General features: G+C 54.5%; 54 protein-coding genes and 2 tRNA genes (1 of these 56 only partly in view). 26 read left to right on the top strand and 30 right to left on the bottom strand.

What is annotated here, in order from left to right; all coding sequences use genetic code 11:
- Positions 1-114 precede the first annotated feature (114 nt).
- A complete protein-coding gene (gene maiA, locus E9531_RS04215; protein WP_136572486.1) occupies positions 115-771 on the bottom strand; it encodes a maleylacetoacetate isomerase in 657 nt (218 codons plus the stop codon).
- A gap of 77 nt (positions 772-848) precedes the next feature.
- The gene (locus E9531_RS04210) at positions 849-1778 is read right to left on the bottom strand and encodes a polyprenyl synthetase family protein (RefSeq protein WP_136572532.1); all 930 of its coding nucleotides are present in this window, start codon (positions 1776-1778) and stop codon (positions 849-851) included.
- Between the two features lie 573 nt (positions 1779-2351).
- On the opposite strand from E9531_RS04210, the gene bfr reads away from it, so the two are divergent.
- Positions 2352-2819, top strand: coding sequence for a bacterioferritin (gene bfr, locus E9531_RS04205; protein ID WP_136572485.1), 468 nt, complete (start codon positions 2352-2354; stop codon positions 2817-2819).
- A gap of 225 nt (positions 2820-3044) precedes the next feature.
- Here bfr and E9531_RS04200 read toward each other — a convergent pair whose 3' ends face one another.
- Both E9531_RS04200 and E9531_RS04195 read right to left on the bottom strand, forming a co-directional pair.
- On the bottom strand, positions 3045-4430 hold the full coding sequence (locus tag E9531_RS04200) for a transglycosylase SLT domain-containing protein (protein WP_136572484.1): 1386 nt from the start codon (positions 4428-4430) through the stop codon (positions 3045-3047).
- 322 nt (positions 4431-4752) lie between these two features.
- Positions 4753-5928 (bottom strand): DSD1 family PLP-dependent enzyme, encoded by a 1176-nt coding sequence (locus tag E9531_RS04195; protein WP_136572483.1) that lies wholly within the window; start codon positions 5926-5928, stop codon positions 4753-4755.
- Positions 5929-6096: 168 nt separating this feature from the next.
- On the opposite strand from E9531_RS04195, the gene trkA reads away from it, so the two are divergent.
- Entirely contained in the window at positions 6097-7656 is a 1560-nt protein-coding gene (gene trkA / locus E9531_RS04190; protein ID WP_136572482.1) for a Trk system potassium transporter TrkA, read from the top strand.
- Positions 7657-7703: 47 nt separating this feature from the next.
- On the top strand, positions 7704-9170 hold the full coding sequence (locus E9531_RS04185) for a TrkH family potassium uptake protein (protein ID WP_136572481.1): 1467 nt from the start codon (positions 7704-7706) through the stop codon (positions 9168-9170).
- 163 nt (positions 9171-9333) lie between these two features.
- Here the strand turns inward: E9531_RS04185 and rnr are convergent, their stop codons facing one another.
- Complete coding sequence (gene rnr, locus E9531_RS04180; protein WP_244609975.1) at positions 9334-11634, bottom strand: ribonuclease R; 2301 nt, start codon at positions 11632-11634, stop codon at positions 9334-9336.
- 63 nt (positions 11635-11697) lie between these two features.
- Here rnr and E9531_RS04175 point away from each other — a divergent pair.
- Together E9531_RS04175 and E9531_RS04170 are read left to right on the top strand one after the other, a co-directional pair.
- Positions 11698-11784, top strand: a tRNA-Leu gene (locus E9531_RS04175).
- Positions 11785-11933: 149 nt separating this feature from the next.
- Positions 11934-12020 (top strand) — tRNA-Leu (locus E9531_RS04170).
- A 112-nt stretch (positions 12021-12132) separates the two neighbouring features.
- Here the strand turns inward: E9531_RS04170 and E9531_RS04165 are convergent.
- The 3 genes from E9531_RS04165 to E9531_RS04155 form a co-directional block, all read right to left on the bottom strand.
- Positions 12133-13038, bottom strand: a complete 906-nt coding sequence (locus E9531_RS04165; protein ID WP_158291717.1) for a peptidylprolyl isomerase — start codon at positions 13036-13038, stop codon at positions 12133-12135.
- Positions 13039-13266: 228 nt separating this feature from the next.
- Complete coding sequence (locus E9531_RS04160) at positions 13267-14796, bottom strand: hypothetical protein (RefSeq protein ID WP_136572478.1); 1530 nt, start codon at positions 14794-14796, stop codon at positions 13267-13269.
- A gap of 360 nt (positions 14797-15156) precedes the next feature.
- Positions 15157-16167 carry an acyltransferase family protein gene (locus tag E9531_RS04155; RefSeq protein ID WP_136572477.1) on the bottom strand — a complete coding sequence of 337 codons (1011 nt, stop codon included), beginning with the start codon at positions 16165-16167 and terminating at the stop codon, positions 15157-15159.
- A 319-nt stretch (positions 16168-16486) separates the two neighbouring features.
- Between E9531_RS04155 and E9531_RS04150 the strand changes: the two genes are divergently transcribed.
- From E9531_RS04150 to E9531_RS04135, 4 genes are all read left to right on the top strand, one after another.
- Positions 16487-17545, top strand: a complete 1059-nt coding sequence (locus E9531_RS04150) for an acyltransferase family protein (protein ID WP_136572476.1) — start codon at positions 16487-16489, stop codon at positions 17543-17545.
- A gap of 120 nt (positions 17546-17665) precedes the next feature.
- Positions 17666-18397, top strand: coding sequence for a bifunctional demethylmenaquinone methyltransferase/2-methoxy-6-polyprenyl-1,4-benzoquinol methylase UbiE (ubiE, locus tag E9531_RS04145; RefSeq protein ID WP_136572475.1), 732 nt, complete (start codon positions 17666-17668; stop codon positions 18395-18397).
- A gap of 219 nt (positions 18398-18616) precedes the next feature.
- Complete coding sequence (locus tag E9531_RS04140; protein ID WP_136572474.1) at positions 18617-19456, top strand: NAD-dependent protein deacetylase; 840 nt, start codon at positions 18617-18619, stop codon at positions 19454-19456.
- Positions 19457-19689: 233 nt separating this feature from the next.
- Positions 19690-20484 carry a ProQ/FINO family protein gene (locus E9531_RS04135; RefSeq protein ID WP_136572473.1) on the top strand — a complete coding sequence of 265 codons (795 nt, stop codon included), beginning with the start codon at positions 19690-19692 and terminating at the stop codon, positions 20482-20484.
- A 121-nt stretch (positions 20485-20605) separates the two neighbouring features.
- Here E9531_RS04135 and E9531_RS04130 read toward each other — a convergent pair whose 3' ends face one another.
- Both E9531_RS04130 and pyrE read right to left on the bottom strand, forming a co-directional pair.
- Positions 20606-21247 (bottom strand): DUF4124 domain-containing protein, encoded by a 642-nt coding sequence (locus E9531_RS04130; RefSeq protein ID WP_136572472.1) that lies wholly within the window; start codon positions 21245-21247, stop codon positions 20606-20608.
- 115 nt (positions 21248-21362) lie between these two features.
- Entirely contained in the window at positions 21363-22088 is a 726-nt protein-coding gene (gene pyrE, locus E9531_RS04125) for an orotate phosphoribosyltransferase (protein ID WP_136572471.1), read from the bottom strand.
- Between the two features lie 28 nt (positions 22089-22116).
- On the opposite strand from pyrE, the gene E9531_RS04120 reads away from it, so the two are divergent.
- On the top strand, positions 22117-22926 hold the full coding sequence (locus E9531_RS04120; protein ID WP_136572531.1) for an exodeoxyribonuclease III: 810 nt from the start codon (positions 22117-22119) through the stop codon (positions 22924-22926).
- 94 nt (positions 22927-23020) lie between these two features.
- Positions 23021-24091, top strand: a complete 1071-nt coding sequence (locus E9531_RS04115) for an alpha/beta hydrolase (protein ID WP_136572470.1) — start codon at positions 23021-23023, stop codon at positions 24089-24091.
- Positions 24092-24156: 65 nt separating this feature from the next.
- Here E9531_RS04115 and E9531_RS04110 read toward each other — a convergent pair whose 3' ends face one another.
- Together E9531_RS04110 and E9531_RS04105 are read right to left on the bottom strand one after the other, a co-directional pair.
- Entirely contained in the window at positions 24157-25380 is a 1224-nt protein-coding gene (locus tag E9531_RS04110; RefSeq protein WP_136572469.1) for a CaiB/BaiF CoA transferase family protein, read from the bottom strand.
- A gap of 299 nt (positions 25381-25679) precedes the next feature.
- A complete protein-coding gene (locus tag E9531_RS04105; protein ID WP_136572468.1) occupies positions 25680-26867 on the bottom strand; it encodes an acyl-CoA dehydrogenase in 1188 nt (395 codons plus the stop codon).
- Between the two features lie 230 nt (positions 26868-27097).
- Here E9531_RS04105 and E9531_RS04100 point away from each other — a divergent pair, with 230 nt between their 5' ends.
- Positions 27098-28012, top strand: a complete 915-nt coding sequence (locus E9531_RS04100; protein ID WP_136572467.1) for a LysR family transcriptional regulator — start codon at positions 27098-27100, stop codon at positions 28010-28012.
- 86 nt (positions 28013-28098) lie between these two features.
- On the top strand, positions 28099-29394 hold the full coding sequence (locus E9531_RS04095) for a YbfB/YjiJ family MFS transporter (protein WP_136572466.1): 1296 nt from the start codon (positions 28099-28101) through the stop codon (positions 29392-29394).
- Positions 29395-29432: 38 nt separating this feature from the next.
- Here the strand turns inward: E9531_RS04095 and E9531_RS17445 are convergent, their stop codons facing one another.
- Both E9531_RS17445 and E9531_RS04085 read right to left on the bottom strand, forming a co-directional pair.
- A complete protein-coding gene (locus tag E9531_RS17445; protein ID WP_158291715.1) occupies positions 29433-29765 on the bottom strand; it encodes a cytochrome c oxidase subunit II transmembrane domain-containing protein in 333 nt (110 codons plus the stop codon).
- Between the two features lie 360 nt (positions 29766-30125).
- A complete protein-coding gene (locus E9531_RS04085; RefSeq protein WP_136572464.1) occupies positions 30126-31019 on the bottom strand; it encodes a class I SAM-dependent methyltransferase in 894 nt (297 codons plus the stop codon).
- 479 nt (positions 31020-31498) lie between these two features.
- Between E9531_RS04085 and E9531_RS04080 the strand changes: the two genes are divergently transcribed.
- On the top strand, positions 31499-32056 hold the full coding sequence (locus E9531_RS04080; protein ID WP_158291714.1) for a ComF family protein: 558 nt from the start codon (positions 31499-31501) through the stop codon (positions 32054-32056).
- A 35-nt stretch (positions 32057-32091) separates the two neighbouring features.
- Here E9531_RS04080 and E9531_RS04075 read toward each other — a convergent pair whose 3' ends face one another.
- From E9531_RS04075 to E9531_RS04065, 4 genes are all read right to left on the bottom strand, one after another.
- On the bottom strand, positions 32092-32517 hold the full coding sequence (locus E9531_RS04075) for a DoxX family protein (protein WP_244609968.1): 426 nt from the start codon (positions 32515-32517) through the stop codon (positions 32092-32094).
- Positions 32517-32669, bottom strand: coding sequence for a hypothetical protein (locus E9531_RS17750; protein ID WP_244609967.1), 153 nt, complete (start codon positions 32667-32669; stop codon positions 32517-32519). The genes E9531_RS04075 and E9531_RS17750 overlap by 1 nt, the downstream gene beginning before the upstream one ends.
- A 217-nt stretch (positions 32670-32886) precedes the next feature.
- A complete protein-coding gene (locus tag E9531_RS04070; protein ID WP_170181413.1) occupies positions 32887-34032 on the bottom strand; it encodes an ABC transporter substrate-binding protein in 1146 nt (381 codons plus the stop codon).
- A 655-nt stretch (positions 34033-34687) separates the two neighbouring features.
- Positions 34688-35215 (bottom strand): type II secretion system protein N, encoded by a 528-nt coding sequence (locus E9531_RS04065; protein ID WP_158291713.1) that lies wholly within the window; start codon positions 35213-35215, stop codon positions 34688-34690.
- 278 nt (positions 35216-35493) lie between these two features.
- On the opposite strand from E9531_RS04065, the gene gspG reads away from it, so the two are divergent.
- Genes gspG through gspK form a run of 5 tightly spaced genes read left to right on the top strand, consistent with a single transcriptional unit; the run spans position 35494 to position 38647 of the window.
- A complete protein-coding gene (gspG, locus tag E9531_RS04060) occupies positions 35494-35970 on the top strand; it encodes a type II secretion system major pseudopilin GspG (protein ID WP_136572461.1) in 477 nt (158 codons plus the stop codon).
- Positions 35971-36432, top strand: a complete 462-nt coding sequence (locus tag E9531_RS04055) for a type II secretion system protein (RefSeq protein WP_136572460.1) — start codon at positions 35971-35973, stop codon at positions 36430-36432. It begins immediately after the preceding gene.
- Positions 36433-36477: 45 nt separating this feature from the next.
- Complete coding sequence (gspI, locus tag E9531_RS04050) at positions 36478-36870, top strand: type II secretion system minor pseudopilin GspI (protein ID WP_136572459.1); 393 nt, start codon at positions 36478-36480, stop codon at positions 36868-36870.
- 8 nt (positions 36871-36878) lie between these two features.
- On the top strand, positions 36879-37661 hold the full coding sequence (locus tag E9531_RS04045) for a PulJ/GspJ family protein (protein ID WP_136572458.1): 783 nt from the start codon (positions 36879-36881) through the stop codon (positions 37659-37661).
- The gene (gene gspK, locus E9531_RS04040) at positions 37658-38647 is read left to right on the top strand and encodes a type II secretion system minor pseudopilin GspK (RefSeq protein WP_244609966.1); all 990 of its coding nucleotides are present in this window, start codon (positions 37658-37660) and stop codon (positions 38645-38647) included. The genes E9531_RS04045 and gspK overlap by 4 nt, the downstream gene beginning before the upstream one ends.
- 185 nt (positions 38648-38832) lie before the next feature.
- Here the strand turns inward: gspK and E9531_RS04035 are convergent, their stop codons facing one another.
- From E9531_RS04035 to glyS, 7 genes are all read right to left on the bottom strand, one after another.
- Positions 38833-40593: a hypothetical protein gene (locus E9531_RS04035; protein WP_136572457.1), complete on the bottom strand. Its 1761-nt coding sequence runs from the start codon at positions 40591-40593 to the stop codon at positions 38833-38835.
- Positions 40594-40830: 237 nt separating this feature from the next.
- The gene (locus E9531_RS04030) at positions 40831-41814 is read right to left on the bottom strand and encodes a M48 family metallopeptidase (protein WP_136572456.1); all 984 of its coding nucleotides are present in this window, start codon (positions 41812-41814) and stop codon (positions 40831-40833) included.
- Positions 41814-42617 carry a lysophospholipid acyltransferase family protein gene (locus tag E9531_RS04025; RefSeq protein ID WP_136572528.1) on the bottom strand — a complete coding sequence of 268 codons (804 nt, stop codon included), beginning with the start codon at positions 42615-42617 and terminating at the stop codon, positions 41814-41816. The genes E9531_RS04030 and E9531_RS04025 overlap by 1 nt, the downstream gene beginning before the upstream one ends.
- Before the next feature lie 246 nt (positions 42618-42863).
- The gene (locus E9531_RS04020; RefSeq protein ID WP_136572455.1) at positions 42864-43763 is read right to left on the bottom strand and encodes a DMT family transporter; all 900 of its coding nucleotides are present in this window, start codon (positions 43761-43763) and stop codon (positions 42864-42866) included.
- Positions 43764-43954: 191 nt separating this feature from the next.
- Positions 43955-44317, bottom strand: coding sequence for a tRNA-binding protein (locus E9531_RS04015; protein WP_136572454.1), 363 nt, complete (start codon positions 44315-44317; stop codon positions 43955-43957).
- Between the two features lie 179 nt (positions 44318-44496).
- Complete coding sequence (locus E9531_RS04010) at positions 44497-45468, bottom strand: Bug family tripartite tricarboxylate transporter substrate binding protein (RefSeq protein WP_136572453.1); 972 nt, start codon at positions 45466-45468, stop codon at positions 44497-44499.
- A gap of 501 nt (positions 45469-45969) precedes the next feature.
- Positions 45970-48102 (bottom strand): glycine--tRNA ligase subunit beta, encoded by a 2133-nt coding sequence (gene glyS, locus E9531_RS04005; protein WP_136572452.1) that lies wholly within the window; start codon positions 48100-48102, stop codon positions 45970-45972.
- Between the two features lie 416 nt (positions 48103-48518).
- Here glyS and E9531_RS04000 point away from each other — a divergent pair, with 416 nt between their 5' ends.
- Genes E9531_RS04000 through E9531_RS03980 form a run of 5 tightly spaced genes read left to right on the top strand, consistent with a single transcriptional unit; the run spans position 48519 to position 52498 of the window.
- The gene (locus E9531_RS04000; RefSeq protein WP_136572451.1) at positions 48519-48767 is read left to right on the top strand and encodes a MoaD/ThiS family protein; all 249 of its coding nucleotides are present in this window, start codon (positions 48519-48521) and stop codon (positions 48765-48767) included.
- A 3-nt stretch (positions 48768-48770) separates the two neighbouring features.
- Positions 48771-49859, top strand: a complete 1089-nt coding sequence (locus E9531_RS03995; RefSeq protein WP_136572450.1) for an NTP transferase domain-containing protein — start codon at positions 48771-48773, stop codon at positions 49857-49859.
- Positions 49860-49905: 46 nt separating this feature from the next.
- Positions 49906-51171, top strand: a complete 1266-nt coding sequence (locus E9531_RS03990) for a molybdopterin molybdotransferase MoeA (RefSeq protein WP_136572449.1) — start codon at positions 49906-49908, stop codon at positions 51169-51171.
- Positions 51172-51184: 13 nt separating this feature from the next.
- Positions 51185-51781 carry a molybdopterin adenylyltransferase gene (gene mog, locus E9531_RS03985; protein ID WP_211343365.1) on the top strand — a complete coding sequence of 199 codons (597 nt, stop codon included), beginning with the start codon at positions 51185-51187 and terminating at the stop codon, positions 51779-51781.
- A gap of 18 nt (positions 51782-51799) precedes the next feature.
- Positions 51800-52498: a phytanoyl-CoA dioxygenase family protein gene (locus E9531_RS03980; protein ID WP_136572448.1), complete on the top strand. Its 699-nt coding sequence runs from the start codon at positions 51800-51802 to the stop codon at positions 52496-52498.
- A gap of 56 nt (positions 52499-52554) precedes the next feature.
- On the opposite strand, the gene E9531_RS03975 is transcribed toward E9531_RS03980, so the two are convergent.
- The gene (locus tag E9531_RS03975; protein ID WP_136572447.1) at positions 52555-52902 is read right to left on the bottom strand and encodes a winged helix-turn-helix domain-containing protein; all 348 of its coding nucleotides are present in this window, start codon (positions 52900-52902) and stop codon (positions 52555-52557) included.
- 98 nt (positions 52903-53000) lie between these two features.
- Here E9531_RS03975 and E9531_RS03970 point away from each other — a divergent pair, with 98 nt between their 5' ends.
- A complete protein-coding gene (locus tag E9531_RS03970) occupies positions 53001-53213 on the top strand; it encodes a TOBE domain-containing protein (RefSeq protein ID WP_136572446.1) in 213 nt (70 codons plus the stop codon).
- A gap of 92 nt (positions 53214-53305) precedes the next feature.
- Here E9531_RS03970 and E9531_RS03965 read toward each other — a convergent pair whose 3' ends face one another.
- Positions 53306-54274, bottom strand: coding sequence for a Bug family tripartite tricarboxylate transporter substrate binding protein (locus tag E9531_RS03965; protein WP_136572445.1), 969 nt, complete (start codon positions 54272-54274; stop codon positions 53306-53308).
- Positions 54275-54301: 27 nt separating this feature from the next.
- Complete coding sequence (locus tag E9531_RS03960) at positions 54302-55267, bottom strand: alpha/beta hydrolase (RefSeq protein ID WP_211343364.1); 966 nt, start codon at positions 55265-55267, stop codon at positions 54302-54304.
- Positions 55268-55332: 65 nt separating this feature from the next.
- Here E9531_RS03960 and E9531_RS03955 point away from each other — a divergent pair, with 65 nt between their 5' ends.
- Entirely contained in the window at positions 55333-56229 is an 897-nt protein-coding gene (locus E9531_RS03955; RefSeq protein WP_136572444.1) for a LysR family transcriptional regulator, read from the top strand.
- A 67-nt stretch (positions 56230-56296) separates the two neighbouring features.
- Here E9531_RS03955 and E9531_RS03950 read toward each other — a convergent pair whose 3' ends face one another.
- Both E9531_RS03950 and E9531_RS03945 read right to left on the bottom strand, forming a co-directional pair.
- On the bottom strand, positions 56297-57133 hold the full coding sequence (locus E9531_RS03950) for an ABC transporter ATP-binding protein (RefSeq protein WP_136572443.1): 837 nt from the start codon (positions 57131-57133) through the stop codon (positions 56297-56299).
- A protein-coding gene (locus E9531_RS03945) for a FecCD family ABC transporter permease (RefSeq protein ID WP_211343363.1) crosses the window boundary here: on the bottom strand, positions 57126-57671 show its 3' portion. Its footprint extends 489 nt past the window's final position; 546 of the gene's 1035 nt are visible here — the last part of the coding sequence; the start codon falls outside the window, past its right edge; the stop codon is at positions 57126-57128. The genes E9531_RS03950 and E9531_RS03945 overlap by 8 nt, the downstream gene beginning before the upstream one ends.

Below are 57671 nucleotides of genomic sequence, written 5' to 3'. Positions count from 1 at the left end.
GCGGCCACTTACAAATAAAGAAATCGACTTCTACTGTGAAGTCGATTTCTTTATTCTCAACGCGCAACACTGTGACAGAACTAGGCCAAGGTAAACCCCGTCCTTTAGAACGTCTTAGGGCTTGGCAGGCGCATCTGGCTGCGCGAATGGCGCTGCTTTGGCAAACGCAGGCTGTGCAATGCAATGGGTATAGACCGCATGGGCAAGCGGATAAGCGCTGATATCGCACTTCATGCGCAGGGCATTGGCCACTTGCGGCACCAAACAGCAATCGGCCCATGTGGGCTGTGCTCCAAACGCATAAGGCCCCGTGCCGCCACGATCCTTTTCGTTGACCAACAGTTGCTCTACAGCGGCTAAGCCTTCTGCAATCCAGTGGGTGTACCAATCTTGTTTTTGCTCCTCGGTCACATTCAGCACGGTCTGCAAATAGCGCAATACGCGTTGGTTATTCACAGGGTGGATGTCGCAAGCCACGGCGTAGCTGAGCTCCAATACGCGCGCGCGCGCCGCGGGGTCTTGCGGTAGCAGGGCTGGCGCGGGGTGCGTTTGCTCCAAGTAATCCAAAATCGCCAACGATTGGCTCAGAGAGAAATCACCATCCACCAACAAAGGCACGCCCCCTGCACGGTTACGCTGCAAGAAAGCCTCTGAGCGCTGCTCCAGTGTGCGCAAATTCACGGCAATGTAATTGAAATCAAGCCCTTTAAGCGCCAGCGCAATGCGAGCGCGGTAAGAGGTTGAACTGTAGAAGTAGTTATACAAGTCCATACATGTCTCCATCACCTAGGTGAACCAGGCAAATCCATTCAACCTCAACACAGCACTGTTAAGTGCTGTGTTGAGGTTCAACTACGGCGCGCCAACAGCTGCTCGGGCAATTCCCGCAAAGCGGCTGTGTAAGCATTCTCAGGAAAGCCTGCCAATGCTGACAAGGCGCGGTGCGCCTCATCATGCGCGGCCTGTCGTGCCACATCAATTGCACCAGTGCTGCGCACAATGGCAATGATGTCGCCCAGTTGCTCAGTGGAGCCCTCTTCAATGGCCGTTCGCACCGTTTGCGCCTGCTCAGGCGTGCCACGCTGCATGGCCACGATCAACGGCAGCGTGGATTTGCCTTCACGCAAATCATCACCAACGTTCTTACCCATCTCGCCAGCACTGCCGTCGTAGTCAAGCACATCATCAATGATTTGAAAAGCAGTCCCTAAGGCTTGTCCATAGGTGGCAGCGGCTTGCTCCAGTGCTTCAGGCACACCAGCCAGAATCGCCCCTACTTGGGTGCTGGCCTCAAACAGCTTGGCTGTTTTAGAACGAATGACCTGCAAGTACCCTGCCTCATCCAAGGAAGCATCGTGCATATTTAGCAATTGCTGCACTTCACCCTCTGCAATGATGTTGGTGGCAGCGGCAACCACTTGCATAACGCCGATATTGCCAGTCTCCACCATCATCTCAAACGCGCGGGAATGCAAAAAATCGCCCACCAAAACACTGGCAGGATTGCCAAAACTCTCGTTGGCGGTTGGCCGACCACGGCGCATGGTGGACTCATCAACCACATCGTCGTGTAGCAGTGTTGCCGTATGAATAAACTCCATCACCGCGGCCATTTCATGGTGAAAACGGCCTTGGTAGCCCAATGCATTCGCAACCAACAGCAACATAGCCGGACGCAAGCGCTTGCCGCCGGCGGAAATGATGTAACGTGCCACCTGTCCAATGAGGGGCACATTGGTCGTCAAGCGAGAGGCAATGACGGCATCGACCGCTCCCATATCTGAAGCTACCAGCGTCAACCCTTGATTACTGCTTGTCATTGAATCACTTGCAAAAAACGAAGAAAACACACCCGATGAGGCGGTGAAAATCCACCATACAGCCCACTTGAGGGCATTGCCATACGGCGCTGGCACACACCCTCAAACGTTTGAGGCAGCAGCAAAAAGTATTATAGGGAGGTTCGTCTGCACAGTATGGCAAGCAGCCTTTGCGATCAATATGGACTTGGGTCCAATGTGCGGCAAAAATCCAACGAGCGCAGACATGCAATGCACGCGCTCAACACACAAGTGAATTGGCCTGTTTGGCGAATTGACCACTTTAATATTTGCTGCATGGTAAGCGTGTCTGCAACTGGCAATAAGAACGCTTATTAAGCGCCTTTCCATACCTATCTGCATATCGACCAGCATTGCAGGGACTTGGATTCACAAAATGCAGTAGACACGACATACTTCAGCCTTGAGCGAATCATCGACAGCCGTGCATGCCCAACCAAGTCTAGATTCGACGTAACTGATATCCCGGAGCAGCGCAGCGTGCTCAGGTTTTAACGAAAGAACACACCGATGCAAGGCAACCCAAAAGTCATTGAAACACTCGTGCATTTGCTGCGCGGTGAATTGGCTGCGCGCGACCAGTATTTCTACCACTCACGCCGCTATGAAGACTTGGGGTTGAACAAGCTTTATGTACGCCTGAACCACGAAATGGAAGAAGAAACGCAGCATGCTGATGACATCATGCGCCGCTTGTTCATGATCGAAGGCAAGCCTGATATGCGTCCGCTGGAGTTCACACCAGGCGACTCAGTGCCTGAGATGCTGCAAAAAGATCTAGACACAGAAATTGAAGTGCGTGACCGCCTGCGTGCCGCCATGCGTTTGTGCGAAGCTGAAGGTGATTACGTCTCACGCGATATGCTGCTCAAACAGCTGCGCGATACAGAGGAAGACCACGCCTACTGGCTGGAACAGCAGTTGGGGCTCATCCAGAAAATGGGCTTGGAAAACTACCTCCAGTCTCAAATGGCATAAGCCACTCCCACCTTTACAGCGCCCCACGAAGCGCGCGCTTGGCCCGCAGAATGGCTGCAGCCCAGCGCAAAAACAGCCACTGCCGATACGGATAAAGGCAGTGCATACAAAAGCCTCAACCACAAAGTGGACCTTCCGTAACAAAAAAGAGCCTCAACGGCTCTTTTTTGTTGTCCTGCAACCAAGTCACTGGCACCTAAAACCTCATGGTTTATCAGGCCCGAATCACTTTCGTGCAGATTGTTGCTTTGCTGACTTGATTGCTTGGTAAACCACCAAGCGCTGACCTGTACGGAATTGGGCATTGCGCCCGACTTTATTCCATTTGGCCACATCAGCAGCAGCCACCTTGTAGCGGCGCGCCAACGTTGCCACGGTTTCTCCTTTGCGCGCCACCACCGTCACCCGCCGTGTAGTCGACTGGCTTTTTGCCGCTGCCAGTTTCAACTGGCCGTTATGAGCAATATCCGCAGCCACGTCCGTCAACAGCGATGCAGTTCGCGGCACCAGCAAGGCAGCCCCTGCATCCACGAGCATGCCACGCGGAATGGTGTTCACAGAAAGCAACACCTTCTCTTCAACCCCGACTTTCTTCGCCACCTCAGAAACCGCCATTTTCTGAGGTGCAGTCCACACCGTCCAGCTCGCCAAACGGCCATCGCGTTGCTGGCTTAAGTTCGCCTTGAAAGTCTGCGCGTTATCCCAGGGCAACAACACTTCTGGCGTAGCTGCAGCAAAAATGGTGGGGCCTTTGTAAGCAGGATTGAGCAAGCGAAAGTCGCTCTCACTCACGCCTGCTAATTGGGCCACCAAGGCCACATCCATATCGCGCGTGATGGCCACAGTCTCAAAATAATCATGGTTGCCAATATCAGCCAGCTCAACGCCATAAGCTTTAGGGTTACTGACGATGTTCTTGAGGGCCTGCAGCTTAGGCACATACCAGCGCGTCTCGTCGGGCATCGTCAAGTCTGTATAACGTGTGCCCAATCCCAAGTTTTCGTTCTTGGCAATGGCTCGCCCCACACTCCCCTCGCCCCAGTTGTAGGCTGCCAACGCCAACTGCCAATCACCAAACATGTCATGCAGCTTTTGCAAATAATCCAACGCCGCTCGCGTAGAGGCAAGTACATCGCGGCGGTCATCGCGAAACGCATTTTGCGTGAGCTCAAAATAAGTACCTGTCGCTGGCATGAACTGCCACATACCAGCAGCTTTGGCACTGGAGACCGCGGCGGGATTGTAGGCACTCTCCACAAACGGCAACAAGGCCAATTCGGTAGGCATGCCCCTGCGCTCCAACTCCTCAACAATATGGAACAGGTATTTGCTTGAGCGTTCAGTCATACGCCACAATGCATCGGGGCGGCTGGCATACCATTGTTCGCGGTCCTGCACCAAGCCAGAGTCCAAGTCCGGCATCGAGAAACCAGCGCGCATGCGCGTCCATAAATCTGGTGCCGGAGCTTGGCTTTGCACTGCAAGCCCAGTAAGAGTGGTGCGCTGAATAGGCGCCAATGCCCCGGAAGGGATATCTGGCGTGACTGATGCGCTTTGTGGCGCCCCTAAAGAAGAACAACCTGCCACTACCAAAGCCAAAGTTGCGCTCATCCACAAGCGCCATAGTGCTGTCACTGGTGCTACCTTCAAAAAAATAATTCGTACGATGGACCTACCCGCAGGTAGATAGAACTCAAAAGCCATCTGCCAGCGTTCCTTGAGCCAGTGCAGACAAGCCTTGGCAAACGTCTGCCACTGCGGACTCACAGCGGACTGTTTGAATGCGTCGCCCATTCAGACTTGTCGCAAGCCTATGCTGCTGGCCCCATCAAAAGCAGCGTTTATACCAGAGTCCCACACACCGCCTTCATCCTTTTGTGGCGAACGTTACTAAACGCAGAACCTTACACCGCGTGTGCGACTTGCGCATGCCTCACCACAAAGCGCCACGCGCATCGACCTGGAAAACACGCTCGACCACGCCATGCAGCAAGCCACCGCGTAGGCCTACCATCGCATCATGCAGATTGATCGTTGGATCGCAATGGCCTGGCACCAACCACAAAACATCCCCCAATGCAGGCAGCTCTGCCCCTGCCAATGCGGTAATAAGGCCATGCTCATCTCCTCCATTGCCAAAACCGTACTGCACCTGTGCGCCGCCGTTCCAGACCATTGGCAGGCCCGAATCAATGGCATGGCTTTTATGGCCTGCATCGACCACGGCATGGTGCGTTGCGCGCGAGACCACTTGCGTTTTCACAAATAAGGCCTGCTCAAACACCGGTTGCTGTGCAGCCGGCTGCACGCATGCGTAGTGCGCATCCATCAGCAAAAAAGAGCCAGGTTGCAGTTCTGTATAAAGGCCACTGGCGGCCTCCAGTGCAAAGGTTCCTGTTCCTGCGCCAGTTACCGTCACAACATCCAAGCCGTGCGCGCGCAACACCTGCACCACCTCGTGCACTTTAGCGTACGCCTGCTGCATGACAGCGTGGCGTTCGACAGCAGACTCTATGTGCTGAGCACCACCGTGGTAGGCATGCAGCCCCGCAAAACGCAGTGATGGCACATCAGATACCGTCTGCGCCAACATCAGCACTTCGCTAGCAGTTTGAACCCCTGCGCGATTTTGCCCAATATTGAATTCCACCAACACATCTACGGGTGCGGGGCCTTGGTACTGCTCATGCTGGCGCACATGCCCAGCCAATGCCTCTACCGCCAGCACACTGTCCGCTGCCACAGCCAAACGGCCGCCACTAGCGTGCAGTTGTGCCGCCAATGCCACCAAACGCTTGAGTTTGCTGTGGGCCAACACTTCATTGCTGATATAAATATCTGTCACACCGCCAGCGGCCATGGCCTGTGCTTCAGCCACTTTCTGCACACAGCAACCACTCGCGCCGGCCTCAATCAAATGCCGGGCTAATGCCGCGCACTTGTGCATCTTCGCGTGTGGCCGCCATAGCACACCATGTGCCGCAGCAAATGCAGCCATCTGCTCCACATTGCGCTCCATCGCATCCAAATCAATCACTAACGTTGGCGTGTCCAACTCACTAACAGGCAAGCCTGCGGGCACATCCAATACACCGGTATAAGTGCGCATGCGCTGCTCCTTGAAGTTGCCGCACTATGGGAAAAACACTGAATACGCCACAATCGCAATATGGGTGCAGGAATTGTGGCTTAGCAAACATGCAAGAGCCTGTGCAGAGCACCCTGCCGATCCATTCAGTATGATGCCGACCATTTCCATCAGCGCAGCATTATTGCTATGAAAATCATTATTCTAGGTGCCGGCCGCATTGGCCAGGCCGTGGCCGAAAGCCTTGTGCTTGAGCGCAATGACATCACCGTGATCGATACCAATGTCGCACTGCTGCATGAACTCGAATCGCGCTTTGACTTGCGCGGCGTGGCTGGCAATGGCATTGACCCTGCTGTGCTGGCAGAAGCCGGCGCCAACGACACCGACCTGCTCATCGCCTGCGCCTCCACCGATGAAACCAACTTGGCTTGCTGCAAAATTGCCCATATGGTGTTCCGCATTCCTGCCCGCATTGCACGGGTACGCTCTGGCGCCTGGATGGAGGACAGTCAATTGCTTGGCCCTGAAGGCTTTGCGGTTGACCAATGTCTGCGCCCTGAAGACTCGTTGACGCGCTATCTGAGCAAGTTAGTGGAATTCCCCCAAGCCCTGCAGGTGCGGGAATTTGCCGAAGGCCGCGCCGTCCTCACAGCCGCTCGGGCACGCGCTGCAGCCCCTATGACCAGTCGCACCATCGCCGAAATTCGTGCGCTGCACCCGCATTTGCCAATGCGCATTGTGGCCATTTACCGTCGTTTTGCTGACCAGCCTGACCGTTTTGTCGCCAGCGAAGGCTCTACCCGCATTGAGCCAGATGATGAAGTGTTTATCCTCACCACCAGTCAAAGTGCCGCCGAGGTATTGCCCCTACTGACCAAGCCCATCGAAGCACCAGCAGCCAGTGTGCGCCGCATCATGATTGTGGATGGGGGCATTGTGGCGCTCAAACTGGCCCAACTACTCAGCCAGCATCGCAAAGGCTACTACCGCATCAAAGTGGTTGAACGCAACCGCGATAGCAGTCTGGCATTGTCTGCCAAGCTCCCTGACGACGTGCTTTCATTTCATGCTGAGGCCACTGATGAGGACTTTCTGGAACAAGAAAGCATTGAAGAGATTGATCTGCTGCTGGCCCTTTCCGAGGACGATGAAAACAACATCATGACCTGCCTTCTGGCCAAGCGCATGGGCGCCAAGCGGGTATTGGCCTTGATCAACCAGCGCAGCTATGCCGACTTGATGCATGGCACACAAATTGATATCGCACTGACCCCCGCGCAGGCCATGCTCGGCGAACTTTTTACCTATGTGCGCCATGGCGACGTTCAAGCCGTGCACAGCTTGCGCCGCGGCGTAGCCGAAGCGCTGGAAATCGTCGTGCGTGGCGACCGAAAAACATCCCAAGTTGTGGGCAAAAAAGTCTCTGAGCTCAAACTCCCTCGTGATGTACACATGGGCTTGATCGTACGCGGAATGGAAGCTTGCGAGCCACCACCAGCGCAAGACCCTCCTGACGAGCATGCCAGCCCAACGGCAGAATTGACGCCCAACACCTCTTTGCCACCAAGTGCCCCATCCACAGAAGAAACAAGCAGCAACCAAGCAGCAACAGCCGAACCGCAAGTGATTTTCCCCAATCGCCATACCGTGATTGAAACCGGCGACCATATCGTCTTTTTCCTGCCCCACAAACGGCTGGTCCGTGAAGTGGAAAAAGCCTTCAGCGTCAAACCCACATTTTTCTGATGGTAAATGCTGGCACTACCAGCATTTACACAACCGCGTCATCAACCATGCAAGACTTTCTGCCTGTTCTGCGCCTGCTGTGTGGGCTGCTTGGCATCTTCTCAGCAACACTTTGCGTGCCACTGGCTACATCCATATTGGGCAAAGAACAACTCTGGGCTGACTACGCCCTCCCCATGCTGATCGGCATGTTTGCTGGTGCCTTGGGCTTTTACCGCCTGCGCCATTGCCGCCAAGAACTGCAGCCGCGCCACGGCATTATGCTGGTCACCTCGGTCTGGTTTTTACTGCCCGCATTTGCCGCTATCCCGATCTGGTTGATTTCCCACCAGATCAATGCCCCCATTGGCATAGCACCCGCGTATTTTGAAGCTGTTTCAGGCCTGAGCACCAGTGGCGCCACCGTATTGACAAGCCTGGACACGCTGCCACTATCGCTCAACATGTGGCGCACCTTCATGCAATGGCAAGGCGGCATGGGCATTCTGATTCTGGCCGTTGCCGTTTTGCCAATGCTGGGAGTCGGGGGCAGTCAGGTCTTCAAGTCTGAAGTCGCTGGCCCAATCAAAGACACCAAACTCACCCCGCGCATCACCCAAACCGCCAAAGGCTTATGGTCGGTTTACCTGGGCTTGTCTATCTTGTGCTTCTTGGCCTATTGGGTCGCAGGCATGCCCGCAGTCGATGCCCTCATGCACATGTTTACCACCGTCAGTTTAGGCGGCCTGTCTTCTTACGACAGCAGCTTTGGGCACTTCGACTCCGCGCTACTGGAAACCATCTCTACGCTCATCATGCTCATTGCCAGTTGCAACTTCGCCTTATATTTTGTGGCCATGCGCAAGCGCAGTTTGCGCGGATTTTGGCGCGAAGCGGAGGTACGTGCCACGATTGGCACGCTGGTTATAGGAGGTCTCATCATCAGCCTTTTTCTATGGTGGAAGAACATTTACGCCTTACCCGAAGCCTTGCGTTACGGCATGTTCAATACCATTTCACTGGCCACCACAACCGGCTACGCCACGGCAGACTATATGCACTGGCCCATTTTCGCCCCCATGTTGATGTTGTTGCTGTCCTCCGTCGCTTCCAGTGCTGGCTCCACGGGCGGCGGCATCAAAATGATCCGCGCCTTGATTTTGCTGCAGCAGGCCAAGCGTGAATTGATTCGGTTAGTGCACCCGCGTGTTATGAACCCTGTGCGCATGAATGGCGATATGGTGGACAACAAAGTCATCTTTTCCATCTTGGCGTTCATTCTTTTTTATACCTGCTCCATCATTGTGCTGAGCATGCTGCTGATCATGACAGGCATTGAGCCCGTGACCGCCTTCTCTGCCATTCTGGCCAGTATCAACTGCGCCGGCATCGGTTTAGCCGATGTGGGGCCTTCAGGCAACTACAGCTTCATGACCGATTTCCAGCTCTCTATTTGCTCTTTCGCTATGTTGCTGGGCCGTCTTGAAATTCTCAGCGTCATGGTGCTCTTGCTACCCTCTTTCTGGCGGCGTTAAATGCCTGTCAAATCTTTCGCTGGCATTGCATATCCAGTCGTCAGTGCGCATAAGCGCGTTGGTATCGCCGAAAAAAAACAAGGCGCACTGTGGAGTGCGCCTTGTTTTTTTGCGATAGTAAAGCGGCTAAACCCAACGGTTTAGCGACTCAAAGCCCATCACATCAGCGTTTACGACTTTTGCGCGCGCCCGATTTGCGCGGCGTTTTTGCCGAGGCTTTAGCAACGCCGCCAGAAGGATGGCTACTGCCGCCACGCCCGCCTTGGCGCCCTTTGTTTTTGCCAGGTCTGTTGCCTGCATCTGCCCCGGTATCCAAGCGTTCAGACCACTGACCGTTGGGCTTGGCATTTTTACGCACTGCTTTGGCATGGCCATTCGCAGCAGCCCCCTTAAACGCCATGTCATCCTGTGCAGGTACAAAATCGATCTTACGGGCATCCAAATCTACCCTGCTGACTTGAATGCGCATCCGCGTGCCCACCGCATAACGTGTGCCTGTGCGCTCACCGCGCAGCTCCTGCCGCGCTTCGTCGTAACGGAAATACTCGCCGCCCAGCTCGGTGATGTGCACCAACCCTTCCACATACATCGCATCCAAAGTCACAAACAGGCCAAACGTCGTTACCGCCGTCACGGTGCCCGCAAACACCTCGCCCAAATGCTCGCGCATGTATTGGCATTTGAGCCACGACTCCACGTCGCGGCTGGCTTCATCAGCACGGCGCTCATTCGCACTGCAATGCAAGCCTGCTGCTTCCCACGCTTGCACTTCCTCAAAATCAGGCTGCAACTGCTTGCTGCGTTTCTTGGCTGATGCGCCCTGCTGCGCAGCCAAGGCACGCTCAGGTGGCGCCACTTTCGCTGCCAGCTTCTTACGGAATGGGTCGGTCGAAGCATTCGCGACCGGAATGCTTGGCAGGCGGTACTGGCCATTGGTCAAAATAGCCTTGATCACCCGGTGCACAAGCAAATCTGGGTAGCGGCGAATGGGGCTGGTGAAATGCGTATACGCGTCAAACGCCAAGCCAAAATGCCCGCTATTGTGTGGCGTGTAAATGGCCTGCTGCATCGAGCGCAGCAGCATCGTATGAATTTGCTGAGCATCCGCACGGTCCTTGGTCGCCTCAGCAATGGCCTGAAAGTCTTGCGGCTTGGGGTCGTCGCCAATCGTTATACCAATGCCCAAAGCTTTCAAATAGGCACGCAGCACGTTCTGGCGCTCAGGGGTGGGGCCCTCATGCACACGGTAAATGCCCACATGCCCGCTGTTGTGCAGAAAATCCGCCGCGCACACGTTAGCGGCCAGCATGGCTTCCTCAATCAAGCGGTGTGCTTCCGTGCGGGTTCGCGGCACAATTTGAGCAATCCGACCATTGTCATCACACAGAATTTGGGTCTCTGTCGTTTCAAAGTCAACCGCTCCACGCAACTTGCGCGCAGCCAGCAACGCTTGGTACACCGCATTCAAATTCAAGAATTCAGGCAATAGCGCTTCGTACTGCTGCGCCAAGGGCCCTCGGGTGTTGGCCAGAATATCGGCTACTTGCATGTACGTCATGCGCGCATGGCTGTGCATCACGGCAGGGTAAAACTGGTAGGCCTGCACCTCACCTTTGGCATTGACCAGCATGTCACACACCATGCACAAACGGTCCACCCCAGGGTTGAGCGAGCACAAACCGTTGGAGAGTTTTTCCGGCAGCATGGGAATCACCCGGCGTGGAAAGTAAATGCTGGTGGCACGCTCAAAAGCGTCCACATCAATGGCCTCTCCTGACTTGACGTAATGGCTTACGTCAGCAATCGCGACCAATAACCGCCAGCCCTTGCCGCGTCCCACCTTAGCAGGTTCGCAATACACGGCATCATCAAAATCGCGTGCATCTTCCCCATCAATCGTCACCAGCGGTACATCGCGCAAGTCAATACGCCCCTTGCGATCCGTTGGGCGCACCGTACTGGGCAGTTTCGCAGCCGCTTTTTGGCACGCCTCTGAGAACGCATGTGGCACATCGTATTTGCGCACGGCAATATCGATTTCCATACCAGCATCATCGGCGTCGCCCAGCACTTCAGTAATGCGCCCCACAGGCTGGCCATGCAAGGTTGGTGGCTCTGTCAGCTCCACCACGACTACTTGGCCCGTCTTGGCGTGGGCTGTGGCCGCATCGGGCACGATGATGTCTTGCCCATAACGCCGGTCTTCCGGCGCCACTAACCAAGTACCACTTTCCTGCAGCAAGCGTCCAATGATGGTTTTAGTGGGTCGCTCCAGAATATCAAGCACATGGCCTTCAGCACGGCCTTTGCGGTCCATGCGTACCACACGCACACTAACTCTATCGCGGTGCACCAAGTGGCGCATTTCTTCTGGAGGAAGATAAACGTCGTCACCACCGGTTTCGGGGGTCACGAACCCATGTCCTTCACGTCGGCCTTGGACAACGCCGACAATTTCTTGCATTAAATGTGATTTATTCAAAACAGATCCGTTATTTTGGATTACAATCGCTGTCTTTCCTGAAGTGCCCAGGTGGCGAAATTGGTAGACGCACTAGCTTCAGGTGCTAGCGGGGGCAACTCCGTGGAGGTTCGAGTCCTCTCCTGGGCACCAAGTTTAACGACAAAAGTCACTCATTTGAGTGGCTTTTTTGTTTTTCAACGCTGCAAACAAGCGCTTTTAGCCTCTTTATTTGCAGCGCCTGCATTTGGCCTGAGCCACAACATCTTTTTGTACGCTACAATTTGCGCTTGCACTGAAGTGCCCAGGTGGCGAAATTGGTAGACGCACTAGCTTCAGGTGCTAGCGGGGGCAACTCCGTGGAGGTTCGAGTCCTCTCCTGGGCACCACGTTCACATGTATTCGATAAAAAAAAGCCGCTGAAAACAGCGGCTTTTTTTATTTTTACGTAACCCCAATACAAATGACTCAGCACGACTGTACTGAGCCAGGCCCACGTAATTACTTCTGGCGACCTTGATCAGCCAGCTTCTTGTTTTCAGCGGCAAGCGCCTCAATTGCAGCCTCATCAGGCGTATTGGCCTGCGCAGCTTTTTGAATCAAGTTATCGCGCAAATCCTTAATGGCTGCCACTTTACCTGCCTCCATTAAATCGGTCTTTACCTCATCAAAAGGCAACTTCCCCGCTTCGCGTACATCATCAAGGCGAACGATATGCCACCCAAATGGTGTTTTAAAGGGCTTCGAATAAGCGCCCTTATCCTTCAAGGCATCCAGCGCCTCTTCAAACTCCGGAACCATTTTTCCTTTAGCAAAATACCCCAAGGAACCATAGCGCGCTGCGCTGCGTTGGTCTTGTGAATTAGCAAACGCCAACTCACCAAAATCAGCACCCTTCTCAAGCTCTTGATAAAGTTCATTAATGCGTTTTTGCGCCTCTGGCGTATCCCCCAAAATCAGAATGTGACTCGCCTCTTTCTCGGCGGGCACCTTGAAACGCTCCGGATTGAGCTTGTATTCTGTTTGCGCGTACTTGAGCAAGTCCGCCTCAGTCGGGGCCTTGGTTTTTTCCACATTTTCCAACAACAAGTCCATCAATACTTTTTGCTCGGCCTGTTTCAGACGTGCCTGAGCAATTGGCGATTGCGCCAAATTTTGCTTCTTCGCCTCCTCAGCCAACGCTGCGCGGACATACAAACCTTGGGCTGCTGCTTGTATTTTGAGAGAGTCAGACAAGGCATGGTGCCGCACCTCTGGGGCCAATACGGCAGCATCTGCCTCAATATCAGTCACTGTGATTTCAACTGGCACATCTTTACCACGCACAACCACTTGCGCCTGAGCCCCCCCCACCAAACACACACCAACCAGCGCCACACACAATGCTGCAGCACTAGATTTATTCAAATTTGTATGGCTTTTCTTCATAAGCGTTTTCAATTTACACCTTCAGAATAGTTTAAGAATGGATTTTGCGGCTCAATATACAGCCCCATTCGCCTTCATTCAGAGCATCTTCAGGATCGTTAGTTCAGCCCCATTAGTCAAAAAAAAAGCAGGCTTGCGCCTGCTTTTTTGACTTTACAGTCTCAACCAAGTGATGTTTCAGCGAACTAAAACATCACTCCAAACCAATTACTTGGTGAAACGGTTGAAACGGTGTGGCCATGTGAAGGACATGGAGTTGGATGGCACTGTCAAAGCTGCATATCCCACCACTGGCAGACCGTTAATCTGAGCATCAGTGAAAGTCGATGGCCATTGCGCAGCATTAGTAACTGCAGCATTAGTCAAAGCAACTTTAGCCCAACCGGATTCCACCACATTGCCGTTCACGCGTGGAGTCACGTTGAATGCAGAAATTTGTGCGCCCAATACAGACTCAGCAGGATCGCTGTTGAAGGAGAACACGTTCACTTCACCAGTGATACGAGCACGGCCGCCGCCTGGGGACACAGTAGCGTTAATACCGCTACCTTCTTCATTGTCCCAATAAGTAGCATTCAAACCAATACTAACAGATGGGACGCCTTCAACGCTTGTAAATTGAGCATTATTAGCATCGAAGAACGCGCTGCTGGTATTGTAAACTGCCGCGCCTTTGCCTGCATTGGCCGCATAATCAATAGCCACACCATAACGACGTGTTGGCAAAGAGAACACCCAGTCAGTTTTGAAATTCACGCCTGCGCCAGTTGTAAACTCGTTAATGAGTTCAGACACGGCCAAAGCATTAGACACCACGTTAGCTTGCTGAGCTGGTGTGATAGTACCACCAACGTATGGTGTAGACAGATCAGGGAAGTCAAAGTAAGAAATACCTGCGACTGCACCTTTTGCCAACAATGGATCTGCAGTACCTGTTGTACGCCATGTAGTTGGCGCATCAACATCTTGCTGAGGAGCAACAACGATATTACCTTCAGCGGCAACGCCATCACCATCAACAGCCAACAATGTTGTTGCATTTGCGCTAACAGTGCTTGTATTCACCACATCAGTGATAGCCCAGTGAGCGATCAAACCTGTTGTTGGGAAGTCCAAACCAGCAGTTTTAGCATTGGCTTCTGTTGTCAGAGGCTTCAATGCATCAGCAATAGCTGTTTCAGTGCAAGCCACTTGACCTTTGCTGTCATGCTTGATGGCTTTGTAGAAATCAGACTCAGGACGAATGTCAGCAGCCGTCAACAGTTCAGCGTAACCTTCGCGCACTTCAGATTCCAACTCGTTGAAAACGCGAGTTGTTTGGAATGGAGTGGATTCCAGCAATGCCTTGTTAGGCCATGTGCAAGAATTATCTACTGCTTGCAGGAAAGTTTGTTCGCCGCCATCGCGGTAAACACGTGAACGCCATACGTCGCCTGGGGACAGGAACACGTAGAAGTCAAACACGTCGTCAGAGTTACGTGCGCCACGGAAACGCACTTTCACCACTTTACCGTTTTGGGTATCAGTGTTGACAATGTTCAACAATGTGTTTTTATTGCCTTGCACAGAGTAGTAAGGCAACAATTGAATGTGACCTACGCCACCAGGATTAACCACGAATTTGGTAGCAGCATCACCACCAGTATTCGGGATAAAAGGAACTTCTTGGGCATTAGCCGCACCAGCCAAAGAGGCCAGAGCAACGGCAACGCTCAATGCGAAAACATTTTTTTTCATGAGTTAACTCCAAAAATGAAGAGGTTTGAAAGCGTAACGACCAAGATTCAATCACGCTGCGGCATCGTAGCATGAACACCTGCCGTCGAAATGGCTCCACAAGCGGAATTTAGTAGTTTTTTCAAAAAAACAACACACCATTCAACCGTGCGCAAGAACCTATGCCATTCTGGTCGCAAGTTTAGGTGCAAGCCACAAGATACGCAAGCGCAATTACGCCGCCGCAGAGTTTTCGCGCAGTTTTTTTGTAGCTTTTCGGCTCTAAGCAAGCCACAGTGAAACTCAGATCCTATGCGCATGCTTCTATAAGCTTGTGTATCAAGAATTGCAATTCCGAATGAATACGCATAGGCCGCAAAATCAACGCATACGAAAAAAAACCTGCGTTACGGCATGCCGCTCAAGCCAAGAAAAGTCACAAAAGCCGGGGAACTTCCTTCCCACTTGCGCTAACACCCACGTCAATAGCATCGTGCAACAAACAACCACAGCCACACCTATCGCAGCAGGCAGCGATGCTATCCAGCCCCCCATTCCCACATGATCAGCTACTACGATGACATACATATGCAGCAAATAAGGCGTGATTGACGCCGCACCTAGCACCGCCAGCCTATTAACATCCTTGATCGCACCAACCAGACTGAGGATGCTGACAACACCCACGGCACCACACAGCAGCAGCAACGCACGGTACAACATGCCCGTAGTTGCGCTAGCCCCCAACGCTGAATACCCTACAAACCAATACCACCAAGAAATACTGGCATGGCGTGTCAAAACAGCCACAAGCAAAAGCGCAGACAGCCCCATAACAGCCCAACCCCAGTGCAACGAAGGGAGTGATAATTTCTCAGATCGCTGTCCCCACAAATAGCCAGCAACAAAAAAAGGCAAAAAACCAAATGTTCGCGACAGGGACCACGCCGTCCCGATTTCCGCGTCAAGTCCAGCCAACAGTGCAATCGCAACTGACACAAACAACGGATACTTTAATTGCGCCAATAAAGGCAACATTAGGCGCCAGCATAACAAGCTACTCAAGTACCACATGGCCCAAACTGGCTGGCTCAGCGCCCATTGCCAAGGCTTGTGTATAAGGTAAGCCAACAACCCTGACTGCACCGCCTGATGCACGAGAAAAGGAAGCAGCACGGAAAAAAGCAGCGCGCGCGCGCGCCGCGAATCCAATATGCTGCTACTGACCATGCCAGACAGAAAAACAAATGCAGGCATATGAAATAAATACAGCCACCGATACAGCACATCCAAAATGGGAACCTGCCTGCTGTAGTGCAGCACATGTCCAAGCAACACAAGGAAAACCAGCACACCTTTTGCGGCATCAAGATGTTTATTTCGTTGCGTCATAGCGCCATCAATCAAGATTAGAGTGAGAAATTACCTTTTTGAGTATAGGCGCAGGCTTTGCCTGATTAAGCTACCGGCCGAACAAGGCAATGCGTAGGCCAATGGCCGCAATCGCCCAAGCTCACCCAAAAGCAAGTGCTACCCACTTCTGCTAGTTGCAGTCACGCTAAAGAGCCCCACCCCCTCGCAGCGAACGGCTCAATTTATAATTAATCTTCTGAAGCCTAGCACTGGCATGTCGCATGTTCAGCAAGCCTCACACTCCCGCGATATGGAGTGCCCTCCATTGCCAGACCTTATCGGCTGTTGACTGAATCCAATGCCCCTTTTCCTTATAAAAACTCAAACACTGCATGAAAAACTACTAGATTGCAGAGGGATTGGCCCAGGGTTTGACTTCATGCGCATTGCGCTTGCCATAAGCGTGATACTGCTGCACTGCGTGCCTGTTGCACACGGGTTTTACTGGTACGCGTTTCATGAGTCATTCTGGTTTCCGGCCTATGCAGCGATCTTGCCCATGTTTTTCGGGTTGAGCGGCTTCTTGGTAACGGGAAGCGCTGTCCGGCTACAGTCGCTCAAGAAGTTTTTTGCCAATCGCATTTTGCGCATCATTCCTGCGCTTGTTGTCGAAGTATCTCTTTCTGCCCTCATACTGGGTGCATTGGTCACTACACTCAATCTGCGCGAATACTTTACAAGCAGCGGATTTTGGTCGTACTTTCTCAACATCATCGGCATCATTCACTTTGAATTGCCAGGCGTGTTCAAAGACAATCCTTATCCTGGAACCGTCAACGGTAATTTATGGACTCTTCATCCTGAATACTATAGTTACCTGCTGATTGGAGCGCTGATGCTATGCAAAGTCGTGTATCACCGCGGCCTGTATGTTGCATTGGCGGGGGCAGCCATTATTGGCCTAATCGGTCTAGATTGGATCACCCAATTTGGCAAGCCTGTTTATGCGTATTCAGGCAATGCGCTGATCATCTCCTTTCTGATTGGCAGTTGGCTTTTTCAAGCAGCGCGCTACATTCCAATTCGGCCAGATTTTGCTGTGATCGCAGGAATAGCCTATGCCTTCATGTGCCTCAAGCCAGGCATGGCCATTGCAGCGCTGGTTCCCCTGATGTATCTCACCGTCTATCTGGGCATGACGCCTTTGCCTAAACTTGGTTTTCTCTCACGGGGTGACTACTCCTATGGGATTTATCTATACGGCTTCCCAATTCAGCAAACGCTTGCGTACGCTTTCCCACAATTGCATGTTTGGTGGAAAATGGCTTTGGTTGCCATCCCCCTGACGATCGCTTTTGCCATGTTCTCTTGGCGTTACGTAGAAAAACCAGCTTTGCGACTAAAGCAACATTTCTAAAGCGCCATATTTAGTTCAGTGACAGCCGCCTTGTTTCTGGCTTGGACCGACCGAACTACTTTGCACACATTGAATCTCTAATAGGCACCTGGCCTTTTAGACCCTCTAAAGATCCGCACCATGAACAAAACCCATTTTGGCTTTGAAACCGTCAACGAAGAAGACAAGGCTGGCAAGGTTCGCCAGGTGTTTGACTCTGTCGCGCCGAAGTACGACATCATGAACGACTTGATGTCTGCCGGTTTGCACCGCGCTTGGAAAGCGTATACGTTGCTGGTGGCCAATTTACGCCCCGGCCAGAAGGCATTAGATATTGCCGGTGGCACGGGAGATTTGGCCAAGGCGTTTGCGAAAAAGGTTGGCCCTACTGGCACGGTGTGCCACACAGACATCAATGAAGCGATGTTGCGCACCGGGCGCAATCGCCTGCTCAATCACGGCTTGGTATTACCCACCATGGTTTGCGATGCAGAAAAACTCCCGTTCCAAGACAATTATTTTGACGTTGTGAGTGTGGCATTTGGGCTGCGCAACATGACCCACAAAGATGCAGCCCTGGCAGAGATGCAGCGCGTACTCAAACCCAGAGGCAAGTTACTGGTGCTGGAGTTTTCGCAAATAGCGCCACCGCTGCGCAAGCCCTATGACTGGTATTCCTTCAACATTTTGCCGCGCTTGGGCCAAGCGATTGCTGGCGATGCCGATAGCTACCGGTATCTGGCCGAATCGATTCGCATGCACCCCGACCAAGAATCGCTTAAAAGCATGATGCACACTGCCGGTTTTGGCCATGTGGACTACCACAACCTAACTGCAGGCATTGCCGCCTTGCATGTGGGCATCAAGTGCTGAGGCATTACAAAAGCGCGACAAGCAAGCGTTGCACATGCAGAGTTTTAAAGGTTTAAGAGCGGCTAACACAACCCAGCAAACCGAAGGTTTGCGGTTGAGACTAGGCGCAAAACCGCAGGCAGTACGAGTAGTACGACACGGTTTTGCTTTCGACGTATCAAGGGTTGTGTTAGTCGCTCTAAGTCAGTCGTTGTGTCCATCATCTTTTAGTGCGGCTGCATGACTAACACCAATTCTGCACACATCGCTGCCTTGGCGCAGTTGCACGAATGGCTGCACCAAGGCCCCGCGTGGATGGCCCTGACCGGGGCAGGTATGAGCACCGCCTCTGGCATTCCCGATTACCGCGATGCCCGTGGGCAATGGAAGCGGCCAGCCCCCATCTACTTTCAACCCTTCATGGCAGATGCAGCCGTACGGGCGCGGTATTGGGCGCGCAGCATGGTGGGATGGCGATTTTTCAGCACCGTGCAGCCCAACGCCGCCCATGTGGCTGTGTGTACGTTGCAGCGTCAAGGCTTACTCGGATTGGTCGTTACCCAAAACGTGGACGGTTTGCACGAAAAAGCCGGGAGTTCGGCCGTCATTGATTTGCACGGCAGGCTCGATCAGGTGCGGTGCATGCAGTGCGGACACCGCATGGCACGACCGGCCTATCAAACCATGCTTGAAGCACGCAATCCGCAATGGTTGGCTGCAAAGGCGGCATCAGCCCCTGATGGCGACGCAGATCTAGAAGGTGTCAATTTCAGCCAATTTAGCGTAGTACCCTGCCCAATCTGCGGCGGTATCATCAAGCCTGATGTGGTGTTTTATGGCGAGCATGTTCCCGTCGAGCGACACCAGCAGGCCACCGCAGCCCTGCAACTCGCTGGTGGGCTTGTGGTGCTGGGTACTTCGTTGATGGTGCAATCGAGCTATCGGTATGCAGTGCTGGCTGCGCAGCTGGGCAAACCAATTGTCATCATCAACCAAGGGCTCACCCGCGCAGACGGATTGGCCAAAAGCCTTATTCCCATACCTGTTGAACGTGCACTTGCCGCGCTTGTGCACGACTGACCTAGTCCACACCTAAAACTTCGCCAATGCTCTGCGGAAAAACACTGCAGACACTAGCTTGACCACTGAATTTGCCAAAGCTGTAATTTCGATGGCATGATGCGCCCTTCGCGCCAATGCCAGTGTTGCTGATGACTATCCCCTCAATAGAATAGAAGGGCTCGTCCCGAATTGGGTTGTTTTCATGCTCGGCCACTGCGCACACATTCGTTCTCACTTGTTTCGTCTCTTTCATGTCTCATTCACCAGCCAACTCGGATCACAACAAGCCACGCAAGCCCAACGCGTCCCAAGGCCGCCGAGCAGCTTCACGCCGACCTGTAGCCCCCTTCAAACCAGCGCACCCTATACTGGAGCGCTTGGCGCCGTTGTACCCGGCCTTGTTTGGCGCTCAACCACTGCCACTCAAACGTGGGATTTTCGAAGACCTTGTTGCGGCCAACCCAGAGTGGGACACAGAAGATCTCAAACAGGGTTTGGCAATCCACACCCGCTCCACCCGCTACTTGCAAGCGGTATCGATGGGCCGTGCGCGCCACGATTTGCAAGGCCAGGCCGTTGAGCCGATGGCTGTAGAGCATTCATTTCACGCATTGACGGAACTGTTTCGCCGCAAGCTGCGCCATGCAGAGCGTGCCGAAGAATCCCAACAAGCTCCACTGCGCGCGCAAGCACAAGAGTGGTTGGAACATCGCCTTACCAAGGCTGTAGAGCATTCAGGCTTGCGCCCCTCTGCCTATGCAGAAAGCGTGCATACCCGCGATGCGGTGGTACAGGCGACTCTGACGCAAGTGGTCCAGACGGCTACGGAGCAACAAGCACGCGATGAGGCCATGTTGCGCGCATACGAAGCCAGCGGCTCAAACGTAGCAGCATTCGCCGAAATGTATGGTTTGACGGTGCAGGAAGCTGGTTTGATGCTGGCCCGTGCACGGCTGCACCAACAGCAGCGCCAAGAAGCAGAGCATGCAACAGCGCAAAATGCAGAATCGTCAGAATCAACCAACATGGAGCCCGACACCCCTTAAGTGGCCGTGTGAACATGCGCTAGACATGTTGAGAAAAAAGCGATGCAAGGCACAAAGACTTTGCATCGCTTTTTTTTATGTCTTCAACTTCTTATGCTATCCAGCTAGCAAGCAATGACGTCTACCAAAGTTGCTTGAGTTCATTCAGCTCTTGGTCAAACTGCCGATCAACCCGCATAACTTCTTCTTGCTTGCCATCAATGAAGGTTTGCTGGTCTTGCATGTCCTGCTGGTTGTCAGCAAATTGCCGTTTGAGGACAGGGGGCGCCTTCGCTATGTCGTTGTCGTAAAACTCCAACTCTTTATCGAGCTTGATTTTGGCATCACGAATTTGCGCAAGCCGTAAATTCGCAGCAGTGATCACCGTAACCAAACTCTCCTTGGCACTTTCACGGGCTTGGTTGTGTGCTTCCTCATTCGGATAGCGCATGAGCAGCACACGTTCTCGTTGGCGTTTGTCCTTCGCTGCGCGAAGGACATCCTGCTCGCGTTTTTTCTCACGCTCAATGGCTTCACGCTCTGCTTGGGTGTAGCTAGGCTCTTTAATGCCTTGCTGGTGCCCTGTTACCCCATCCAGAATTCGCTGGGGTCGGTCATTGCACTGGGGAATTGGACGATCAGAAGTCAAGGTCCGGCCCGTAGCATCCACGCAGGTATAAATTCTGGCCCGATCCTGGGCCTGCGCCAAGCCATTGAAGGCCACAAGCAAAGCGCCCCCCAATAGCCATACCTGTCTTCTCACCACATACATGACCATTTTCATAACAACCTAACAAGAAGAAGTGATCGTGATTTTTTCGATGCAATAGCTCTATGGCAATGCCCATAGTGCTTACCGCCCCATCTTCCGAAATAGTCTACCGGAAAGACAGTAAATCTTACACACCGTAACGATCGCGGTAGGCCTGCACTTTGCTGTGGTATTGCTCCAGTTGCGCAGACGCTGCGCCGTCAGCACTCTCTGGTTGGGCCAGATAATCCAGAATTGCCGCCAAATTGGCAATGGAGCATACTTGCAACCCCAATTGATTTTGCACAAACTGCACGGCGCTATGTGCGACGTCTTTGCCATTTTCGGTCGCCATTTCCTGTCGGTCTAGCGCAATTGCCAACGCATGCGGAGTGGCACCAGCAGCACGAATAATCGCCATGGCTTCGCGCACCGCCGTTCCAGCTGAGATCACATCATCCACAATCAACACGCGGCCTTTGAGCGGCGCACCGACCAACATACCGCCTTCGCCATGGTCTTTGGCTTCTTTTCGGTTGTACGCATAGGGCGCCGCACGCCCTAAACGCGCCAATTCCATCGAGACGGCCGCTGCCAACACAATGCCTTTATAAGCGGGGCCAAAAATGACATCGAACTCGATGCCACTGCGGACGATGGCATTTGCATAGAATTGGGCCAATCGCAACAACTTCTGGCCATCATTGAATAAGCCTGCGTTGAAAAAGTAAGGGCTCAGCCGACCGGCCTTGGTTGTGAATTCACCAAACTTCAACACGCCACTTTCTATGGCAAATTGCACAAATTGCTGAGCAGCCTGTGCTGATGAATCGTCGGCAGCAGGATGTGTGCGGTTAGCCTCTTGAGCAGTCATCTGAAAAACTCTTTCCATGCAAAAAGCATTGTTTCACCTCACCAGCCTCAACCTCAACGGTATTCGTTCTGCAGTCAACAAAGGGCTGGTGCCTTGGCTTGAAAAAAATAAGCCCGATTGTATGTGCGTGCAAGAAGTCAAAGCGCAACTGCCGGATTTGGAAAAAGCCCAGCTGACGCAACTCGACGGTATGCAGGGCTATTTTCATCTGGCTCAGAAAAAAGGCTACTCCGGGGTAGGCATTTATACACGCCACACGCCTTCCGATGTGGTGTACGGCTGGGATCAAGGCGAGTTCGATGACGAAGGTCGCTATATTGAATTGCGTTTTGACAGCCCCAGCAAAAAACGCTCAATCATTAGTGCGTACTTTCCCAGTGGCTCTTCCGGGGAAGAGCGGCAGGCAGCCAAATTCCGTTTCCTGGCAGGTTTTTACCCCTACTTGAATGCGCTGCAGCAAGGGCGAGAATTCATTTTGTGCGGTGACATCAATATCGCCCACCAACAAGCAGATTTGAAAAACTGGCGCAGCAACCAAAAAAACAGCGGCTTTCTGCCAGAAGAGCGCGAATGGATGACACAACTGCTCAACGACACCCAAGATGCCAGAGTACCGCTAGTGGATGTGTACCGCAGTTTGCAGCCAGATACCACCGATGCCTGCTACACCTGGTGGAGCAACCGGGGCCAAGCCTATGCCAACAATGTGGGCTGGCGTTTGGACTATCATCTGGCCACGCCAGCCATCGCCCAATTGGCCCGTAGCGAGCACATCTACAAAGGGGAGAAATTCTCCGATCACGCACCATTAACGATCGGGTACGACTTCCAACTGTAATCATTCCTTAGCGCAAACGCCTGCGTCACACGGTCTGCAGTAACAACCTGTACCGTGGTACACACGACACTAGGCTGCTTGCCATGATTTCGCCATGCCCACTCGCTCTCTACCATTGCCACCAAGTCTTTTGCCTGCATCACGCCGCCATTTCCTGCACCAAAGCATGGCCTTGGCCGGTGCGGGGCTCTGGCTATCGGGTTGCACCACTGCCATGAACAACACCCCTCCTCGCATTGCAGACCACCCCATGCACCACACACGCATGCCCTTGTCGGGCTGGCTTGATTGGGAAGACCCAAAATCTGGGCATGTCTGGCGCGTCTGGCTGCAAATGCCCGAAAGCCCTCCTCCAGCCGAAGGCTACCCCGCTTTGGTGGTTCTCGATGGCAACGCCATTTTCCCGCTTGCAGCGCAATGGGCCAGACTGCAACAAACACGCCCAGCTTATGTCCGCGGGGAACCCAGCATCATCATTGGCATTGGGCACCCCAGCGACACGTTATTTGACTCAGCCAAGCGCAACCGCGACTACACACCACCCGCCCCAGGTGCAAAAGCACCAGAAGGCGGAGCCGAGCATTTACTGGATTTTCTCGAACACGTGCTGCTGGCCGATTGGATTGAGCGCCTGCCACTGAACCGCAGCAAAATGGGATTGTTTGGCCACTCACTCAGTGGCTTGTTTGTTCTGCATAGTCTATTTACCCGCCCGGCACTGTTTACCGATTACTACGCAGCCAGTCCATCCATCTGGTGGAACGATGCCTACCTCCTGCAGGAACAGGCAGCATTTACGCAGCAATATGCCAAGCGCTATGCAGCAGTACCTACGGAGGCCAACTTAGCCGATGTGGCCCATGCCAACGTCTTTCTCTACGCAGGCTCATTAGAAGAACCTAGTAGCGAAGCACGGCCAGCCAATGCCCCAACAACAGGGCAACGCCACACGGTTCGCCTGCAAATTACCCGCGCACGTGAAATGGCTGCTGAACTCAGTGCCCTGCAATGGCCGAGCTTGAAGGCCCAGTTTCATCTGTGGCCTGACCTGACCCATGGTGACACCATGATGCCCTCGCTCATGCAAGCAGTAACCAATACCGGTATGCCCAAAGCCTGGAAAGACGCAGACTATGGGCTGCGCAATCCAGAAAAAGGGCGATAAAAAGGCATGCTTGCGCTGGTATCAAGCCCCAATGCCAGCCCGTTTCATCAATCGCCAATAGGCGCTTAAATCACCTGACTGTGGCGCAGTTGTGCCACAACTTCAGCAGACAAACCCAACTCCGCCAAAACTTCCTGAGTGTGCTGGCCCACGGCAGGAGGTGGCAGGCGATTCTCAACAGGTGTGGCTGACATCTTGATGGGGCATGCCACTTGCGGCACGTTTGTCGCTGCCGGATGCGACATTTCGAAATGCATACCGCGCGCTTGCACGTGAGGATCGGCAAACACGTCTGAGAGTTGGTTGATTGGCCCACAGGGCACGGCTTTGGCTTCCAGCGCCTCAATCCACTGCGCAGTCGTGCGCTGCACCGTGATTTGGCGCAACAGTGCAATCAGCGCTGCTCGGTGCTGCACACGCTGGGCATTCGAGGAGAAGCGGCTGTCCTGCGCCAATTCTGGCTGGCCTGCTTCTGCACAAAAACGCTGAAACTGTCCATCGTTGCCAATGGCCAAGATCATGTAGCCATCGGCCGTTGGAAAGTCTTGGTACGGCACAATGCTGGGGTGTGAATTGCCCAAACGCTGCGGGTTGTTGCCAGTGGCCAGGTAGCCCAAAGCTTGGTTAGCCAGACAAGCCACTTGCACGTCCAGCAAGGCCATATCGATATGCTGGCCGCGCCCACCACTTTTCTCGCGCCAAGCCAGTGCCGCCAGCACGGCATTACTGGCGTACAAGCCGGTCAAAATATCTGTGAGCGCCACACCAACCTTCATTGGGCCGGCACCGGGCTCGCCATCAGGCAGGCCTGTCACGCTCATCAAGCCCCCCAACCCCTGAATCAAAAAGTCATAGCCCGCACGTGGAGCGTAAGGGCCTGTCTGGCCAAAACCGGTGATGGAGCAATACACCAAACGCGGATTAACTTCAGCCAGCGCAGCGTAATCGAGGCCATACTTTTTCAAGCCGCCTAACTTGTAGTTTTCCAGCACCACGTCAGAGCGCTTGACCAATTCCCGAATCAACGCTTGGCCTTCAGGCTGGGTGATATCTACCGTGATAGAGCGTTTGTTGCGGTTAGCGCACAGAAAATACGATGCCACGTCGGTGTCGTGGCCAGCCTCATCCTTCACCCAAGGTGGGCCCCAACGCCGCGTGTCGTCACCTTCACCCGGACGTTCGACCTTGATCACATCGGCGCCCATATCGGCGAGCAATTGCCCTGCCCAAGGGCCTGCCAGAATACGCGACAGATCAAGAACTCGGATATGCGAAAGTGCGCCAGACATAAACACCCTATCAAGAGAGAGAAAAAATGCTCTGTCACACAGAGCGATAGGCAGATGGCCTATCCCTTCAAAGGGCGGCCATAGCGCTTATAAGGCGGGGGACGCAGCCAGCAGAATGCGATGTACGTGCGATCGTGAAGGTCCGCGCCCCAAAGGGCGTCCCCCATAAAAAAACCTTGGTTGCCCAATGCCAAGACCCGGCTCCATACCGCCATGCACCCCAGGTGCATGACTTGCGGCAGCCACCAGTGGCCCTATACCTATAGGGCTACTGAACGTCTTGGAGTGATGTACCGCTATCAGTTAGCAAATGCGGCAATACCTGTGATGGCGCGCCCCAGAATCAGCGCATGCACATCGTGTGTCCCTTCATAGGTATTCACGACTTCCAAGTTCACCAAGTGGCGGGCCACACCGAATTCATCACTGATACCATTACCGCCGAGCATGTCACGTGCCTGGCGTGCAATATCCAGTGCCTTGCCGCAGCTATTGCGCTTGATAATGGAGGTAATTTCCACAGGGGCTTGACCCGCATCTTTGAGGCGCCCCACTTGCAAACAGGCTTGCAAACCGATGTTGATTTCAGTGAGCATGTCGGCCAGTTTCTTTTGCACCAACTGGTTGGCGGCCAACGGGCGGCCAAATTGCTGGCGATCAAGAGTGTACTGGCGCGCTGTTTCAAAACAATCTTCAGCAGCGCCCAAAGCCCCCCAGGCAATACCGTAACGGGCGCTGTTCAGGCAAGTGAAAGGCCCTTTCAAACCACGCACATCCGGAAAAGCATTTTCCTCTGGCACAAAGACCTCATCCATCACGATCTCACCAGTAATGGATGCTCGCAACCCAACCTTGCCGTGAATGGCAGGGGCCGACAAGCCTTTCCAGCCCTTCTCCAGCACAAAGCCACGAATTTGACCTTCGTCATTTTTCGCCCATACAACAAACACATCGGCAATCGGGCTATTGGTGATCCACATTTTGCTGCCCGTCAGGCTGTAGCCTCCATCGACCTTCTTAGCACGTGTAATCATGCTGCCGGGGTCAGAGCCGTGGTTGGGTTCAGTCAAACCAAAACAGCCAATCCACTCCCCAGACGCCAGCTTGGGCAGGTATTTCTGCTTCGTGGCTTCATTACCAAATTCGTTGATAGGCACCATCACCAACGAAGACTGCACACTCATCATGGAGCGGTAGCCTGAGTCCACGCGCTCAACCTCACGGGCAACGAGGCCGTAGCACACATAGTTAAGGCCCGCACCGCCATATTGCTCAGGGATGGTAGCCCCCAACAAGCCCAATTCACCCATTTCACGGAAGATGGTCGGATCGGTGGACTCATTGCGAAAAGCCAGTTGCACGCGTGGCTTGAGTTTTTCTTGGCAATACGCACGGGCGGCATCACGCACTTGGCGCTCGTCTTCGGTCAACTGGCTTTCCAGGTTCAGGGGGTCTTCCCAATGGAAAAAAGCTTTGGATGCGGACATGTAAGGTCTCCTAGTGATCGCACGTGGAACGAGAGGGGATACGGCTGCACATTGAATACAGAGCACCTGCGCGCATAGCCTTCAAATCATCACAGGCTATGCAGTACAAGGGCATTGAATGCGCGCCACTTAAAATGCATGATCGGCATTTTAAAAAGGCATTTAAGCAGTTTCAAACGCTTTTTTGACATGCTATTGTGCAAAAAACGCACTCCGAAAGATAATCTCCCATGCGTCGAAAAATCCCTAGCACCCACGGCTTGTTGGCCTTTGAAGCCTCGGCCCGACATGAAAGCTTCACCCGTGCAGCCGATGAGCTGGCCCTCACCCAAAGCGCCATTTGCAGGCAAATCGCTTCACTCGAGGACTATCTGGGTGTGGCTTTGTTTCGCCGCACGCGCCGTGGCGTGCAATTGACGGAAGCAGGTCAAAGCTACTACCGCCAAATTACCCCACGCCTGGATGCGCTGGCGCGCGACACGCTGAACCTGATGGCGCAAAAGGGCACAGGAACAGAGCTGGAGCTGGCAGTCGTTCCCACTTTTGCCACCCGCTGGCTGCTGCCACGCTTGCCTGACTTTCAGCGCCAGCACCCCGACGTACTGGTACATATGAATACCCAGACGCGCCCTTTCCTGTTTGACCAAACCGAGTACGACGCGGCCATTTACTTTGGTGATGCAGGTTGGCCCGGCACAGTGGCCCACTTCTTGATGCACGAATACCCTGTCCCGGTGTGCAGTCCGCATCTGGCCAACTTGCCTGCCATCGCCCACGCGGGTGATTTACCGGCCCAAACCATTGCTGAGCTGCCTTTGCTGCAGCAAGCCACACGCCCCTACCACTGGCGCCAATGGTTTGAAAGCCAAGGGCTGCGTGTGGCACACGACATGTCTGGCATGCGCCTGGAGCTGTTTTCCATGCTGGCCCAAGCAGCCATGGACCGCATGGGGGTGGCACTTATACCCCCCTTTTTAATTCAGCAAGAACTGGCCTCTGGCGCGCTCATCACCCCTTGTCTGAAGCCTCTGAGCACAGATCGCGCTTATTGGCTCATCGTGCCTGAGCGCAAAGCCGAACGTCCTGCCTTAGCTGCATTCAGAACATGGCTGGAAGCCACTGTGCAACATGCACAAAAGCCATAAACAGCGCACAATCGACGTTTGCCATCCACAGAGCATAGGCTTTTGAGTTCCAACGCGCCTATTGGTGCGCTCTCGACGCATTCCATATGACAGCTCACCCAAACGCCTCATCAACACCCAGCCCACAAGCCTCACCATCGGCGTTTGTCATTGCCATCACCGGCGCTATCTCTCTGGCCTGCGCCATGGGATTGGGCCGATTTGCCTTCACCCCCATGCTGCCACTGATGGTGCACGATGGCTTGGTAGACCTTCCAGGGGGCAGCTGGCTGGCGACCCTGAACTACATCGGTTACTTGCTAGGCGCACTGGCCTGCATGGCTTTGCCTTTGCTCCTGCGCAATCGCACCCCCATACAACTGCGCCAACTGACCTTACCCCTGATGACTACAGGCCTGTTAGGCACCACTGCACTGCTGTTTTGCATGGCTCTGCCATGGCACGCCCTCTGGGCGCTAGCGCGAACTGCAGCAGGCATCGTCTCAGCGTTTGCATTTGTCTATACCACCGCATGGTGCCTAGAGCAATTGGCCGCTCGCAACGCAAACCAGCTAGGCGGCCTGATCTACACCGGGCCAGGAATTGGTATCGTGGTATCGGGACTCGTGGTCTCCAAAATGGCACTATGGCAAGCCCACGCACAAGTGGTGTGGGCAGTGATGGGCTGCGCTGCGGTGGTTCTGACCACGTTTGTGCTCCATGTCGTGCGCCGTGCCAGCCAGCACGAACGCGCAACCCCTTCAGCGCGCACATCCTCGCATTCCAGCACGGCAGCGCAAACCGTACACGGCGCGCCATGGACTGCAGAACACATACTACTGACCATTGCATACGGGTTAGCCGGTTTTGGTTACATCATCACGGCCACGTATTTGCCCGTCATTGCGCACAGCGTGATGCCGGACTCGAGTCTGATTGCGCTGTTTTGGCCTATTTTTGGCCTGTCGATTGCCGTGGGCGCTGCCAGTACCCGTCTGATTGCGCCGTGGCGCGACAGACGCTCCCTGTTAGTCATCAGTTATCTTTTGCAAGCTTGCGGAGTGGTGCTGCCGCTGTTCTTGGCCAATAGCATGGGGTTTATTCTCGGAAGTATCTTGCTAGGCCTGCCATTCACGGCGCTAACCTTGTTTGCCATGCAAGAAGTGCGTCGACTGCGTCCCTTGCAAGCGGCGCCATTCATTGGCGCGCTCACCACGTTGTATGGCATGGGACAAATTGCGGGGCCACCTTTGGTGGTATGGCTACTAGGGCATGCCCAAACGCAACAGCAAGGGTTTGCCATTGCGCTGAGCGTAGCTGCCGCCAGTCTGATTTTGGGCGCAGTCCTTTTCTGGTTATTGCGCTGGCGTTACCCTACGGTACCTCACCAGCAGGGCCAATAACGGCCATGGCGCAAATTACCCGCAGTGTTGGTCCCCAATCACTCGGGCACAGCATTAGCCGGCGCGATCAAACCACAGTCTGCAGAACCACTCGCGCGGTGCACAAGGGCTTGCGAACGAATGTCTCCACTACTTTCTGCCTGCCACACCGGTTTGAGCATTGGCCAGAGCAAAGCCCCTACAAAAACCAACGGAACCAATGTCCACACGACATCGGCCAAACGGGAGTCGCGCCAGCGTTTAGCCTGCGGACTGCGGCGACGGTGGCGCACGGTGGACAAAAAAATCAAGCTGTAGGCCACCACGAGCAAGATCAAACACAACAGCATCAAAGCCCACTGCATCCAGCCCCAACCCACAGAAACTGTCATGGCATCAGATGCATGGTTTCCAGCGCACAGGACGCCCTCGTGCGATTGCGCCCACACCTGGCTACCGGCCATGAGCAAAGCCAGCAATGACATACGTCCTGGCAATGTGGAGTGTGAGCAATTCATCTGTGAACCAAAAAGGGCGCTAAGAAAATACATGATGGCGGTTTCGCCCATACAAAAGTCACCAACATGCACCAAACTGCGGCGCGGAAAAACCGTGAACGCGCCTTGCATGTTGCACTGCAAGCCACATAGACACCCCTGTAGGAGAAACCCAGTGGCTTTGTGCATGCTTGCGGCAAAGGGGGCTCATTGTAGCCGTTCGCTCCCATCAACAGCGGGCCGTAAGCGGGATGGCTAAGGCACTGGTTTTTGCAGAGCTTGGCGCATATCTTTGAGACTAATGGCTGTTTCTTGCGCCACTTTCATCTTAGGCGGTGCCTTGAAGGCGTGACCATAGATGATTTCAAAATTCAGCTCAATAGCGCCTTCACTGTTGGCCAAGCCTTGTACGGCCTGCAACCACTGTACATGCCACTGACGGCCACGCAATCCGGCAAAACGTGCGGGATGCAGGTTGCGCCCCAGCTCACGCAACTCCTGCTGCGCACGTTCAGCGGTAGCAAATTGCAGGCGGATATGCTCCATATCCATGACCGGCTCGGCAAAGCCTTGTGCCACCAACATATCCCCAAGGTCATGCATGTCGGTGAATTCTTGCGCAGGGGCAGGCCAGCCCATGTTTGCATGCAAACGACGCAATTGCACCAACGTATCAGGACCAAAACAGGAAAACATGACAAAGCCTTGCGCATGCAAGTGTTCAGCCCATTGCCGAATCAACGCAGGCGGATTGACAGCCCAATGCAAGCCCATGTTGGCCCACACCATGTCTACCTCAAACGGCGGCTCTTGAAACTGCACGGCTTTAGCCCCCGCCAACCGGGACCAAACCGAAGTTTGCCAGCGCTGCTTGGCCGCCTGTGCATGGTGTGCCTGTGCATGCACCAACCACGCTTGACTTTTAGGTAACCGTTGCTGCACCAGATCATGGGCTTGCATACCACCGCGCACCGGCTCCCAGTCCATCCAGGTCTGGGGCGGTTTGACAATCCATTGCAGCCGCTCCTGCATACGCCTGCCTACCTCTTCGTGTAACCAGGGGCTTTGCGCAGGCGCCCTGTGGTTCCAACGCGCCAAGGCACGTACATCCAGGGTCGGAGGCGTCAAGGAAGAATCTGAAAGGCTCATCGTGAAATGCGTGCGGCAGTCGCACTAGCAACTGTTTGCAATGGGCCGCCACCGGTTTATGCTTTTAAAAGAAAAATGTGACTAGGCCACCAGGATGTTTGGAGATAGTCCAGAACCCCTATCTGCCAAATTGCATTCCCTGCCACAACAATGCATTCGTCATCCCGATTGTGACCGCATCATCCGTCAGGAGCGAAAGTATAGGCATTACCTAAGAGCTTTGCGTACCATAGGGCCATGCGCTACCTTGCTTTACATCTACAACCATGAACCGCGTGCGGCACACCAACCAGTTCATCCGACTGGCGCGGCAGCTCAGGGGGTGGCGTGTTGGTGACCTGCTGCCTGCGCAGTGCCCTTTCTGCCATGCATGGCCGGTCTGGCACCAGCCCGGCGGAATATGCGCAACGTGCCTGGTGCGTTATGCCCGCCAAACTCCGCGCTGCACGTGCTGTGCATTGGCTTTGCCAGCACCAGAAATGCCCTGCCCTTCCTGCGCGGCATTGCCAAGCCCCTTACAGCGCTGCATCGCAGCAGTAGACTATGCCTACCCTTGGCATCAGGCTGTTGCGGCATTCAAGTTCGCACAACAACCCGCATGGGCCCAAGCGATGAGCCAATTGCTTCTGGCACAACCCGATTGCCACGTATTGGTAGAGCACTGCGACTGGATTGTGCCGGTGCCTCTGTCTGCCCAGCGCCTTCGTGAGCGCGGCTACAACCAGGCTTGGGAACTTTGCCGCGCATTGGCACATCGGTGCGACCAAACCGGAAAATGCTTGCCCTATGCCATCACACGGCACCATGTACCGCAAACACAAGCCAAGCAATCGCGCCAGGAACGCTTACGACGCATGCATCGGATGTTTGCACTGACAAGCGGAAACAGCACCATGTGGGCTGGTCGCCGGGTGCTGCTCGTTGATGATGTGATGACCACCGGAGCAACCTTGTTTGCACTCGCCAAAACCCTGCAGGCGGCAGGCGCGAGCAGGGTCGACGCGCTGGTATTTGCACGTACGCCATTCGAAGGCTGACCCGCGCAAACCTGATGCACAACAGTGACGCAGGCTCAGAAGGTTTTTTTCATCACACGGTCAAGCGAAAAGAAACCTCCGCCGAAAGCAGCAAAAAACAAATTGCCAGCAGCCCAGATACTGGACAGCTCTAATGCCTTGTGCTGCAGCAGCTCAACAAAAAATGCACCACCATCAGCCAACCGTTTTGCGCCAGCAGCGGTTGCCCAGTCTGGATTCGCCTTAAGTGCCTCCACCCCGGCACTGGTCAATAGCGGCGCAGCATCATACGGAAAGTGCAAGTGGAAATAGACCGTTACCAGCAACATAATCGTATTGGCCAATGCGAGTGGGCGGGTAAAAAGACCAAACAAGAGAGAGAACCCTCCAACCACCTGCATCACGGCCAATAAGGGTGAAAAAAGCCAGCCGGGGTGAAAACCGATCATTTCAACAAACCCGACTTGACTCATAGGGCTCATCAGCTTGGGCCAGCCTTCAATGAGCATCCCCCCCCCAGTAGCACACGCAAAACCAGCCAGCCCACTGGCATGGCAAATTTTTCATACACATCCCCCATAAACGGAAGAATGAGGTTGTCACGAGAAACGCTGAAGTCGAATTTACTTTTCATGATTTGAACTCCGAAGAAGTCCCTTGCAGGCAACAAACTTGCACAGAAACCCCATTGCTATGGTTATGCCCGCTGCAGTGAACACATGTGATCACCCTTGGTCGCATTTTCAAAAAAACAGTTGAATGCTTCGACGTGGCCAATGCCCTATAGCCGCTGCAACTAGGCTATTTCGACCACCGCTCACCCGATTGGCCATGAGCGGTGTAATCGGCTATTACAGCCCCGGCCTGAGACCCAGTACCCCAGGGCTTGGCGGGCCTTGTACATCGCCAAAATACAGTGCGAATGTCTGGCGCCAATGCTCCACCAAAGCCCTGTCTTGCATGAACTCTGGAAACGCAGTGACATGGGCATTTGCATACTCCCATATAGGTTTAAGCCCACCTGCAGGCTGAACATCAGTGCGGACAGACCAGCCGTTGTAGTACGTTACCTGCCTTTGCCTGGAAACTTGCCAGGCCATATATAGCTTGGCCGCATTCGCATGTTTGGCTTGTTTAAGAATGGCTGCACGCTGGCCCCAAGCCATGAATGGATGCCCCTCAGCAACCGCCCAGCGAACAGGGGCATCCGTTGCGGTTAATGAGCCAGAGCCCCCGGTTCCAATCAAGGCGTGTTTGGCGGCAATGGCCTCGCGCACCGAATGCGTGCCACGCGCAAACTGCACTTGCTGCTGCGCCAATGCATTGAGCCAATCCCAGCCATAAGTGCGCACACACTGGGTGTATAAAAACAGCGTTGCATCATCATCTTGCGGGTAAGACGACGCAATCTTGCCCTTCCACTTAGGATGCGCCAACTCCTGCGGTGAACGCGGAGCCTCTGCCGCTAACGATGCATCAAACATCAAACTAAAAGCCAATACCCCGATGGCCAGCCATGCTCCATCTTCATCGCGAAACTGGGAATGGATGCCGGGAAAACTGACTGGTTTGAAATCCAGCAAGTGGCCTTGCTTTTTCCAACGGGGAAAATTCTGCAGGGTTTGGAGCTGCACCACGTCGGGCACAGGCCCCTGGGTGTCAATTAAATGGTCAATGCGCACATCATGGATCTTGCTGTAGTCAACGGTGATCTGAATATCCACCCCAGGAAAGCGCTTGGCAAACGCCAATTTTGTCGCATCTTGTTGCTGCGGCGTATCACCACCGGCATACACCACGAGCTTGCCCCCATCTTTGAGGGCCGCTTCATACAGCGCCTGCAACTCTGCTTCCTCGGCATCGGCTGAAACGGATGCCACGGGTTCAGCAGCAAGCAACCGCCCACTGGCGGCCATCGCAACCGGAAGCGTAGCCGCCGCACCCAACAGTTTGCGACGACTCCAGACAGCCTCAAGAGGCGAAAACCGATCTGACATATCTATCCTTAAGTGAAAACGAGTAACGCGATCTGTGCCATACATGCTCTGCATGCGAAATGCAATAGCGTCATAGCCCCAAAAAATACCAACAACCAGCCGTTTGCAATACAACCCAACGCCATTCCCAGCCATAGCCAGCACCAGTAAGGCCCCAACCTGAAGGCAGATAGCGGGGTGCTCCCTACTCATCCTTGAGCGTTGTCGAATAAGGAAACCGCCCTACCAAGCACCACCATGCTGAAGGAATAGCCTGAAGTTTATTGATTTCAATTAGCGCAATAAATACCAAAAAAATGAACAATTTATCTACATAAACAATATCAATTAACACCTTCAAAGGAGCACATTGAACTTGCAATTGCAAGTTCACCCCGTATCTCGAAGACCTCATCCCGCATAACGCACTCGTCAAGAAGCCAAGTCCTTAACAGAAAAACATCCGTAGATGACACAGAGGTGACAGCAAACACGCAGGCAAAAAAAAGGCGCCTAACGCGCCATGATTTCGTACCTCGAAATGCCCCGTATATTTGCGTTCAACGCGGCATGCAGCCATAACGGAGAAAAGCTAATAAAGCATCTCCAACAATGCGGCACAACAGCACTTCATCCATGCGTTTTGCAAACTGCATTAGAGGAGATGTGCACCATGTCAATCGTTAGCGCGGCGCAACTGGGCGCTCTGTGATGGAGGCGACTTGGTTGCGCCACTGCCTGCTTTGGGAGTGAACTCTGGCAACTCAAGCTGCAACGTAGCGACCCCATTGGGCTCTACGCCCAAATGCGCAGTACGGCCTTGCAATGACTGCAAATAAAGGCCATCACTGCCTTGCACAGACTGCCCCACTCTGACAGTTCGCGCCGGCTGGCCGTTGACAGCAATCAAGGCCGCCCCTTGACCGCTGCTGGCACCTGCAACCACACCAACCAGTGCCAGTTGGGTGACCTGCTTTGGCGCTGCCGCTACGGTCGCCGCCGGTGCATCGACTGCGCCAAACAAGCGCTGCAAGCCGTTTGCGTCAGCAACTAAGGCATTGGTAGCCACCGCACCAGCATCTGCGCCATTGGTTGCAACGGGCATAGATAGCGCCCAATAGACCGCAGAGCCGACCGCCAAGGCCCAGGCAGCAGCGGTGAGTAGGCCTTGAAACAAACGGTTTTGGAGCAAAGAAGTGTGCATACCGCGATTATGATTGACAAATCTGGTAGAACTATCGGTTGCGTACTGATTGGGCTGACCAAACCCCATGTGGAACTGTTGGCATGCGCTTTGACACAAGACTGTCACTCAACTACGGTATATCGCCCTATCTGCAACTTAACTCAATCGCGCCCATCATAAAACCTGCTAACGCCCATCCTCCAGTGCGAATGCTGCAACAGGTTTGACAGAGATCACTCGCCACGAGCCGCTGCATTTGGCTTGCTTTTCTTTTTGCCTTCACGACTGAACTTGCCATGTTTCTTGCCCCCTCAACATCCCCACAAACCTCTTCCCGCGCCTCCTTTGAGCAACACGTGCAGCGCGGCTTTACGCTGATTGAAATCATGGTGGTTGTGGTCATCATTGGGGTACTTGCCGCTTTGGTCGCCCCCAGCATTCTGGGCCGCACTGACGAAGCACGACAAACCGCCGCGCGGGCCGATATCAGCACCATCATGACGGCGCTCAAACTGTACCGTACAGACAACATGCGCTACCCCACCAGCGATCAAGGCCTACAAGCTTTAGTTGCACGCCCAACCACTGAACCTGTGCCCACCAAATGGAGTCGCCCATACTTGGACAACGCCAAACTGCCTAAAGACCCTTGGGGTAATCCTTACGTCTACGTTTTCCCTGGCGTATATGGCGAGGTCGACATTCTGTCCTACGGCGCAGATGGAAAGCCTGGTGGCGAAGGCGCCGATGCGGACATTGGCAGCTGGCAATAAATGCAAGGTCACCGTACAGCAGTACCCGCACAGTCGCGCCAGCACCGTGGTTTCACGCTGCTGGAGATCATGGTGGTCGTGGCCATCATTGCAATTGGTTCGGCTGTAGTGGCAATTCAATGGCCCGATAGCCAATTACGCGCCCTAGAACGTGAAGGCACACGATTGGCCGCCATTCTGGAATCTGCTCGTGTGCATTCGCGTGCCAGTGGCAATCCACTGCAGTGGCGTGTGACAGAGCAAGGTTTTGCATTTGAGGGGCCTGACAAATCATGGATTGCTGCCCGCCCAACACGATGGGAGAGCCCAAACATTGTGGCCCTTGTAGAACGCCCCGTCACACTGGGCCCTCAACCCCTGCTGCCTGCACAAGCAGTGGTACTGAGCTGGCGCGGCAACCCACAATTGCGCGTGCGTGTGGCCACTGATGGGCTACACCCCTTTGCCGTCCAAACCCGTTAGCGTGTTTATCTTGTCCGCCTTCAATACATCCCCCGCCAAGCAACCATGCCCCCCTTGTCGCCCCCCACCACACAACCAGCGCCACATCTGCAGCGTGGTTTTACGCTGATTGAGGTACTGGTTGCACTAGCCATTGTGGCCGTAGCACTGGCTGCGGGCTCTCGCGCTGCAGGGGCCTTGATTCACAATGCCGACCGGCGCAGCGACGTCATGCTGGCCCAATGGTGCGCAGAAAATGCGCTCATCCAGGCCCGAATGCTGATGCAATTGCCCCCCATAGGAACAACCCCTGTGTCGTGTGAGCAAGCAGGACGCCACTTTCAAGTGGAGGTCGTGACCAGTGGCACGCCCAACCCTTCGTTACGCCGCGTAGATGCACGGGTGAGCACGGACCAATACTTTGTGTTGTCCCTCTCTACGATGGTGGGACGGTTCTGAGCAGCGATATGGCCTCAATCCCCCTAAACCGCAACGGCACAACGTTGGCACAGCGCCCAACCAATCATGGCTTTACCCTCATTGAAGTCATGGTGGCCATAGCACTGATGGCGGTGATGGCCGCTGTCAGCTGGCGCGGCATTGATGCTTTGGTACGCGCGCAAAGCTACACACAACGCCAAGCCACCGAACAATCCGTGCTGCAAACCAGCATGATGCAATGGCAAAACGACTTGGAGCACATGAGCAATATTCTGGCCCTCACCCCGATGGACTGGGATGGCAAAGTGTTTCGGATCACCCGCGAAAGCACCCGAATTCACCCCACGGATGCGCCAAGTGTCGTGGTAGTCGCTTGGTCAGACCGTTTGGTCAATGACCAGAAATATTGGCTGCGCTGGCAATCGGCCCCCATTGCCAGTCGCGCACAATGGCGCCAAGCTTGGGCCGCTGCACAGCTGTGGTCACAAGGACAAGGCGGCAGCACACAAGGACAGGAAATTGCTCTTCTACCCATCATCCAGTGGCAGCTGTACTACGCGCGAGGCGGCCATTGGAGCAATCCACTCTCAAGCACAGAAAAGCCAGATACGGGACCTCCGTCCTTCAATGATCAAAACGAAAACGATCAGGACAACCAACAGCCCCAAGCATCGCAATACACCGCGCCAAACGCCTTGTTCGCCTTGCCTGATGGCATTCGTCTTCAAATCGATTTGGCTTCTGGCCAGGCGTTCAGTGGCCCGTTAACAAGAGACTGGCTCGTGCCCACCTTCGGAATGACACGATGAACACCCTCGCTGTCCACAACATGCCGCACCAACGCCACCGCCAACGAGGGGCGGCCTTACTGCTGGCCATGCTCGTGGTGGCATTGGTGGCGAGCTTGGCTGCAGCAGCCACTTGGCAGCAATACCACAGCGTGCAAGCAGAGACCGATGAACGCGCACAAGTGCAGGCACGCTGGTTGATAGCCGGCGCACTGGACTGGAGCAAAATCATCTTGCATCTGGATGCACGAGCGGGAAACACCGATCACTTGAATGAACCTTGGTCTGTTCCCTTGGAGGAAGCCAAGCTTGGTACCTTTCTCAATGCAGAAAACAATGTGGCCCAGAACGCCAACACCGACTTAGCCGATGCGTTTTTCTCTGGTGGCATGCAAGACCTTAATGGCCGCCTCAATGTCACCAATCTGGTGAAAAACAATACCGTCGATACCGCCACGCTGGAAATATTTGAACACCTCTTTGCGTCTCTGGGTTTGGCACCCGAACTGGCTAAAGACATGGCGCAAAAATACCTCGAATCCACCCGTAGCGCTTTGGATGCCGACGTCGCCCTTAGCCCAACGTGCACGCAAGAATTGACCTGGCTAGGTTTGAGTACGCAGCAAATTCACTTGCTTGAGCCTTACATCACGGTCTTGCCGCAACGCACCCGCATCAACCTCAATACAGCCAGTGAGCGCGTGTTGGCCGCGGTACTACCTGGCAACGAAACCCAAACCGCTGCAGCCCGCTTGGCCGCCGTGCGTAACCTAACCCCCTTCACAAGCGTGGCAGACGCTAGCGCGTTATTGGAGGGCGATGCCCTCAGCAGCGAGTTGTTCAGCGTAGCCAGCGATTTCTTCTTGGTAAACGGCAAACTTCGCTTAGAAGGCTTGGAGGTGCTAGACCGCTATGTCCTGCGCCGCGATGGGCAGCGCATACGCACCGTACGACGCGAATGCACAGATCCAGGTTGGCGCATGCAGCACATGCAATTGCCCTCATAAGCGCATCTGATACCTCTAGTTACTGAGACTCTGCACTATGCCCGGACAAAGCACTCCAAGCTCAGGCACCCGCGCCGTCTGATATTTGGATCAGACATCTCATGATGGCTTGCAATCGCCCCCCTATCAACGCCATGGGCGCCATCTGGCGCCCATGTTCGTTATGTCTCTGTGCTCTTGTTTGCTCAGCGCTTGCGACGGCGTAATCCTGCAAGCAGAGCACACCCCAACCCCATGCCTAATAGCGCCCACTTGCTATCCACAGGAACGGGAGTGGCTTGCGCAGGCTCCGCCGGTGGAGTTGTCACGCGCACGGTCACAGTCGCAGAGACGCAATTCACATCATTCGCGGACTCACACAGCAAGTAATTCGCACTGTAAACACCTACAGCCAAAGGAGTGGCAATCGAAACAGCTCCGGAGTCCACATCCAAATCAAGGCCAGCAGGCCAATTACCCACTTTAGCCAACGTAGTGTTGCTTGCATTCGCAGTTGCGCCATCAAAGGAGTCGTTAGCACGTACATTCGCAATCGCCTCACCAGTGAATTCCGTAGTGACAGAAGCCGGATCAGCTTGTGCAACCACAGTCATCGCATCAGCTGGCGTCACAGTCACTGTAATCGGCCCAGTTTGGCAGTTACTCGTACTTTGCCCTGCAGTATCGGCTTCGCACAACAAATAGCTCAAGGGATAAATCCCTGCAGGTGTTCCTGCAGCTACTGTCACTGCGCCTGACACTGTGCTCAACGCGATACCAGTGGGCCAGATACTTTGCTGAGACAGCGTGGTCGTGCTGGCCGTTGCAGGCGCCCCATCCAACGTGTCATTGGCTCTCACATTGACAACAGCCGTACCTCCCCCTACTGTCGAAACGGTTCCCGTATCGGGTTGCACCGAAATAAGCTTGATCACTTGCGCCGTCACCGTCACATTCACCTGCGCCACCAAACAACTGGCACTTGGCTGCGTATTGGTGTCACACAAGCTGTACTCCAGGGCTGGGTAAACGCCTTGGGCTACAGAAGCGGCCACTTTGACTTGCCCTGTCGCTGGTTCAAGCGTGATACCAGCAGGCCAACTGCCCTCAGTGGCCAACGTGGCACGTGGTGCAGATGGCGGGCCATTTTCCAAAAAATCATTGGCACGTACATCAGCAATAGCAACACTATCAACACCAGCGCTTACTGTGCCTGCATCATCAGTCACGGCCATTGCAATCTGGGCATTGATGGCGCCGCGATTGTCCATATAGCACCTGTTATCACCATTAATACCTGGTGCATCGGCCAATCCAAAACCAATCCGGGTAGCACCCGCTGGTACTGTAAACGTTTGCCTTAACTCTGTACCATCCGGCAAGCCTGAGCCAGCCTGCGCAAAATCAACCACCGACCCATCCCCCACAAAGAAGGGTTGATGCAGGGACTGAGCAACAACAGCCGCATTCATGTCAGATGCCGTATACACATTCACGGAAACGGGAGATTGCACAGCCCCAGGAAGTACCTCATTGGCATCTAAGAAGACTGCAGCCAACATGCCGTAACGGCCATCAAACTGCAAACCGGGGAAAGTGCCCGAGGGATTCCGAACGACAGTGGTGTGATTGAGAACACCATCAGGCGTTGTCGCTTGAGGTCCAGACATTCCATAACCAATATTGGCAGTATTGCGATTGGCCAGTTGAAAGGCACGAATCCCCACAGGCAAATCAACAATCGGCGGCAATGTCCCATCCCCCAAACCATTTGGTAAAGCCGTGCAATTAATGCTTGGAGGCGTCAAACCTTCAGTACCAGCATAAAAAATATTTGCGGTCGCCGGCACATTCACAACCAATGGTGTCTGCGCCTGTGCCTGCCCTGCAGCAATCGCTAGCAAAGTGCCTAAGACAACTGCCTTAATCTGCAATACCCTTGCAACTTCAACTTGACCGGATGACATATCTTCCCTCCTATGAAACGTAGAAAAGGCAGTGCAAACACCACGGCCTTCGTGACGGAGAGAGCATTCTTAAAAAAAGAATGTCAGAACAAGTTGATATAGCCTCTTAAGAGAGTTAACGATGATTAAATTCAAAATTGCTTGCAGTTTGGATGGAGCAAATAGTCAAAAACCATCGTTTTTTACAATTACAGAACGCACTGTGCGCCATACAAATTCAGAGTCGTCGGCTCACGTCTAGATCCAAGGCTCTAGCCGTACTTGCTTGAGTTTTTGGCGATGCTGTGCATATTCGGGCTGCACATGCTCTACCCATGCCCAGAAACGGTCACTGTGGTTCATTTCGTGCAAATGGGCCAGTTCATGCACTAAGACGTAATCAAACAAGACAGGCTCCATATGCGCTAAACGCCAGTGCAAGCGAACAGCACCGGTGCTGCTGGCACTTCCCCAACGTGTGCTGGCGCTAGTGAGTGACAACCGACTAGGCTGCACCCCCATTAATGGCGCAAAGTAAGCGGTGCGCGCTTGCAGTAACTGCAGCGCTTGCTGGCGCAACCACACCTGCGCAGCAGCTGCAATCGCTGCTGGTTCAGCATGTAAGGGAACCGGCAAATACAGAACATGGCCCACCATCGGCTGCGTGCCGTGCTGTTGGACATTTGCGCAAGAATGCGCCTGATTCTGACAAGGCTCTACCGAACTACTTTCGATGGGCAAGGGCAGCACCGAGATCGCGCCTGCGCCCACCCATCGTTTGCCTTGCTCCATGGGCTCAGGTTCAGGAAGCACCTGCAAACAGGCCTTGCGTCCGGCAAAACCCAGAGCCAAGCGAACCCATTGCCCTTGCCAGGCGAGGTAGGTGCCATCACCCCAATCACGCTGTGCATTACCCAGTGCCTGTTCGGTTGGCTGCAACTGCTGCAGCTTCTGCACTATCCAGCGTGCCCGGGCCTGCAAAGTGGCTTCGATCTCAGTCTGGCTCACCCAACGCGGCGCGCGAACTTGCAAACCTTGCGCGCTGATCTGCATCCCAATCGTGCGGCGCTTGGCTGCAGCCCAGCAATAACCGACGCGTACCACATCCCCATTGAGCTGCAGCTGCACCAATCGATTCGCCTGAGGGTGCATCCAGACACGGTTTGCCTGGTTTAGTTTCACCTGCTCCGAATCATTGAACAGCCCCAGGTTGAGCTGTTCCAAAGCCGCATCATGCGCCATCAATCCTGCGAATCCTGTCGTGGGGCAGCAGCAGTGGTGCCGCTTGGCTGCGATGCAGGGGTCAGTTCATAGGCCTCAGGATCAAGACGATGCATCTCCTGTTCGATCCACTGCTGCACTTCATCCATCAGTTCGTTAGGTGTTTTGCCTTCGGTAGAAATGGGCTTGCCAATCGAGACGTCAATCACCCCAGGAAACTTCACGATAGCTTTTGGTGCCCAGCAACGCGCAGAAGCTACCGCAACAGGCACCACCACGGCGCCTGTATCAATGGCAAGGCGTGAGCCGCTGACTTTGTAATTGCCCACTTCACCACGTGGCACACGGGTGCCTTCGGGGAACATCATCACCCAATTGCCCATATCCGTGAGCTTGCGGCCTTGCTCCAACACTTTGTGGAAGGCTTTGGAGCCCTGCTTGCGGTCGATATGCACCATGTCCATACGACCAATGCCCCAACCAAAAAATGGAATAGAAAGCAGTTCCTTCTTGAACACATAAGAGAGCACCACATGGCGCAAAATCAACGGCATCAAAAAAGTCTCATACGTCGATTGATGCTTGGCCAACACCACGACTTTTTGCTCACGTGTATGCGCAGGCAAGTGCTCCATGCCTTGCACACGGTAGCGGATACCCAGCATCCACTTCGCGCTAGAAACACAAACCGAGAGCCATGCCACACCAATGCGGTACACCGGCTCACCGCGCACAAACAATGCAGCAATCATCAAGGAAGTGGCATAGAACACCATGGTGCTACCCATCACCAACAAGTGCAACCAAGAGCGCACGCCAGCAATCCAATAGGCTAGGCCAGTGGGTTTCTGGCGTGCCTTACGTGAAGGACGGGCAGTGGTGGTGGCAGAGGAGGCGGAGGGCCCCTGCTGTGCAGGGGCTGAAGCGGAAGAATGTTGAGAAGAATCCATTACTGAGCAAGGTTCAAGGCTATCGGGCAAGCCCGCCAATATACGCTTTTCTGCCCCTCCCAGTTGGGTTCATTTCCGCATACGCCAACAGGGCTTGGCTCATGCAGTGCCAGGCCGCATTCAACGCCGTGCAGACAACACTATGCCCAGCACAATCAGGACAAACGCCACAGCGTGGTAGAGCTGCGGCACCTCACCCAACAACCATGCAGAAAACAGCGCCGTCAACAGTGGCGTCAGATTGGTAAAAAAGGCCGCTATGGTGGGGCCTGCGCGCTGCACACCAATACCCCAACAGCGGTAAGCAATCACCGCAGGCCCAACAGCAATGAATAGAAGGCCCAGCACAAGCGGCCACCCCAATTCAAGGTGCTGTGCGCTCACTTGCCATTCAAATGTGGCGGCCAAACCCGACCACACAATGCCAAAAACCACTTGCGCCAATAAAAAAGCTGCCCAGTCATTGCGCAAGGATTCGGGAAAAACGGCGCGCATCAACAACCAGCTGTATACAGCCCAGCACAATGCTGCTGCCAACATGAACAAATCACCTGGCACCAAACGCAGGGCCAGCAGTTGCTGGGCATCTCCGTGCGAGAGCACCACCAGAACACCTGCGATCGAAAACAGGGCAGCCACGATTTGCCGCGCTGCCGGGTACTCGCGAAAAAATACTGCTCCCACCAGCATCATCCAAATGGGCATGCTGGCAGCCACCAAAGTGATGTTCAGTGGCGTAGAGGTTTTCAACGCCAAATACTGAAACGCGTTGTAACAACCGATTCCTACCAGTCCCATTAAGGCCAAAGGTCGCCATGCTTTGCGCAATCCGCTATCAGACCGAAATGCACGCCACCCAAAAGGCAGCAAAATCAATGCAGCCAATAACCACCGCAGCAAATTCAAGGTAATTGGAGGGACCAAGGGCGCCATCATGCGCCCGACTACCGCATTGCCCGCCCACATCAAAGGAGGCACACTCAAAAGCAACACGGTGGATGGAGAAATCTTGGAAGCCATACCACTGCACTTTCTTTTTTGTTCGATGCACGGCGCCGTTTGAGCAACACGAGAACACGCTGGCAGAACCCGCACAGTGGTTGCCTATAAAAATGCCAACACGTTCTCAGCAAACACCGAATGCACTTGTCTCTTTATGCCAAACGCATTGTGCCCTTATCACACGCAGCGCGCATACCTGCATCTGCGCATCACAGCAGCCGCGTGCCCAACGGCACATCCTGATCTGGTACACACAACACCACATGGCCTTGGGCATCATGGAATCCAGTAACCAGACACTCTGACTGAATAGGGCCTATTTGCTTTTTCGGGAAATTCACCACGGCAACCACCAAACGTCCAACCAATGCCTCTGGTTGGTAATGGTGTGTGATCTGCGCGCTGGATTTGCGAACGCCTACTTCAGGGCCGAAGTCCACGTGAAGAATATAGGCAGGCTTTCGCGCCTCTTGAAATACTTCTGCACTCAGCACCTTACCCACGCGCAATTGCACCTTCATGAAGTCATTCCAGCCGATTTCATCAGGCGTTGCTTGCAGCTCTTGTGCCATCTTGAAAACTCCTTATTGCCGCATTGTTGCGGCCACCAGACCTACTGACAATACATAACGCCATGTGTCCAGCAGCTGCCACATAGGCGTCATAGAAAAAGAACAGCCTGCATCCACAAGTGCAGATGCAGGCCTTGCGCCATGCCTGTGCCCTCATGCAGCAGAGGCATCCCCCAACATCAATCGAGTTGAACACCCGAATCTTGGACCACAGATTCCCACGCGGTGTAATCCTTGCTGAGAAAATCTCCAAATGCGCCCACTTCCATAGCAAGAGGTTCAGCCCCTTGTGCCTGAATAGACTTGCGTACTTGCTCATCAGAGAGCAATTGGTTAACGGCCTTGTTCACTGTATTGATCACTTCTTGCGGTGTGCCTGCCGGTGCCATCACCCCATACCAAGTGGACACGTCAAACTGGCGCACCCCTTCAATGCCCAACTCTTGCACGGTGGGCACATCAGGTAGAGATGAACTGCGCGTAGCCGATGTCACTGCCAATGGTCGCAGTTTTCCTGCGTTGATCTGCCCCAATGCAGACGGTACAGACGACACCAGCAGCTGCACATTGCCTGCAATCACATCCAGCATGGCTGGGTTAGAGCCCTTATAGGGCACATGCACCAATTTAATATCTGCAGCTTTCTCGAAAATCGTCGTGGCCAAATGAATAGAGGTGCCATTGCCTGGCGAACCATAGGTCAGCGTGTCAGGTTTTGCCTTGGCTGCTGCAACCACATCGGCGAGCGTTTTGAATGGGGAATCTGCACTGGTGGCAATCAGCACCGGCGAATAAGCCACATGCGCCACCGGCGCCAAATCTTTGACTGGATTCCAGGTCAGGCTCTTGTACAGCCAAGGGCCAATCACCAAATTGTCCTTCTGACCAAACACAAAGTTATAGCCATCTGGGGCAGACTTGACCGCCTCGGTAATACCTAAGGTGCCACCCACGCCTGGGCGGTTGTCTGCCACGATGTTCCAACCATGTGTCTCAGAGAGTTTGGCTGAAACCAGTCGCGCCAAAATATCTGTACCGCCCCCGGGAGGAAAAGGAACAATCATGCGCACGGGTTTGGTTGGCCAGCTTTGTGCGGCAGCCAGAGACACCGTCAAACCCAAGGCAGCGGCGGTGAAAATCTTCTTAAACATGCATTTCTCCAAAACAGTTATGGTTTGAACGGCTTGAGGCGGCCCATAAAGCCGCACTCCTCAGGCGTACACGCCCCGTGCATGGATGTTACCTACAGCCGAATCAAAGTTTCATAGCGAAAACCACCACTTCAGCATAAGCGCTGGTGGTCGCTCAGGTGTGTTGTCCACGTCTGCATGCAGTCACATACCTCCAGGATGACGGAGGGCTGCGCTATGGCCCGGAACCAGGTGTGTTGGGTGAAACGCCCATCCGAACGCGCGGAAAAAGTGCGGCAGCGCAATCCATGGACTCCATGGCGCCACCATGCAAGCAAGCCTATTGCCAAAGGTAAAGCGTGGCTGCTTGCGGGAGCATTGTCTGCTCAAAAACAGGAGGCAATATACGCCATCATGGCAACCTTGCCCCTATTTCTTAGAACGTGTTTACGATCTTAGCTCTCTACATGCATGCTGAAAGGTCACATCGTATCGCTGTGCCGGTCAGCCATGCATGGTTCATCAACTCGCCAAGCGCGACAAATCGGCCACGCGGTTCATGGCCTCTTGCAAGACCTTGAGTAAGCCCAAGCGATTAGCCTTGAGCGCTGCATCTTCTGCATTGACCATCACTGTGTCAAAAAATGCATCCACAGGCGCCTTCAAAGCGGCTAATGCCTGCAAGCTGCTGGTGTAGTCTCCACGGTCATAGGCCGCTTGCGCCTGTGGTGCCACCGCCTGCAAGGCGCTGTACAGCGCCTTCTCGGCGTCTTCCTGCAAGAGCGTCTCCTGCACGCTGGCTTGCACTTGGCTTTCGGCTTTCTTCAAAATATTGCCCACGCGCTTATTGGCTGCTGCTAAGGCCTGCGCCTCGGGCAGTTGCGCAAACACACGCACGGCTTGCAAGCGCTGCGCCACATCGGCCAGCCGCTGCGGCTGCAAAGCCAACACGGCATCCACTTCTTGTGCGCTGTAGCCTTGCTCGCGCAGGCTGCCCGCCAAGCGTTCGTAAATGAAGTTGCTGAGCGCGTGGGTTGCATCGGCAAATTCTGTCGCCGCTGGAATACGGCCCACAAAAGCGGTGTGCGCATGGGTCAGCAATTCGCCCAAAGCCAGTTGAGGCGCTTTCTCAACCAACATGCGAATCACCCCCAAGGCATGGCGGCGCAAAGCAAATGGGTCTTTATCGCCTGTAGGCAGATTGCCAATCCCAAACATCCCAACCAGGGTTTCCAGCTTGTCGGCCAGCGCCACGGCCACGCCTACGTCGCCGCGTGGCAAAGCATCACCCGCAAAACGCGGTTTGTAATGGTCTTCAATGGCATCTGCCACGGCGTCAGGTAGGCCATCGTTGACTGCGTAGTAACGCCCCATGGTGCCTTGCAACTCAGGGAATTCGCCCACCATGTCGGTCACCAAGTCGGTCTTGGCCAGTTGCGCAGCCAAATCCGCCTGCGCCGCGTCCACTCCCAGTGCCTCGGCAATGCTACGAGCGATAGCGCGTACGCGCTCCACGCGCTCACCTTGCGTGCCCAGCTTGTTGTGGTAAACCACTTTGGCCAGTTGCGGCAAACGGCTTTCCAGGCTTTTCTTGCGGTCTTGATCGAAAAAGAATTTCGCATCCGCCAAACGTGGACGCACCACGCGCTCATTGCCTTCGATCACCGCACTGGCATCTGCCGGGCTGATGTTCGATACCACCAAGAACTGGTTGGTCAACTTGCCATCAGCAGCCAACAGCGGGAAGTACTTCTGGTTGGCCTTCATGGTCAAAATCAGGCACTCCTGCGGTACCTGCAAGAACTCAGGCTCGAACTGGCAAGTCAGCACATTGGGGCGTTCCACCAGTGAGTTGACCTCTTCCAGCAAGGCTTGGTCTTGTACAGGCTGGCTGCCTTGCCCCACGGCCGCGGCAGCCGCTTGTAATTGGTCTTGGATGGCTTGCAGACGTTCGTCGTAATGGGCAATCACCGCGCCTTGTTCGCGCAACTGCTGCGCATAGCGGTCAGCGTGCTGCAACACGATCGGATCTTCCTGCGCTTCAAAACGGTGACCGTGGGTGGTGTTGCCGCTTTGCAGACCCAAGGCACTCACAGGCACCACGTTCTGGCCATGCAAAGCCACCAATCCGTGCGCAGGACGTACGAACTGTACGCTGTCCCAACCAGGTAAAGCCACACCCGTTTCTAATTGGTAGGTCATTACCTTGGGGATAGGTAACTGGCGAATAGTGTCTTCCAGTGCTTTCTGCAGACCTTCTTGCAAGGTCGCACCGGCTTGTACGCTGTCAAGAAACAAGGCTTCGCTCTTGCCTTCGCCCTCACGCTTGAGCTGGTCAACGGCAGCGGCATCCAGCCCCAAAGCAGCCAGTTTCTTCACTAAAGCGGGTGTAGGCACACCGTCTTTCAATCCCACCGAAACCGGCATCAGCTTTTGCGATACAGGCTTGTCTTGGGCCTTGTCAGATACGGCGGCGATGTGTACGGCCAAACGGCGTGGCGTGGCAAAGCTTGTGACGGCTGCGCCATTAGCCAACAACCCCTGAGCCTGCAACCCAGAGACGATCCCTTGCGCGAATGCATCGCCAAGCTTGCGCAAGGCTTTTGGAGGAAGTTCTTCAACAAACAATTCAACGAGCAGGTTTTCGGTTGTCATTGACGGATTCTGAAAATGGTGCGTTTGCTGTCGCGAGGTCACGGCCATACAGTTACAAAAGCATGGCGCCGTCAAGCGAAACAAATCAACAATTGGACAAAAGACTAAACACACAACCCGCTGCTCTTGGCAACATACTGGTTCTGCGCAACACCGCACATTATCGGTTGATTTGGTAGCAGCCCATTATTCGTGCACCAGCAAATGCCTTTACGCAGGGCGCACTGGGCTGCTGTAGCAAAAATCGCGCTTCGTGCCTGTATGGTTTTGCACGGAGGTTGCCAGCACATACAACCCCTGCTTGCTACACTCGGCGCACTGCCTGCATCAACCGCAAGGCGTATGCAGCCAACCAAGCCATGTTCAGCCTGAGGCGCCCTCCCCAAGACCGCGCAACCCTGAGGCTACTTTTTTCCATGATCACCATCACTTACTTCGGCAATCTCAAACAGTTGCAAGCCTCAGGGACAGAAACGCTGGCCTGGAGTGGCGGCACCACCGACGATTTACTGGCCCAATTGCGCAAGCGCGGCCCCGATTGGGAGCAGGCGCTGCAACCCGGTCGTATTTTCAAAATAGCCATCAACCAACAGTTGCAGCACGGCGCAACAGCCGTGCACGACGGCGACCAAGTGGCCATCCTGCCACCGGTCACCGGGGGCTAAGCCATGTTCAGCGTTCGCATTCAGACTGAACCGATTGATCTGGCCGCACTCGACGAGGCCAACACACCCACACGGGGGAGTGCAGGCGCGCAAGTGCGTTTTGTAGGGAAAGTGCGCAACGATGCACGCAGTGCAGCTCAATCGCACTTGGTGCTGGAGCACTTCCCCGGCGTGACCGAGGCGGAAATTGAACGCATCATCGCGCTGGCACGCCAGCGTTGGGATGTACAAATGGTGCGTGTCATTCACCGCGTAGGCCCGATTGGCGTTGGTGAGGACATCGTGCTGGTCGATACCGCCTGCGCCCACCGTTTGGCCGCCTACGAGGCCAATGCCTTCATCATGGATTACCTCAAAACTGAGGCGCCATTCTGGAAGCAAGAACATTTTGTCGATGGCAACCAACTCTGGGTGGAGGCCAAATCGAGCGACCAACATGTGCGCCAGCGTTGGGATCAGGAAACGACTCCAGCTACTGCCCCACTGCGCATCGGCGGCTTGATTTTGGCCGGAGGCCAAGGCAGCCGCATGGGCTACGTGAACAAAGGCTTGCTGTTGCTCCACGACCTGCCATTGGTGCAGCATGTAGCGCAGCGCCTGCTGCCGCAAGTCGACCACCTCGCCATCAGCGCGAACCACGATGTGGCTGATTACGTCCGTTTCGGATACCCTGTCTTTAGCGACTTGCCCAATTTGCAAGGCCAGGGGCCTGCGGCAGGCATTCTCAGTGCCACGGCGCAATGGCCAGCCACACTGGATGCCGTTCTCATCGCCCCTTGTGACACTCCCTACCTGCCGGCAGATTTAATACCTCGGTTACGCCAGACGCTACTCAGCAGCCCAGACACCTGCGCCGTCATGGCGGCCACCCCCAGCGGCCCACACCCGAGCATCGCGCTGTGTAAACCCAGCGCATTGTTGCGCCTGTGGGGACACATCCAGCAGCACCCCAACCCTAGTCTGCGCAGTTGGCTTGAGCCACTGAAAGTGCGCCCCGTGGTGTTTGACGATGAACACGCTTTCACCAACATCAACGACCATGCCACGCTCGGCGCCATGCAAACGCCTGCAGCACCACAATCAGCGCATTGATCTGGTTGTTTCGTCTTCTTCTTTGACCGCCTCTCTTTGATTTGTTATGGCCAACGACTTGCTCGACTACCACGACGCACTCCACACTTTGCTGGAGACACATACCCCATTGCAACGACATGAAGACGTAGCCTTGGCTGCATTGAACCACCGCATGCTGGCACAAGACGTTGCCGTACAGCACAACGTGCCGGAATTTGACAACAGCGCCATGGATGGCTACGCCATCAACGGCAATGCACTGACGCAATGGCACGTAGTGCACCGTATTGCTGCGGGGGATGCTGGCGCCTCACTCACGCTGCAACCGGGCCAAGCCGCTCGCATATTCACCGGCGCACCAGTGCCCCAAGGCACCACGGCGGTAGTCATGCAAGAAAAGGTGACCCACAACGATGCAGCAGACACAAACGGTGGCCCTACTCATATCCACCTGCAAGCGGGCGAGACCATTCAAGACGGCCAACACATTCGCCGCCGGGCAGAAGAGTTGCGTGCAGGCGATGTGCTGCTCACTGCAGACCAGCGCATCACCCCGGCCACCATTGGCCTACTCGCAGGCCAAGGCTACACCCACGCCTGCGTCCATGCGCAAGTGCGCGTGACCGTGTTCTCCAGCGGCAATGAATTGGTCCCCCCCGGTCAACCCTTGGGTCCAGGGCAAATTTATGACAGCAACCGCATCATGCTGATCGCGTGGCTGCAATCGTTGGGCTATGCCGTTACCGATGGAGGTAATCTGCCTGACCAACTTGCCCCCACGCGTGAGGCGCTGGCACGCGCAGCCGGCGAGTCAGACGCCATCGTCTGTTCCGGGGGTGTTTCTGTTGGTGAAGAAGACCATTTGAAAAACGCCCTCACCGAAGTGGGTGAACTGATCCAATGGCGCTTGTTTATCAAGCCAGGCAAACCCTTCACCTGGGGTCGTATTGACCGCCCGGACCACACCTGCCGTGTGTTCATGCTGCCGGGCAACCCCGTTTCCAGTTTAGTGACCTTTCAGCAACTGGCCCTACCCGCCATGCAGCGCCTGACGGGGCTTTCTGCTGAAGGTGCACGCCCTATGCAATGGAAGGCGCAAGCAGCCTTCACCCGCAACAAACCAGAGCCGCGGCGTGAATTTGTGCGCGTCACACTGACACCAAACCGAGGCGACAGTCCCGGGCAATGGCACGTGCGCCCAGTGGCACAACAGGGCTCGAACATGCTCTCAGGTGCCGTACATGCCAACGCCTTGGCTGAAGTGCCGCCTGGCATGCTGGTGCAAGAGGGCGACACCCTCACCGTGTACCCTTTGTTCAATCAGATTTAACGCACCACACGCCATGCTTGCCTCTACCCCATTGCCCACCATTCGTGTAGGTCTCGTCTCCACCAGTGACCGCGCCAGCGCAGGCACTTACCAGGATGAAGGCATTCCCGCACTGAAATCCTGGCTCGAAAGCGCTGTGCGCAACCCATTGGTGTACGAAGAACGGCTCATCCCTGATGAGCAGCCCTTGATTGAACAAACCCTGATGGATCTGGTCGACATCGCCGGCTGTGATCTGGTGCTCACCACGGGCGGCACGGGCCCCGCCCCACGCGACGTCACGCCCGATGCCACATTGGCCGTGGCCGATCGCGAGATGCCTGGTTTTGGCGAGCAAATGCGGCAAATCAGCTTGCACTTTGTGCCCACAGCAATCCTTTCGCGGCAAGTAGGAGTCATCCGTGGCAAGGCCCTGATCCTGAACCTGCCCGGACGTCCACGTGCAATTGCTGAAACCTTAGGCGGTCTTCGCGACAAAGACACCGGCAGTGTCATTGCACACGGCATCTTTGCCGCCGTGCCTTACTGCCTGGATTTGATTGGCGCAGGTTGTATAGAAACTCGGCCGGAAGTTTGTGCAGCGTTTCGACCTAAGCCTGCGACACACTGATTTTTTGAATGCCGATTCATGACTTCTATGTCGCACGCGGCCAATGGCTTCCAAACTAACGGTTATCACATTCAAGAAGCTGTGCTATGCGGCAAGGCAATAGCTGCATTACAACCAGATCTAGCAAATACTCCCACTGAAGGCGCAGGCACACGGAATTTGCTTCAAGAAGTTTGGTGCCAACAATTGGCGCAAGATTTGATGTCTTCTCCTGAAATGGCAGCACTCATGCCACAGGGATACATGGCCATTCAGTGCACCTACTTCGAAAAGTCGCCTGAACGCAACTGGCTCGTAGCTCTGCACCAAGATTTATCCATCCCCATTCGCAAATGGGTCAAACACCCACAACTGCATAGCTGGAGCCGCAAAGAAAACAGCTTATTCCTCCAGCCACCACGCAGCATCCTAGAGCAGTTGATTGCCGTCAGAATCCATATCGACACCTGCGGGCTAAATGATGGCCCATTAAAAGTAGTACCCGGCACTCACTTACAAGGCATCTTGACGGAGGAGCAAGCAATAGCATTACGCACCCGCACAGGAGAAGTCGTGTGCGTCACCAATCCTGGCGATGCGCTTGTAATGAAGCCACTCCTACTGCACGCATCTTCAAAAGCAAAAGGACACAGCCGCCGCCGCGTACTTCATTTCCTGTACGGCCCAAGCCAACTTCCCTGGGGATTGGAATGGCCGTTAGTTAGCTCTTTGCTTTGAACATCATCAACCATGAAGGCGCAAAATACTTGCGCCACTCTGTAGTCCGCAGTCAATTATCCTGCCAACAATTGCGTCAACACATGAATGTCTTGTGCTGCGGCTTTGCTGGCTTTGTCTTCAATAGCACGATAGTGGGCAATCACCGCCTGCCCCACCTCCGTCAAACTCGCTCCGCCGCCTCTAGCTCCACCGGTAGCGGTGACCACCGCAGGAGACGTCAACGACGTGTTGAGCTCTTCAAGCAGCAACCAGGCACGCCGATACGACATGCCCAACTGGCGTGCAGCTCCTGAAATAGAGCCCGCTGAAGCAATCGCCTCCAGCAACTCCACTTTGCCGGGGCCAATGGCGATCACCGCATCGCGGTAAAAACGCAAACGGAATTTCACCTGTGTGTTCATGCTGGCATTGTCGCACCACTGGGTGCCGCGAACGGGCACAATCCAACTACGTCTTTACGATCCCAGACTGACCCCATCCATTCATAAGGAGTTTTTTGATGAAAATCAGCGCACGCAATGTATTGCCTGGCACAGTAGTGGCATTGACCAAAGGCCCCGTGAGCACCGAAGTCACACTGGAAATCGCCCCTGGCCTTACCATCGTCTCCACCATCACAACCCATTCTGCAGAAAATCTGAATTTGCAGATCGGCGCACAAGCTTTTGGTTTGATCAAGGCCTCCAGCGTGATGATTGGCACCGAAGACTAAGCGCATCTTCACGCCTTATCTCCTTCCCTTATCGTCCTTCATAAGCCCCCTGCTCACCAAAGTGAGACAAGGGCGGCATATCAATGAGCGTGTCACTGGCTCTTTATCACAGCTTCCCAATCGGCATTGCTTTTGGCCACGAAATCTGCAAACTGTGCAGGCGTCATTGGTTCGCTGATCTTGACCCCATAGTCTTTGAAGCGGATGCGAACGTCCTCTTCTTGCAACACCTCGGCAAAGGCTTCATTAATCTTGGAGACAATGGCTGGAGCTGTTCCCTTAGGGGCAAAGAGGCCCGTCCAAAAATAAAAGTCCATGCCGCCCAACTCAGGGGTTTCCCCGGCCGAACCAATCTCCGGTGAGCCGATGTCTCGTTCTTTACTCATCACGCCAATTGCCATCATCTTTCCTGACTTGATTGGCTCCAACAGCGCAGGCAAGCCTGATAGCGCGATATCCAGGTGTCCACCCATCAGATCCAAAGCTATTTTCGAAGCAGATGTATAGGGAATGAACTCGATATCAATTCCTGTGCGCCGCTTCAAAGATTCCATGGCCACAGCGGGAAGAGAGCCTGCACCTGTAGCGCCATAACTGAGCTTCCCTGGATTGGCTTTTGCATAGGTAATCAACGAGGAAAAGGAGTTAATTCCTATGGAAGGGTTTGCCACTACAGCCAGACCGCTTGTCCCAAGTGGGCCGATTGCCTCTAAGTCTTTGTAGGTATAGGTGACTGCGCTTTCGGTCAGTGGAGCCAAGACCACGTCTGACACTATGCCCATCACAATGGTGTACCCGTCTGCAGGAGACTTCACCCCTTTGTTCACGCCAATGGCGCCACCGGCTCCCGGAACATTTTCGACAACGATGGGTTGTTTGAGTTTCTCTTCAAGCCCGGGGCTAATCACGCGCGCAAAGACATCGACTGTCCCACCTGCTGCATAGGGCACGATCAGCTTAATGGGACGGTTTGGATAGGAACTCTCTGCCTGCGCTTGTCCACAAGCGAGCACGAAACTGGCTGCGGCAAACACCAACGTTCGAGGGTGAAATGCAATCATGGGTGGCTCCTTTTTTATAGCAATGGCCTACGGCTGGTTGGTTGTGATCCATCTGACCACATGTTGAAAAACATCATCACTGTTGACATCCATCATGGGGAAATGCGAATTGCCCTTGATCCCTGCAGCAGGCAAGTCAAGTTCAGTGATTTGGGTACATTTAGACGCTTCGGCGAAGTAGCGTGCCGCCTGATCGCGATAGCCGACCCAGTGGCTACCAGATAACTCAATATGGTCCCCCCACACCACAAGGTGTGGAGCCAGTGCTGTGCCCGGCAACTCAGAAGGCATGCCGCCCGGTTCGACTGCAACCACTGCGCGCACGTAAGCGGGTAGCCTGCGCGCAATTTCTGCAGCAAAACCCGCACCTTGGCTATGGCCCACGATGATGCAAGGCCCCACCTTTCGAACCAAAGCCTCATACGCGGCAAGAATCATGGCCTCGTGGCCCGGCCAACGCGGCACCCACTGTTTAGTGAATTCATTGAATGACTGCGTAGGAAACAATTGGTCCTCGAAAATATGGCACTCACTCAGCGTGTCCGAGTACGACAGCCCCAACCGAAATGTCTTCCACCCCTCTTCCTTGGTGCGGAAAACAGGCTCTTCTTTGAAGATGTGAGGCGTCATGGCAAACGACGAGCGGCCGCGCTCCACTGCATCGCTGACATACACATTGAAGCCTGACTGCAAAAACCTCCACAACCAGCCAGAACGCCCATCAGGTGTCGTCTCCCAAGTGGCCCCAGTCATGCCACCGCCGTGCCACAGCAGCACAGGAAGTGCGTGAGTGGGGCTTGTGAGTTGGTAATGCTGCACATACATCTGCCCATGCATATGTGCGCCATTTGGATTGACTTCACGCAAGGCACCATTGAGCACCATGCTTCGGTGCTGAACCGGCAATCCATCCAGACGCGTCGTCTGTCCACCAACAAAAAAGCTGCGCAGTGACTGCAATTGCACTGCGTTTTGAGCGGTATCTTTTTTCATGGAACGAGAGATTAAGCAGCTCTCTATCCAGCGTCAAACGCAAAAACATGCAAAATACTTGCACCATGCGCATCAATTACAACATCGACGACATCCGTGCCTTTTGCTACGCCACACGCACCCGGCAGTTTCAAAAAGCGGCGGATCTGCTGTTCATTAGCCCATCGGCGCTAAGCAGGCGTATCGCCAACATCGAATCGGCCATTGGCGGGCCAGTGTTCCACCGCAGTACGCGCCATGTTCGGCTGACTACGCTAGGGGCAACTTTCTATGACCAGGTATCACCGCTACTGGCTCAAATGGATGATTGCTTTTCTCAAGCCATGCGCATAGCCCAAGGAGACGAAGGAAACTTGGTATTCGCCTGCATTGCTACAGTCGCCTATAGCACCTTGCCGCAAATACTGCCCCAGTTTCACGCCACGCACCCAAGTGTTCTCGTTTCAGTCCGGGATGGTATTGCGACCTCCATCATGAACCTGGTAGAGCAAGGGCATGCTGAATTCGGCATATCTACGCAGATGGCTTTTGGTTCAGCCATCGTCGCAGAAAAAATAACCTCGTACGGCTTCAATATCGTGTGCGCCAAAACACACCCTTGGTTGAATCAACGCAAAAAAGTCACATGGCAAGAGCTGCACACACAAAAGGTGGTGGGGCTCAACCCTTTAAGCTCCACTCGCCTTCAAATCGATGCAGAACTGCGCAGTGCAGGCATTGAATTGCCTTGGACCATTGAGGTTGACCAACTCTCATCCATACTGGGACTAGTACAAAACGAAGGGTACTTGGCAGTGCTCCCGACCCTGTTTGATGCTAAACGGCATGGGTTAAGGTCCGTTGGTGTTGATGGCCCTACGATAGAGCGCGACTTATTCTTTGCAAAGCGGCGCGACAGCACCCTATCACCCCAGTCGCAATTGCTTGCGGAATTGCTCTGCAAAGCTATCCGACACGCATAACAGTGCCCATAAGCTATGAGAAGTGCCACTCAGCAAAGAAAGGGGTAAAAGCAAACGCCCGACCGAATCAGCCCAACAACCATCCCAGGCGTTTGCGAATTTGCGCAGGGCTCACCCGATAAATTTGCGCCAGCTCTTCGGCATTGGCTATCGCTTGAGCTGGCCCTGGACCAATTAACCGACCTTGGTGCAGCAAGGCAATTTGATCAGCCACCAGCAGCGCATGCTCTGGTTGATGGGTTGAAAGAACAATGGCCATCCCTGCGTTTCGCAGCACTTGAATCTGATCAAGTACCCGCTGTTGGTTGCCAAAATCAAGACTGGCGGTGGGCTCGTCCATGATGAGCAAGCTAGGCTGTTGTGCCAACGCACGGGCGATCAGTGCCAATTGCCTTTCACCCCCGCTGATCTCGTTCTGGTTGCGATGTGCCAATGCGGCAATGCCCATTTGCACCAAACATTGCCACGCAATATCGCGATCTTGTCGACGCGGTTGGGCCAAGGGCCCCAACCGCGCAGCCCGCCCCATCAAGACGGTATCCAGCACCGTGTAGGTAAACACATGGGTTTGCCCTTGCGGCACATACGCCATGCGCTGGGCCAATTGGCGTCGAGGCCATTGCGCAAGGGGCAAGCCATCAAGCAGCAAGGCGCCCGCCAACGGCGGCAGCAAACCCAGCAAGGTACGAAACAAGGTGGTTTTCCCACCTCCATTGGGGCCCAACAACGCAGTGATCTGACCGGCGCCCAGATCCAAGTCAATCCCCTGGGCTACGATCCGCTGGCCATGCCCAACAGCCAACTGCTGTGCCTGCAACCGAATCGGCTCACGCGCAATACTGGACTGTTCCAATGATTCGCCTGATTGCGCAAAATCCGGCAAAGGTGTTGCTTGCTCAACCATCTGCAGCACTCCACCTGCCACTGCGGGCCAACAACCACAAGAACACCGGAGCGCCCACCAGCGCAGTCACCACACCAAGCGGCAATTCCATCCCCACGGTGCTGCGCGCAAGCGTATCCGCCAACACCACAAAGCCCGCCCCCAGCAACATCGCTACAGGCAGCAAACGGCCAAACTCTGGCCCCACCAGCAAGCGTGCCACATGCGGCACCACCAAGCCAACCCAACCGATGATGCCAGTAATAGACACTGCAGCAGCCGTCATCAAGGTGGCTGCTGCGACCATGGTCAAACGCAACCGCTGCACATGCACGCCCAAGGCCTGAGCTTCATCGTCACTCAAACTCAGAATGTTCACGCGCCAACGCAGCAACACCAAAGGCAGCAAACCCACCAGCATGATGGGCGCGGTACTTCGCACATCCGCCAAGGTCACGGCATTGAGGCCGCCTAATAACCAAAACGTAATCGCGGAGAGTTGTGTGTAAGGGTCAGCCAGTACTTTGAGCAAAGCTACACCAGCTCCCAGCAAAGTGCC

It is taken from the genome of Lampropedia puyangensis, assembly GCF_004833285.1.
Classification (GTDB): domain Bacteria; phylum Pseudomonadota; class Gammaproteobacteria; order Burkholderiales; family Burkholderiaceae_C; genus Lampropedia; species Lampropedia puyangensis.
The sequence above is the reverse complement of the archived record's forward strand: the minus strand, read 5'-3'. Positions and strand labels throughout refer to the sequence as shown.

Bases quoted from the DNA above. Each gene is read 5' to 3' on its own strand.
- E9531_RS04070 (WP_170181413.1), bottom strand. From the start codon at position 34,032: ATGTCAGATCGGTTTTCGCCTCTTGAGGCTGTCTGGAGTCGTCGCAAA.
- maiA (WP_136572486.1), bottom strand. From the start codon at position 771: ATGGACTTGTATAACTACTTCTACAGTTCAACCTCTTACCGCGCTCGC.
- E9531_RS04105 (WP_136572468.1), bottom strand. From the start codon at position 26,867: ATGTCCGCATCCAAAGCTTTTTTCCATTGGGAAGACCCCCTGAACCTG.
- E9531_RS04020 (WP_136572455.1), bottom strand. From the start codon at position 43,763: ATGGCTTCCAAGATTTCTCCATCCACCGTGTTGCTTTTGAGTGTGCCT.
- E9531_RS03960 (WP_211343364.1), bottom strand. From the start codon at position 55,267: ATGAAAAAAGATACCGCTCAAAACGCAGTGCAATTGCAGTCACTGCGC.
- E9531_RS04015 (WP_136572454.1), bottom strand. From the start codon at position 44,317: ATGGCACAAGAGCTGCAAGCAACGCCTGATGAAATCGGCTGGAATGAC.
- E9531_RS04140 (WP_136572474.1), top strand. From the start codon at position 18,617: ATGACTAACACCAATTCTGCACACATCGCTGCCTTGGCGCAGTTGCAC.
- gspI (WP_136572459.1), top strand. From the start codon at position 36,478: ATGCCCCCCTTGTCGCCCCCCACCACACAACCAGCGCCACATCTGCAG.
- E9531_RS04065 (WP_158291713.1), bottom strand. From the start codon at position 35,215: ATGCACACTTCTTTGCTCCAAAACCGTTTGTTTCAAGGCCTACTCACC.
- E9531_RS17445 (WP_158291715.1), bottom strand. From the start codon at position 29,765: ATGACAGTTTCTGTGGGTTGGGGCTGGATGCAGTGGGCTTTGATGCTG.
- E9531_RS04100 (WP_136572467.1), top strand. From the start codon at position 27,098: ATGCGTCGAAAAATCCCTAGCACCCACGGCTTGTTGGCCTTTGAAGCC.
- rnr (WP_244609975.1), bottom strand. From the start codon at position 11,634: ATGCAAGAAATTGTCGGCGTTGTCCAAGGCCGACGTGAAGGACATGGG.
- trkA (WP_136572482.1), top strand. From the start codon at position 6,097: ATGAAAATCATTATTCTAGGTGCCGGCCGCATTGGCCAGGCCGTGGCC.
- E9531_RS04155 (WP_136572477.1), bottom strand. From the start codon at position 16,167: ATGACGCAACGAAATAAACATCTTGATGCCGCAAAAGGTGTGCTGGTT.
- glyS (WP_136572452.1), bottom strand. From the start codon at position 48,102: ATGACAACCGAAAACCTGCTCGTTGAATTGTTTGTTGAAGAACTTCCT.
- E9531_RS03975 (WP_136572447.1), bottom strand. From the start codon at position 52,902: ATGAACACACAGGTGAAATTCCGTTTGCGTTTTTACCGCGATGCGGTG.
- E9531_RS04055 (WP_136572460.1), top strand. From the start codon at position 35,971: ATGCAAGGTCACCGTACAGCAGTACCCGCACAGTCGCGCCAGCACCGT.
- gspG (WP_136572461.1), top strand. From the start codon at position 35,494: ATGTTTCTTGCCCCCTCAACATCCCCACAAACCTCTTCCCGCGCCTCC.
- E9531_RS03950 (WP_136572443.1), bottom strand. From the start codon at position 57,133: ATGGTTGAGCAAGCAACACCTTTGCCGGATTTTGCGCAATCAGGCGAA.
- E9531_RS04160 (WP_136572478.1), bottom strand. From the start codon at position 14,796: ATGAAAAAAAATGTTTTCGCATTGAGCGTTGCCGTTGCTCTGGCCTCT.
- E9531_RS04085 (WP_136572464.1), bottom strand. From the start codon at position 31,019: ATGAGCCTTTCAGATTCTTCCTTGACGCCTCCGACCCTGGATGTACGT.
- E9531_RS04200 (WP_136572484.1), bottom strand. From the start codon at position 4,430: ATGAGCGCAACTTTGGCTTTGGTAGTGGCAGGTTGTTCTTCTTTAGGG.
- gspK (WP_244609966.1), top strand. From the start codon at position 37,658: ATGAACACCCTCGCTGTCCACAACATGCCGCACCAACGCCACCGCCAA.
- E9531_RS03980 (WP_136572448.1), top strand. From the start codon at position 51,800: ATGACTTCTATGTCGCACGCGGCCAATGGCTTCCAAACTAACGGTTAT.
- E9531_RS04030 (WP_136572456.1), bottom strand. From the start codon at position 41,814: ATGGCGCATGATGCGGCTTTGGAACAGCTCAACCTGGGGCTGTTCAAT.
- E9531_RS04130 (WP_136572472.1), bottom strand. From the start codon at position 21,247: ATGAAAATGGTCATGTATGTGGTGAGAAGACAGGTATGGCTATTGGGG.
- E9531_RS03970 (WP_136572446.1), top strand. From the start codon at position 53,001: ATGAAAATCAGCGCACGCAATGTATTGCCTGGCACAGTAGTGGCATTG.
- E9531_RS03990 (WP_136572449.1), top strand. From the start codon at position 49,906: ATGGCCAACGACTTGCTCGACTACCACGACGCACTCCACACTTTGCTG.
- E9531_RS04115 (WP_136572470.1), top strand. From the start codon at position 23,021: ATGCCCACTCGCTCTCTACCATTGCCACCAAGTCTTTTGCCTGCATCA.
- E9531_RS04150 (WP_136572476.1), top strand. From the start codon at position 16,487: ATGCCCCTTTTCCTTATAAAAACTCAAACACTGCATGAAAAACTACTA.
- E9531_RS04095 (WP_136572466.1), top strand. From the start codon at position 28,099: ATGACAGCTCACCCAAACGCCTCATCAACACCCAGCCCACAAGCCTCA.
- bfr (WP_136572485.1), top strand. From the start codon at position 2,352: ATGCAAGGCAACCCAAAAGTCATTGAAACACTCGTGCATTTGCTGCGC.
- E9531_RS04210 (WP_136572532.1), bottom strand. From the start codon at position 1,778: ATGGGAGCGGTCGATGCCGTCATTGCCTCTCGCTTGACGACCAATGTG.
- E9531_RS04010 (WP_136572453.1), bottom strand. From the start codon at position 45,468: ATGTTTAAGAAGATTTTCACCGCCGCTGCCTTGGGTTTGACGGTGTCT.
- E9531_RS03995 (WP_136572450.1), top strand. From the start codon at position 48,771: ATGTTCAGCGTTCGCATTCAGACTGAACCGATTGATCTGGCCGCACTC.
- E9531_RS04195 (WP_136572483.1), bottom strand. From the start codon at position 5,928: ATGCGCACTTATACCGGTGTATTGGATGTGCCCGCAGGCTTGCCTGTT.
- E9531_RS04045 (WP_136572458.1), top strand. From the start codon at position 36,879: ATGGCCTCAATCCCCCTAAACCGCAACGGCACAACGTTGGCACAGCGC.
- E9531_RS17750 (WP_244609967.1), bottom strand. From the start codon at position 32,669: ATGAAAAGTAAATTCGACTTCAGCGTTTCTCGTGACAACCTCATTCTT.
- E9531_RS04080 (WP_158291714.1), top strand. From the start codon at position 31,499: ATGCCCTGCCCTTCCTGCGCGGCATTGCCAAGCCCCTTACAGCGCTGC.
- E9531_RS04185 (WP_136572481.1), top strand. From the start codon at position 7,704: ATGCAAGACTTTCTGCCTGTTCTGCGCCTGCTGTGTGGGCTGCTTGGC.
- E9531_RS04035 (WP_136572457.1), bottom strand. From the start codon at position 40,593: ATGTCATCCGGTCAAGTTGAAGTTGCAAGGGTATTGCAGATTAAGGCA.
- pyrE (WP_136572471.1), bottom strand. From the start codon at position 22,088: ATGACTGCTCAAGAGGCTAACCGCACACATCCTGCTGCCGACGATTCA.
- E9531_RS04000 (WP_136572451.1), top strand. From the start codon at position 48,519: ATGATCACCATCACTTACTTCGGCAATCTCAAACAGTTGCAAGCCTCA.
- mog (WP_211343365.1), top strand. From the start codon at position 51,185: ATGCTTGCCTCTACCCCATTGCCCACCATTCGTGTAGGTCTCGTCTCC.
- E9531_RS04075 (WP_244609968.1), bottom strand. From the start codon at position 32,517: ATGAGCCCTATGAGTCAAGTCGGGTTTGTTGAAATGATCGGTTTTCAC.
- ubiE (WP_136572475.1), top strand. From the start codon at position 17,666: ATGAACAAAACCCATTTTGGCTTTGAAACCGTCAACGAAGAAGACAAG.
- E9531_RS03955 (WP_136572444.1), top strand. From the start codon at position 55,333: ATGCGCATCAATTACAACATCGACGACATCCGTGCCTTTTGCTACGCC.
- E9531_RS04135 (WP_136572473.1), top strand. From the start codon at position 19,690: ATGTCTCATTCACCAGCCAACTCGGATCACAACAAGCCACGCAAGCCC.
- E9531_RS03965 (WP_136572445.1), bottom strand. From the start codon at position 54,274: ATGATTGCATTTCACCCTCGAACGTTGGTGTTTGCCGCAGCCAGTTTC.
- E9531_RS04110 (WP_136572469.1), bottom strand. From the start codon at position 25,380: ATGTCTGGCGCACTTTCGCATATCCGAGTTCTTGATCTGTCGCGTATT.